We start from the raw sequence: 56,965 nt of genomic DNA on the forward strand, positions 1-56,965 counted from the left end.
GCTGGCCGGCGACGGCGAGATCATCGCCCAGATCTACAAGGAGCGTGTCCTCAAGCGCGGCTATGGCTCCGGCGCCTGGGGCTGGCAGACCGCCTATCGGGAGACGATCACCGTATAGAACCAATCGACAATCATCATCGGAGCGAGCGAGGGCGAAGGAATGAGCAGGTTGAGGCATGGTCGGCCACTTTTGCCCGCGATCATACCGGTAGCCTTGGCGCTCGGGCTGCTGGTCGTTGCACCTGCCAGCGCGCAAAGTCCGTCGGGAAGCAACCCGACCGAACAGGCGGTAAGCGAACAACAGCTCCTTGACGAATTGGCCAAGATCCAAGGCCAGATCACCATTCCGGACAGGCAGGCCGCGACATTGCAGCAGCCGCAGGGGCGCGACTTTCGCGCGTTCCACGAAGGCGTCCTGCCCTGGATCGGCGGAATTGCCGTACTGGGCATGCTGCTGTTGCTGGCGCTTTTTTATCTTATCAGGGGGCGCGTACGAACGCAGGCCCCGGAAACCGGCGTCAAACTCCTGCGCTTCAATGCGCTGGAACGCTTGATCCACTGGACCACCGCCACCGCCTTCATCGTCCTCGCGATCACCGGCTTGAACTTCATTTTCGGCAAGCGCCTGCTGATACCGCTGATCGGAGCCGACGCCTTCTCGTCATGGTCGCAGTGGGCTAAGTACGCCCATGACTTCTTCTCGTGGGCGTTCATACTCGGCATCGCGATCATGCTGGTCATATGGCTATGGGGAAACCTTCCAGATCGCTATGACGCGCATTGGCTCAAAGTCGGTGGCGGGTTCTTCGACAAATCGAATCGGACCCACCCTCCTGCGGCTCGGTTCAATGCAGGGCAAAAGCTTATTTTCTGGTCGGTGGTGTTGGGCGGAGCCGCGCTCTCAGTGTCCGGCATCTTCATGCTCTTTCCGTTTTGGTTCGCTGATGTGAACGGGATGCAACTTGCACAAACGATACACGGCACGATCGGCGTGCTGATGATTGCCGTCATCATTGGCCACATCTATATCGGCACCCTCGGAATGGAAGGCGCCTATGAGGCGATGGGGTCGGGCACGGTCGACCTTAGCTGGGCCAGGGAGCACCACAGCGCCTGGGCGGAAAAACAGAAGGCCGAAACTGGAGCGCCCCCTCCGCGGCCGGTGACAACGCCTGCGCAATAGAGTTCCAACCCCAGAGGTTAGCCGCATCGGCCGACAGCATGAAATCAAGCGACACGCACCTCAGCTCTGCGGCGAATCGGTATTTATAGGTCCCGGCTCACCTGTCCAGGCGGGCCCCACAAGGTTCTGGCCCGGATCGCCAACGCGTGTGCTGGAGGTGCTGTTGACCATCCAGGCCGGCTGCTGCTCCGCCTGCAGATAATAACCTGTCCCGATCGCGATCGCGATCGCAATGACAACCCCGGTCAAGATCATGCCCATCCCGGCTTCTCCCTTTCTGCTGTTGCCCTAACGCTGCTGAAGTCCAGGTCTATCCGCGTTGCTTTGGTCACTGTGGCGTCTGCGTTTGTGAGGCGGGGTCTTGCGGTGCCGGATTGTCAGCTCCAGCCGGCGGAGCCGCGGGTTCGGCAGTCTGCTGGAATTTCAGATCGAGCGCCGTCAGCGCGAGCAGCGGGGGTGGCATGGCGACACCGGCCAGCCTCATGTCCCTGGCTGTTTTTTGGCACACGGCGATATCGTTGGCGGCAGCGAGTTCCTCGGCCTTTTCAACGGTTATGACTGATTCCTTGGGCGTGCTCGTCACGTCGTCGGGCGGTAGCGGTGCAGCCCTGCTCTCCTTCTGAGGCGCGTTTGTGACCGTTCCGGTGGCTACCTTGGCGTTGTTCGGCGCGGGGGAATCCGTCGCCACGCCTCGTTGCCCGGTGACTTCCTGCGCCGAACCTGTCTGCGCCGGCGACTTCGGCGGCGCGGCTCCGCTCGAACCACTTGTGCCGGCCTGCTGGGCCGGAGCCGCCTGCTGAGGCGGAGCCGCCGCGGGTTTCGCACCTGCGGCTGGAGCAGCCGCTTCCGGTGGCGCCTTCATAAAGGCGAGAAGCTCCTGGCAGAGATTGGCCGGCCGGCCCGTGCGGGTGTTCTGAGCGGCTGGATCAGATGGCGCCATTGTCGGGGGAGCCACGGGTGTTGCAGTTTGCGCCGCCGGGGGCTCCTGAGCGACGTTCGGGTCGGGTGCGGTGCTGTTCTGTGCGTATGAAGTTGAAGCTGACAGGGCCACGATCCCTGCGAGGACGGTTTTTCTCATCGCTTAAGCTCCTTGCCTTACGATTCCAACTCGCCACATCAGTTGAATTCGCGAGTGTGCCCGAGCGTTCCATGAACTTGCGTTATCCAACGCATTACGCTTCAACACCGCGTGGGCCAGGTAGACCGGCCCACGCGTATCAGGCTTACCGGGAGCGCATGAAGTCCGGGATTCGAACCAGGATTATCTCGGCCAGTATCACCGTCACCGCACCAACAACGATGGAATGAGCAAGCATTTCGCCTAGGATTTGAGGCAAGGAGCCAGACAGAGCTCCTGATAGTGCCGGGATGCCGAGGCCGGCCATCAGTCCCATCGGGGCGACCATGTTCTTCACCGGACAGCCGCGGTCCTGGCTCGCCATCTGGATGCCGGTCATTACAACAGTTGCAGCTGCAGGCAGAAACAATCCGCCGACGACTGCAGCAGGCGTCGCCACCAGGACAGCCGCAACTTTGGGCAGGAATGCCAACACGATGAAGATGAAGCCGGCGACACGAACCACATGCCGGCTGGCTACACCCGTTAGTTTGATTACGCCAAGATTTTGAGCATAGGCGGTGGTGCCGAAGCCTCCGATAAGGGCAGCAAGCATCGAGCCACCTGCTTCTCCTGCTATGCCCGCATTGACGCGCCTGTCGGTCAACCCGACACTCGCCAGCTTGGCGGTGGCCTCATACATTCCCATGGCCTCCACCACGGCGACAACGAAGACGATGCACATGGTGATGGTGATCGCGGGATCGAAGGTCAGCGGCCCATATGGCAACAGTTTCGGCAAGGCGATCCATGGCGCCTTATCCACGCTCGAGAAGTCGAGCATGCCCAGGGACAACGCCAAGATGTCGCCGACGATCAGGGCAATCAAAAAGCCGAACATCCGGTAGGTGCCGCCGAACGCGGCGCTGACCAGAACAACCGCGGTTGTGACGCAAGCAAGAAGCAGGCTCGGCCCCGTGGCAAAACTCGCCGAGCCAACGCCGCCGAAGAATTGCATGAAGGTGAAACCTGCGAGCGCGATGCCGACCAACGTGATGATGGTGCCCGAGACGGCCGGCGAAAGCAGACGCCTCAGGCGGGCGAACTGCCCGCAAAGCGATAAAAGAAAGACCATTGCGGCGCCGATGAGTAGCCCGAGGCTCGCCGCCGAAATGGTGCCTGCCTTGTAATAGCCGATGGCCAGCGGCGAAAACGCCGAAGACGGCCCTTGCACTACCGGCAATCGCACGAGCTTGGTGCTTTGCGCCACGGTGACGATGCCGGCCGCAAGAAAAGTCGCGGTCACCAGGTTGGTCGCCAGACTGGCGGAAAATCCGGCCACAGAAGCAATGAAGATGGGGTCCAGCCAGGCATTTGAAACGAGTGCCTGCTGAAGTCCCAATGCCAGTCTGCGCCTGGTGGGGATGATCTCCTCAACATCCCCAACAGCGCCGTCGAGCACTCCATGCTCCCGCTCGTCCAGATGCGCATCTACATATCCGGCCATGATTTAAACTACCTCCTCCCAGAAGCAAAAGCCGCCTGGCGGCGTTCAGTGATTTTGTCTTTGTCGTCAGGCCTCAACGCACTGCATGCGCCGCGAATGCCTGCCATGTTCGCGCAGCACGCCGGCAAGCTCAGGCATGACCGGCCGCCCCTCCTCGACCAGGACTTTCCCGTTGACGACGGTTATGCCGGCCGTTGCCGGTCCGCAGCGGAGCCAAGCTTCGACCGGATCGGTATGAGCGCCGGCAAGGGCAACGTCAGACATGCTCCAGACGACCAGATCTGCACAGGCACCGGGCCGCAGATGACCGATTTCGTCTTCCCAGCCGAGACAGGCCGCCCCGCCGCGCGTGGCGACATCGAGCGCATCACGCGCCGACATTGAGCTCGGCCCATTGCGATAGCGGCCGAGCAGCAAGGCAGTCCGTGCCTCCAGCCACATAGAGGCATGATCGGTGGAGGCCGAACCATCGCAGCCAAGACCGACCCGCATGCCGCGGGCGCGCAGGCCCATGACATCGGCCGAACCGCCGCCGATCAGCATGTTCGAACAAGGACATTGGGTGGCGCAGACGCCGGTATGGGCAAGGCGGCCGATTTCGGCGTCGCTGGGATAAATGAAATGCGCAACCCACGAGCGCTTGCTTGCCCAGCCGACGCGCTCAAAATATTCGGTTGGCGTGCAACCGTAGACCTCGGCGCAGTACCTGTCCTCCTCCGGGTCCTCAGCAAGGTGGGTGTGGAGCCTGAGGTCGTATTTTTCGGCCAGGCGCGCCGATTCCGACATGAGGCGTTCCGTCACCGAAAACAGCGAGCACGGCGCCAACGCCACACGGGTCATCGATCCGGGCGAAGCATCATGGAATTTTTCGACCAGGCGGACACTGTCATCAAGAATTTCATCCTCTCGCTGGACCACGGACGCGGGCGGAAGTCCGCCATTTTCGACAGAGCGGGTCATCGAACCGCGAGTGGCGTAGAAGCGGAAGCCGATGTCAGTGCTGGCACGGAACTGGGCATCGATCAGATTGGGCTTGGGATGGACATACATATGGTCCATCGACGTGGTGCAGCCGCCCATGAGAAGCTCGGTCATGGCGATGTAGGTGGAGAGATAGACCGACTCTTCACTGAGCCCGGCCCATATCGGATAGAGCCCGGTCAGCCACTCGAACAGCGAACCATTGGTCACCGGCGCGTAAGAGCGCGTCAGATTCTGGTACATGTGGTGGTGGGCGTTAATCAGCCCCGGCGTCACCAGTCGGTCTCGCGCCGAGATGGTCCTTTTGGCAGCCGGCTCCTCGCCGGCCTTGCCCACCGAATGAATTCTCTTGTCTTTGACGGCCACCCAGCCGTTGGCGATTTCCCAGCCGCGATCGACATAAACGTATGCGTCGTGGACAAGCAGGTCTACGGACATGCAATTTCTCCAGGTCAGTTCTCATTCAACTCGACGAAGCTGCGTTTCAGCTTCGCGCGCTATGAGCCCTGTCCCTGGAATTGCGAGTTCCGGATCGTCATCGACTGGTAGGTTGAGCGGGCTTGCTCTGATCAATGCACGTTAGGAGACGACTTGAACTGCCGGCTCCCAGCCTGAGCGAATGCTCGCGCTTCGACATCATCAGGCATTGATAAGGCAATCGCACATTTGCCTTTCTGTCAAATATTTTCACATCAGCGAACGACGGCGTCTCTCGGTCGAAACCTGCAAAGGGGACTGACATTTCGGGATGTGAAAGTCGGCGGTGCAACTAATCGATCAGCGGGTCGTCACCTCGAAACTCGCTCATCCCAGCAAAAGTTTGGAATGAGCACAAATATCGTGCCGCCGATTTAGCGGCGCAGTGATCGGGTTGGGAGCAAGTTCGGTTCAGTCAAGCACACGAGCCGGTGAAACTGTTTCGCGCCCGACTGGTACTCATTCACGGCGATAAGAGGTCATGAGTGCGCATCGGTTTGGTCAGGCAGAACCGAGACCGCCGAGCAGAAGATACTTCAATTCGGTGAATTCCTCGATGCCGTGATGCGACCCTTCGCGGCCGAGTCCGGACTCCTTGATGCCGCCGAACGGTGCGAGCTCGGTTGAAATGGCCCCGGAATTGATGCCGACCATGCCAAATTCCAATGCCTCGGCGATCCGGAATATCCGACGAAGATCGCGCGCGTAGAAATAGGCCGCCAGGCCGAACTGGGTGGCATTCGCCTGAGCGATGACATCGGCATCGTCGGCAAAGCGATAGACGGGTGCGAGCGGTCCGAATGTTTCCTCGTGCGTCACCTGCATTGCCGAGGTGACCTCCGACAGCACCGTCGGCTCGAAGAAGGTTGCCCTGAGGGCATGGCGCTTGCCGCCGACCAAAACCTTGGCGCCTTGGCTCACGGCATCGGCAATGTGGCGTTCCACCTTGTCGACCGCTTCGGCATTGATAAGCGGTCCCTGCTCGACGCCCGGCGCGCAACCGTCGCCTACCTTGAGCGCAGCCACTGCTTCCGAAAGTTTGGCGACGAAAGCATCGTAGATGTCTTCCTGCGCATAGATGCGGTTGGCGCAGACACATGTCTGACCCATGTTGCGGAACTTGGCGACCATCGCGCCCTCGACGGCGGCATCAAGATCGGCGTCGTCGAAAACGATGAACGGCGCGTTGCCGCCGAGTTCGAGCCCGACTTTCTTTACCGTGGAAGCCGCTTGCCGCATCAACAGTTTGCCGACTTCGGTCGAACCCGTGAAGCCGACAAACCGCACCGACGGATGGCTGGTCATGACCTCGCCGATGGAAGGGGCATCGCCGGTCAACACGTTGAGAACACCCGCAGGCACGCCGGCGCGCTCGGCCAAAACAGCCAGGGCAAGCGCTGTCAGCGGCGTTTCCGGAGCAGGCTTGACCACGGCGGTGCAGCCGGCGGCAAGTGCCGGCGCGACCTTGCGGGTGATCATGGCGGCGGGGAAATTCCACGGCGTAATGGCGGCGACCACACCGATCGGCTGGCGCAGCACGACAATGCGCGCATCCTTGCGGTGCGCTGGAATGGTTTCGCCATAAATGCGCTTGGCCTCCTCGGAGTAGAACTCGACGAAGGAAGCAGCATAATCGATCTCGCCACGCGCTTCGGCTAGCGGTTTGCCTTGCTCGCTGGTCATGATCAGAGCAAGGTCATCCCTGTTGGCCAGGATCAATTCAAACCAGTTGCGAAGGACGGCTGCGCGCTCCTTCGCCGTCAACCGCGACCATGCCGGAAAGGCTTGCGCCGCCGCCTCGACCGCCCGCGTCGCCTCGGCTGCGCCGAGATGCGGCACCCGTGCGATCTCTTGCCCGGTCGCGGGATTGATGATCGGCGTGACCGGTTCGCCGCACCACTGCCCGGCAATCTGGCAGTTCGATCGAAGCAGGGAGATGTCGTTAAGGTTCAGCATGACCGCGAAAGCTCTCTAGGAATGGGAAAGGAGTGCCCGCGAAACAGGCTCTCAGCCGACGAAGTACATCTTGGCGTGGTTTGGGCTTGGCAAAGATCGGGCGGACGTTTCGCCCGCCCCATCAGCGCGAGGTCACTTCTTGTTAGTGGCGATGAAGTCCGCCATCAGCGACACGATTTCGAACATCACCACCATGGCATTCATTGCGGTGATCTGGTTCGGGTTGTCCTTGGTCGGCATGAGGCAGACGACATCGCCGCCGACCACATTCAGGCCACGCAGTCCCTGCAGCATGCGAACCGCCTCGCCGATGCGGATGCCCGGATAGCCGGGTTCGAGGTTCGAAACGCCGGGGGCGTCCGCGGGATCGAGCGAATCAAGGTCGAAGGTGATGTAGACGGGTGCGTCGCCGATACGTTCGCGCACCGACTCGATCACGCCGCGCGTGCCGATCTCCTCGAATTCGTCCATGCCGATGATGCGGTAGCCGAGTTCCTCGCTGGTATTGCGCGAGCCAGGCGTGCCGACATTGGGCCGGATGCCGATCTGGGTCGAGCGATGCGGATCGAGGTGGCCTTCCTCGACGAGATAGCTCGCCCAGTGAGCCGCCGAGCGGCGGCTGCCGAGCCAATGCGGAAGATGGTTGTAGCTGTCAGTGTGCGAATCGAAATGCACCAGCGCAACCTTGCGGCCGTCGCTGAGCCGGGCATCCTTGCCAGCCACGGCCTTGACCAGCGGACCGGTGATCGAATGATCGCCGCCCATGGCGACAAGCCGGGTGCCGGCCTTGTCGAAGCGCTTGGCAAAGGCTTCGATATGCTCGACGCAGACGTCATTGACCATAGCTTCCGGCAGCGGCACGTCGCCGGCATCATTGATGCGGCAGACGTCCCACGGTATCAGGCCGAAGCGGCCATGGCCGCGCCGATATTGCGCCGAGACATTGCGCACGGCACGAGGGCCGAGATGCTGGTTGCGTTCGGTCGAGCCGTTGCCCGAGCTATGCGGCACGCCAAGCAGGGCGATGTCGCTGGCGGCCGGATCTTCCTGCCAGGGGCAACGGAAGAAGGTCGGGATGCCCCACCAGTACCAGCGCGCCATTTCTTCCTTGGCGGTATCGAAGTCGATTTCGGACATGTGCGATGCTCCTTTGGTTTCGAATTGGGCTGTGTCCTCAGGCATGAGATGCCGGCCGCTCCCGTGCACGGGAGCCTGATCACACGCCGAACGGGTGGAAGCCGCGCGCTCGTTAGGGTGAGGCGGGCATGAAAATCTTGCCGGGGTTGAGAATGTTGTTCGGGTCGAGCGCGGACTTGATCGTTGCCATGACCTGGCGCCTGGCCGGATCGCCGAAGCTGACAAGAGCCTCGCGCTTCTCCAGCCCTATGCCGTGCTCGGCCGAGATGGCGCCGCCGATTTCGACAAGCCCGGAATAGACGATAGCTTCGATCGCTTGACGCGGCAGGTCGTCCTGTGCGCCGACCATCACATGCAGATTGCCATCGGCAAGATGCCCAAAAATATAAAGACCGAGCGGATCGGCCAGTTGCTTCAACTTCGGCTCGATGGTACGGGCGTAAGCGCCAAGATTTGCCAGCGGTACCGACACGTCGAAGGATTTCACGTCCGGCCACATGCGATAAAGCGCATCAGCATCTTCGCGGATCAGCCAGAAGAAATCCCGCTGGCTGCTGTTTTGCGCGACAATGACGTTGGTGATGAGTCCCTGCTCGTAGAGCGTTTCGAGATGGGCGATGAAGCGGCCCTGGCTGTCGCCATCCGCCGTCTCCTCCGTCTCGGCAAGGAGCAGGAACGCTCCGTCGCCGATGTCCGGCAGCGATTGACCATGTGCGCCGGCAATCGTCTGTGCATAGTTGCGCCACAATATCTCGACGGCGCGCAGATGGTCGCCGAACCGGTCGCGCAGGTTTTGCGCGACGGCGAGCGCCGCATCGATCGTGGCGAATGCAAACAGCGCTGTGGCCGCGACCGGCCGCAACGGCTCCAGGCGGATCGCGACGCGGGTGACAATGCCAAGCGTGCCCTCCGAGCCTGCCATGAGATCGGTCAGGCCATAACCGGTATTGTTCTTCAGCACGCGCGCAAGATCGCTGACCAGAGTGCCGTCGGCGCACACGAATTCGCAACCGAGCAGGCGGTCGCGCATGGTTCCATAGCGAAATGCCTCTATGCCGCCGGCATTGGTCGCAGTCATCCCGCCGAGCGTCGCGGAGCCGCGAGATGGCAAGTCTATTCCGGGGCTAAGACCATGGTTGGCCGCAGCCTGCTGCAAGGCTTCGAGCGTCACCCCCGCATCGGCGACCGCAACACGGCCAATAGGATCGATCTCGATTCCGCTCGCCAGCCGGCGCGTGCTGAGGATGAGGTCGCCCGGCGCCGAGGCCGTGCCGCCGACAAGGCCGGTCAAGCCGCCATGGGTCACCACCGGCACGCGTTCGGCGTTGCACAGCGCAAGCAGCCCACGCAGCTCATCGACCGATCGGGGCGACACGGCGACGCCGGCGGCGAGGTTTTCGGGATGATAGCCGCTATTCCAGTCGCGCAGCTTGTCTTCGCGCTCGACTGAACCCACGATGCCATCCAGCCGTGCAAGGAACGCGTCGCTGAACGAAGACGACGTGACTGGAGCAGTTGAGCCTTCAGTCATCCGGCTGTTCCATAATATTACCCGTCCATTCACCGGCGATGTAGAGCTTGTCGAGCACTGGCTTTGTCCTGGGCGGCATGGCCTTCAGCCCGCGAGAAACGCGGCGTCCTGCCGAATCTCGAGCACGGTTGGTGTGGTGCGGCCGACGCTCTGCGTCAGTTCAGCGGCGAGTTGCTCGAAACTGTCGATACGCGCGGCGTGGCAGCCAAAACCGCGGGCGATAATGATGAAGTCGGGCGTCGCAAGATCGACTCCGAGCGGCGCTATGCCCTTGTCCAGCATATAGTTGCGGATCTCGCCATAGCCATCATTGTTCCACAGCAGCACGACGATCGGCACTTGTGCCTCGACTGCGCTGGCAAGCTCACCAATGGTGAAGAGAATGCCGCCATCGCCCATGAGCGCCACAACCGGCCGCGCGGCACCTACGCCGAGCTTGGCGCCGATGGCCGCGGGCAGGCCGTAGCCGAGGGTGCCGTATCCGGTGCTGGAATTGAAGAAGGATCGCGGCTGGCGCGGGCGAAAAAACTGGTTGGCGGCATAGACCGTCTGGGCGGAGTCGCCAACGAAGACCGCATCGGGAAGGGCAGCAGCCAAGGCACCCATCAAACGACGGTAAGGCACAACACTGTCCGGCAACGCCTGGTCTCCAGCGGCCCGCAGCGCTGCGGCGCGCGCGGCGCCGTCGCCGGCCGAGCGGTGGTGCGTCAGGCGCGAAGCCAGGCCGGCAAGCGCGGCCGCCGCGTCGCCAAGCACCGGCACGTCGGCCACAGGTTCACATGACAACTGCTCGTTGTCGATGTCGATCCGGATCAGCCGGCCGCCGGGCATGAGTTCTGCCGGCGTCGGATACATCTCGGTTTCGCCGAGTTCGGTGCCGACCGCGAGCACCACATCGGAATCATGGAAGGCTTGGCGCAGCGGTACGCTGCCCAGGTTTTCCCCGGCAAGAAGCGGATGGTCGGGCGCAAGCAGGCCACGCCCATTGACGGTCAGCACGGTCGGCGCATCGAGCTGTTCGATCAGATGCCGCGCCTCGTCCGCGGCCGAAACGGCGCCGCCGCCAAGCACGACGAGAGGCGTTCTCGCCTGTGCCAAAAGTGCGGCCGCTTTGTCGAGCGAAACGTGGGAGGGCGTCGGCCGATCCGGCAGAGGACGCGCGCCTGCCGGCATATCGCCTGCCTGCGCGGTGATCACATCGACAGGAATCTCCAGATAGACGGGGCGCGGCCGCCCGCTTGAAAACACCGCCATGGCGCGGGCGAGCGCCCGTGGTAGCTGATCGGGGTGCAGCACCGTCTGGCTGAAGGCGGAGACCTCGGCGGCAAGGTTGCGCTGTGAGCGCAACTCATGCAGGGCACCGACCGGCGCGCCGAGTTGCTCTATCGGATTCACCGTCGAGATCACCAGCATCGGCACCGAGTCAGCATGGGCTTGGCCCATCGCCGTCAATATGTTGGTAAGGCCGGGCCCGGTGACCGTGAAACAGACGCCAACCTTGCCGGTCGCCCTGGCATAGCCATCGGCCATGAAGCCGGCACCCTGCTCATGGCGCGGCGTGACGTGGCGGATGGACGACTTGTCGAGGCTGCGATACAGCTCGACATTGTGCACGCCGGGAATGCCGAAGATGAACTCGACTCCATAGGATTCGAGCAGTCCGATGATCATCTCTCCGCAAGTCGGCATGTTCTGTCCTGCAAGTCGGATTTGGTTCGCCCGCTCCGGTGCGAACCTCAATGCATAAGCTGCGAGAGGAAGTTGCGCGCGCGTTCCGTCTGCGGCGCATCGAAGAACTGGTCGGGCTTGGAGACCTCCACCACTTGGCCCGCATCCATGAAGATGACGCGGTCGGCCACTTTCCGGGCAAAGCCCATCTCATGGGTGACGCAAAGCATCGTCATGCCTTCGCTGGCCAGCTCCACCATGACATCAAGCACCTCTCCGACCATTTCCGGATCGAGCGCCGAGGTTGGTTCGTCGAACAGCATGATTTCAGGCTCCATGCACAGCGCTCGCGCGATCGCGACTCTCTGCTGCTGCCCACCGGAGAGCTGGCTCGGCATCTTGTTGGCCTGGTCGGCGATACGGACCCGCGCCAGCAGCCGCCGTGCGGTAGCCTCGGCATCGGCCCGCGACTTCCCGCGCACCTTCATCGGCGCAAGCAGGCAATTCTCCAGCACCGAGAGGTGCGGAAACAGATTGAAATTCTGGAAGACCATGCCGACTTCGCGACGGATCGCGCCGACATTCTTGACGTTGCCGTCAAGTTCCACATCATTGATGCGGATTGAACCCTCGTCGTGCGGCGACAGATGGTTGATGCAGCGGATCAAGGTGGATTTGCCGGAGCCGGAGGGACCGCAGATCACGATCTTTTCGCCCTTGGCGATCGACAGGTTGATGCCCTGCAGCACTTGAAAATCCGCATATTTCTTGCCGACATTGGTCAGCCGAATGATCTCGGTCATGAGATAATCCTTCGTATTCTGGAGCGGGTCAGGAGCGGCGCATCAACGCCATCGCCTTCTGCACGACGCTTGGGTCATTGGAGGCTTCGGCTTTCGAGCGGTCCCAGGTGTATTTCCGCTCCAGCTTGCCCTGCAGGAAGACCAACGCGTAAACCATGACCAAGTAGTAGACCAGGGCCGCCGCGTAGTATTCGGAAAACTGGAAAGTGGTCGACACTGCGCGCGACGCCGTGGCAAGCAATTCCTGCAACGAAATGACAGACGCGAGCGAAGTGATCTTGAGCAGCGTTATGAATTCGTTGGCCGTCGGCGGAATGGCAACCCGCATGGCCTGCGGCAGCGTGATGTAGCGGAAGATCTGGAAGCGCGACAGGCCAAGCGCCTCGCCGGCAGCCTCCTGGCCGGGGTCGACCGACTTCAGCGCGGCGCGGTTGATCTCCACCTGATAGGCGGCTTCGTTGAGGCTGAGCGCGATCCATGCGGCGAGGAACGGCGTGAACCAGGGCTCGCGGAAGATCGGGAAGAATTGCGGCAGCGCGTTCCAGACGAACAAGAGCTGCAACAGCGTCGGCGCGCCGCGCAACACGCCAACCAGACCCTTCAAAGTGCGCGAGAGGATTCCCTGGCTGCGATTGACGATTATGGCCACGGGAATCGAGATGAGAATGCCCACGCCGTGTGAGACGAGTGACAGGATGATGGTGACGCAGGCTCCCCTGAAGAATGCCTCGGACGTCAAGGCGCCCCAGAAAGCAGAGAAGTCGAAACTCATGACAGCTGATCCCAACGGTCGTTACATCGTGGCCGAAATTCAGGCGATCGGAGCAAGGCTCGATGCATAGCCTTGTCCGCAAGCGTGCCGGCGCAGCGAATTAACCACGCCGGCTGCATTTTTACTTATTCACCAGAGACGACGTCAGCAGGCGACAGGCGCCATTTTTCCGCGATCGACTTGAGCGTGCCGTCCGCCGCAAGAGCTGCCACTGCAGCGGCTACAGCCTTCTTGTCGTCTCCGGTACGACGCAGATAAACGCCGAATTTATCGTCGCCCGGAAACGAATAGATCGTCTTCAGCTGTCCCGGCTGCTGCAACTCTCGATAGGCAAGTTCCGTATCCTGCGAGACTGCGGCAGCCGCGCGCCCGACCAGCACCTGCTGGATGACGTCGGTCTGCTTCGGATAGGTCTGGATGCTGATCTCGTCCTTGCCCTCGGACTTCAACTTGGCGTTGACCGCTTCAAGCTGCTCGACATAATGGGTGCCGGCCTGAACAGCCACGACCTTGCCGCCCAGATCCGCCGGACCGCTGATGGTGAGCTCACTTTTGGCGCCGGTGAACACCACAAGCGCGGTGCCGAGATAAGGGACCGCATCATAGGACTTGGTCCGTTCCGGCGTTACGAGAATGCCGCTGATCACGCCATCGCAACGCTGCGACTCGAGCCCTGGCAAAAGGCCGGTGAAATCCGACACAACGAGGCGCGGCGTCAGGCCCCAATGAGTGGCCAGCGCGCTGGCGAGATCGATGTCGAAGCCGACCGGCTTCTGATCGTCAGCCTTCTCGAAGAATTCCATCGGCGGGAAGGTCGCATCAGTGCATACGACAAACTCGCCCTTGCCGGCGAAACTCGGCTTCGCGTCCTCGGCGGCTGCCGGAGCCACGGCCGACAGCACGCCGACGACGCTCAAGAGCGCGATGCGAGATTTAAGAGCTTTAGAAACCATTGACTTTCCCCCGTTGTGAAAACACTTGGCCGACATTTCGGACTCCTCGCCGTTCATGTTAGGCAGATCGTTGGCATTTATTTCGCTATTGGTCAACAAAATTCGGTTTCAACGAACATTGTTTGCGATATGGTAGCCATCCTCGAAGCAGTTTGGGTGCATGGCAGAATTCAAGCAGGGAGGTTCCATGACGGATATATCAATCGAGTCGCCAAAGGCGCGCGCTGGCAAGCAATCGCCTCGGATTGGCCATCTCTTGCGCGAGCGACGCCGGCAGCTCGACCTCACATTGGATGCGGTGGCCGAAGCGACCGCGCTTACCAAGGGTTTTCTGAGCGACATCGAACGCGACAAAACCTCGCCCTCGGTCGCCTCCCTAGTCAAGCTTTGCGAGGTGTTGAGCCTGCCGGTCGGCGACCTGTTCACCTCCTCCCAGTCGGCGGTGGTGAGAGCCGACGAGCGACCGCCGATCCGGTTTGGCGGCATCGACGTGTCCGACCATCTGCTGACGCCGAGCGGCAGCCTTCGCCTGCAGGCGATCTGGACGGAGATCGAGCCCAAGGGCGGCGGCGGCGAACAGCTCTATTCGCTGCGCGCGGAGGAGGAATTCATCCTCATCCTTTCCGGGGAACTGGCGCTGCAACTCGAAGACGAAACGTTCATCCTGGGCCAGGGTGACGCCATGACCTTCGATCCGCGCCGGCTGCACACATTCTACAACCCTTCCGAAACAACTCGGACGATCGCGATCTTCGTCATGACGCCCAAGCCGCGCTGATGGTGAAACCGAGCAAGGCCGCCAGCGACGCCGAAGCGACCTTGCCCTTGCCTGTCAGAGTTCGCGCGCGGCCACCGCGTCGATTTCGATCAGCAGGCCGGGAGCCACGAAACCGGACACGATGAACACGGTCGAGGCCGGCGGCGCTTCCGGCATGCGCAGGTCGCGCCATTTCTTGTAGCCAGCGACATGCTCGGCGCTGGTCACCAAACCCTGAACCTTGACGAGATTGGCCATGGCCATGCCATGATCGGCAAGCAGTCGCTCGATATAGTCCCAGGTCAATTCAGCCTGGCGATCGAAATCGGCCGGGATGGTGCCGTCCGCCTCAATGCCGACCTGGCCGGACAGGAACAGATACTCGGCGTTACGCTCGACCTTTACGGATTGCGAATAGCGGCTCGGCGGCACGGGCACGCCCTCAGGGTTGCGATAATCTGCCATGGGATTCCTTTCTAGGATGAGTTCTCCCGGACGCTCCGGAAGGGCTAAGGACGCTCCAGCCAGTCGAGCAGACGATAGAACTCGCCGACCACGGGAAGGAACCAGGGATGGCCGCTGTAAAAGGGCTTGGTGGTGAAGCGAGTGTGCGCAAATGCCGTGTCGCCGCCCTGGCCCAGTATGCGGTGGCCGATCTGGTCACCGAAATGGCTCATCAACGCGACACCCTGGCCGCAACAGCCGAGTGCGAAATGGATGCCATCGTGAGTGCCGACATGCGGGACCTTGTTGAAAGTGAAGGCGACATTGCCGGTCCAGCTGTTGGTGATCCGAGCTGATGCCATGGAGGGAAAGACTTTGGACATGGCAGCGTGTAGCCTGCTGGCGCTTTCACTGGCGTCTATCGGCCGGAAGCTGGTGCGTCCGCCGAAGATCATACGGGTGCCATCGGGCGACAGGCGATAGTAGAACAGGTTGCGCTTGGTATCCTGAATCATCTCAGCGCTCGGAATCAGCCGGCGCAGCATTGCCGGATCCATGGCTTCGGTGGCGATGATGTAGCTGCCAATCGGAATGACGCGGCGGCGGAACCATGGCATGCCGGGATCGGTATAGGCATTGGTGGCGATAACCACCTGATCGGCACGGAAATTGCCGCCATCGGTCGCCAACACGTAGGACGTCCCCTCGCGTTTGATGGCGTTTACCCGGCAGCGCGTGCGAAAGACAACGCCGGCGCGGCGGCACGCCGCAACCAAGCCAGCATGGTATTTGGCCGGATGCAGGCCGCCGGCCAAGACAGTGGTGCGCCCGCCAAAATAGATATCTGAAGCAAGCTTTTGGCGCTGCTCGGTCTGTGGCACCATGCGGGTTTCGACGCCGAGTGCTGCCAGCTCGTCGGCCTCGCGGGCGAGCGCGTCATAGTGCTTCGGCGCATAGGCGGCAAAATACATGCCGGTGCGTTGGTAGTCGCAGCTAATATCGTTTTCGGAAATGAACTGTTCCAGAAACAGAACCGAATCCTGCGCTTCCTGGAACAGCGCGTTGGCGGTGTCGCGACCATATGCTTCGCATAATTCCTTATGCGAAAGCTTCAACGTGCCCGATACCATGCCGCCATTGCGGGTGCTGGCGCCGAAGCCGAGTTCCTCGGCCTCGATTACCAAAACTGAAACCCCGTTTGCGGCGAGCTTGTGAGCCGCAGACAAGCCGGTATATCCGGAGCCGATAACCGCGACGTCGTAGCTTTGGCCTCCGCCGTCGGAAGCGTATGGGGTGCCGCGATCCCGCGCCTCCCACCAATAGGGATCGTTGCTCATGATCTGAACCTGTTGCCGGCGCGTCAACGATCCCTCCAAAGGTTTTACCGAACTTTGTTCGCTTATAGAAAACATCTGGAGGATGCAAGCTCTGTGCCCGCACCTACAAGGCGGGCAGGCGCGCGCGTGCCGTTGCGTTGCTCTACTGCCGGTACAGCTTCATGAATTGCGGCCAGGCTTCGGGGTCTGCGACTGTCTTGTCCCGACAAAACGAGTTGCAGAACCCGAATACACGCTTGTCGATCTCCATCAGATGAATGGCGGGCTTTCCGGAGTACGGGCAAGCTGCGTTCTCCGGCCTGCCATGCACGATCGCCCGCGCGGATAAGGGCCGGGGTCCCGGCCAGTCGCGCCGTGGACTATCGTAAAAATATTCCGGCCGGTCATCGCCATCGACCAAGGACATGGCGCGCCAGCGGCGGAATGCGTGGTCGGCGAGATGGGCTTTGACGTAGGCTTGCGCGGAGGCGGACACCTTCAGCCCATAGGTGGCAATGCGTGCCGCTACGGGTGCGAAAAACGCGTCCGCTGCGGAATAGTCGCCGCACAGCCATGGACCGCTACCGCCACTTTCCGCGCGGGCGTAATCCCAGATGACTTCCAGCCGCCTCAGATCGCCCGCAACCATCTCGTCGACGGGAAAATTCGAACAGGAAGCACGAAGGTTCATCGGGCAGTTGCTGCGCAAAGACTTGAAGCCGGAGTGCATCTCGGCCGCGAGGGACCTCGCGATTGCGCGCATGCCAGCATCTTGCGGCCAAATCCCGGCCTCGGGATGGCGTGTAGCCAGTTCCTCGGCGATGGCCAGGCTGTCGCCAATCGCCCCTTCAGGAAATCGCACGGCCGGCACCGTGCGCGCGGGATGGAACTCCTTGATCATTGCGGCAAATTGATCGGTCCCCAAGCGCGCCTGACTGACCTCGCAGGGAATACCGAAACGCTCGAACAGCAACCAGCCTCGCATCGACCAGCTTGAATAGGCTCGGTCGCCAATCGCAATCTCGTATTTCAAAGAGTGTCGTCCTTCCGGGTCATTGCAGGCATGGCGCCGCCTTGCTCCCGATCCTGATGTGCCTGGATGAAAGAAGCAAGATGGGCAACAGCCCTCTCCTCAAAGACCGATGTTTCGCTTCGGTGCATCGAAGAGAGGGGCGATGTCAGGATACCGCGCCAGTATCTCCTCCCCTCCAGGCACGAGTTGCGGGCGTAGAACGCCATCCTGCCATACCGGGATATCGTCGACCGTGATCGTCGGATCGACGACGTTCCACGAAATTTCGCCTGGCGCATAGGCGCCGCAGGTATGGAAATGCAGCAGCCGCGGATTGCCGAACGCAGCACCGCTCCACCGCTCATAGCTGTCGGACACCACGCCCGAAATCTCGCAGCCGGGATGGATACCGGCATGCCATGAATGGACGAAATCACGATCGATGCCCAATCTGGACGCCACCATCTGGTAGTGCTGCTCGGCAGCTCTTACAGCCGCCGCGCTGCCCTGGAACCGCGTGATGCGCCCCGCCTCGAACGACACCGACAATGCCCCCTCATATTCAAGAGCGTAGGGCTCGTAGTACATCGATCCGGTACCGACCAGGAAACCAGGCAGAGCAACTTTTCCAGAGTATCGTGCCGCCGGAATGGGCGTAAACACCGACAGGGGAAAGCGCTTGATCCCGACATCCGCCAAGGGCTTCGCGGTTCCGGCACCCGGCCCGTGGAAATCGGTCCCGCAAGGGCACGTAACATGGACTGATCGCGCATTGGCCAGCATTCTGTTGAGCGCTGTCTTGAGCTCAATGAACGCACGGTGATCCGCCGTGCCGTAGGGTGAGGAAAGCATCTCGGCGTCGAGTGCATAACATACGGCCATGCGCCCGTATGACGCTATGTCGCAAAAGCGCAGTTGGTCACCTATGCGCGCAAGGAAAACAGTCTGATCGGCCGACTGCATGAGCGCGCCCACATCGGCGGGCATTTCAGTCGGCCGGGGTATGAACGGCACCTGCTTGACCGTCACATGCGCGCCGATCACTTGCGCCGCACGTAAGATCGCACACAGGATTTCGTCGTCATAATAGCCGAGACCGGGCTCCTCATGGACTATCAACAGGCGATCGCGCTTGCGGATGCCGGCACAATTGGCCAGCAAGTTCGCCGCACCCTTATCGATCATTTCCTTTCCGCGCGACATCTCGATCCATCATTAATTTTCTACGAATCTAATGATCGCCGGCGTCGAGCCTCAATTTGAATTTTATAAACCGACTCATTAGTGTGAGTAATATGTTGCCGAACCTCCCTTTTGCGGCCCTGCGTGCCTTCGAGGCGGTCGTCAGGTTGCGCGGCTTCGCCCGCGCGGCCGAAGAACTGGGGGTGACGCAAAGTTCCGTCAGCCAGCACGTGAAAGTCGTCGAAGAGTGGATCGGGCGCACCCTGCTTGTCCGCGGGCCAAGGGACACGGTCGCGACGAATGAAGGAAAAGTGCTGGCAACGACAATCGCCAACGGTATCGGCCAGATCGGCGACCTTTGCGACAAGATGCGCCACAAGAGCGGCTCAGACCCCGCCATCACGGTATCCTGCCTGCCCGGCTTCGCGGTCAATTGGCTGTTTCCACGACTGATCAAGTTCGATCAACTCCACGCCGAAGCACCCGTATCCATTTCAACCGACGCCTCACCACTCGGCTTTTCGACCGGGCAGTCGGACCTGGCAATCCTCTACGGCATGGGCAACTATCCGGGGCTTCACGTCGAGCGGTTGCTGGACGAGCGCCTGTTTCCCGTCTGTGCGCCTTCGCTGCTTGAGAACGGGCCGGGTCTGACGACGCTTGAGGATCTCGCCCATCACACCTTGTTGATGGATGAACTAGCCGATGTCGGGGGCACTCCGCCGACATGGGCATTCTGGGCGGAGCAAACAGGCCAGACCTTGCCGATTCCGGTACGTGTGCGGCGGTTCGGTCAAACAAACATGGTCGTACAGGCCGCCATCCAAGGCTTGGGCGTTGCGCTCGGGCGCGAGCCTTTGGTGAAGGATGCCTTGGTAGATGGCAGCCTTGTGAAGCCGCTTCAGGGCGTTGCCCTTTCACAGTATTCCTACTGGTTCGTGTGTCCGAAAGCCGCGATGAAATCCGCCCGAATCCAGCGCTTCCGAAACTGGCTGTTCTCGGAAGCTGGCGGCTAGCAATCGCCATAGTTTAGGATTCCTAATGGCTGTCATTATGACAGATATATTGCGGGGCGCTGAACGGCGGCCTTAGAGTGCTTCATGGCAATCTGCGAAGGGCACGCTGCAAGATGTATCTGAGAAATGCCTGGTATGTCGCGGGATGGAGCAAGGACTTCGGCCAGGATCTGAAACCGGAAAAGATCCTCGGCGACAATATCGTCATCTTCCGCAAGCAAGACGGCTCACCCGTTGCCCTGGAGGATGCCTGCCCGCACCGTAAATTGCCGCTCTCGAAGGGTAGGCGCAAGCGCGACGCGGTCGAATGCGGCTATCACGGACTCACCTTCGATTGCTCGGGCATGTGTGTCGCCGCGCCGACGCAGCCAGGCAAAATTCCGGTCCGCGCGATGGTCAGGTCCTATCCCATTGTCGACCGATACCGACTTCTTTGGATCTGGATGGGCAATCCGACACTGGCCGATCCGGACACCATCTTTCCCATCGAGAATTTCGATAATCCGGACTGGGGTTACACGGATGGCGGCGTCCTTGACATCGACTGCAACTATCTCTGGATTGCTGATAATCTGCTTGACCCGAGCCACGTGGCCTGGGTTCATCTCACCTCGTTCGCGGGTGCTGGCACTGATGATCAGCCGCTGGAGATCACCCGCACCGACAGGGGCGTGATCGTCTCACGGTGGATATACGGGCAGCCGCCGTCTCCATACTATGCAGGCCTGGTGAAATTCGAGGGAGCCTGCGACCGGCTCCAGCACTATGAAATGTGCTTCCCGGCAATTGCTCTGAACAAGTCCGTCTATACACCGGCCGGGACCGGCGGACCTGGTGCGGCACCCGTCGACAAAACCTATGTCAACATTTCCTACAACTTCATGACGCCGATCGATGAGGATCGCAGCCGATATTTCTGGTTTCAGCACCGCAATACCGATCCGCAGGACAAGGCGATCTCGGAAAAGATGAATGCAGGCGCTCGCATGGCGTTCGAAGAAGATCGCGAGGTTCTCGTGGCGGTGCATGAGGGCATGAAGCACAAACAAACCCCGAATATCGATCTGGGGCTCGATGCCGGCGCGAAACTCTTTCGCCTGCATCTGCAGCGCCTGATAGACCGGGAGACTGGCGCCGCATGATGCCCTTTCTGGAAGTGCCGTCGGGTCACAAAGACGTTGTCACTAATGATCTGACAGTCGGGCCTTTCTCTGCCCACATGACCTCGCGGGAAGGAACAACATGTCTGCCTGGATTGGAATGATCTCGGACGAAGATGCCGACCCGAGACTGCAGGAAGTGCTGAACCTTGCACGTACACCGCATGGAACGGTGGACAATGTCATGCGCGTGCATTCGCTGCGCCCCAACACCATGAGGGGCCATGTTATCCTGTATCGCGCCGCGCTGCATGACGACACCAACACATTGCCGACATGGCTTCAGGAAACCATCAGTTCTTACGTATCGATCCTGAACGATTGCCCTTATTCGCTAGCCAACCACTGGGCCAATGCCCGCCACCTGATTGACGACGAAGCTCGGGCCGACGCCATCGAGCAGGCTCTGCATATGCGCCGGCCCGAAAGCGTGTTCGACGGCCGCGAACTTGCCTTGCTCCGCTATGCTGAAAAGCTGACCCTGTCGCCGGGAAAAATGGTGCAAGCAGATGTCGAGGCGCTGCGTCGGGAGGGCCTGGACGATGGTCAAATCCTCGAGGCCAACCAGATCATCGGGTATTTCAATTATGTGAACCGGCTGCTGAACGGCCTCGGCGTCACGACTGATGGCGATGTCGTCGGCTATTACAAGAGCACCGAATAGGACGCGATCGACAGCCCAGGCGCATTGCCGCATCGGACCTATCCGGTTTGCCCGCGCAGCAATCCGAACCCCTTGAATGGAAACCTCAGTGCGCCAACAACTGGCCAAGGAACGCCTGGGCCCTGTCGCTCTTGGGATCGTTGAAGAAAGTCTCAGGCTCGGCAAGCTCGATGATCTCGCCTGCGTCCATGAAAACGACGCGGTCGGCGACCTTGCGGGCGAACCCCATCTCATGGGTGACGCAGATCATCGTCATCCCTTCCTCGGCGAGTTCGATCATCACTTCAAGCACGCCAGCGATCATCTCAGGGTCCAGCGCCGAGGTCGGCTCGTCGAACAGCATGATCTTCGGCTTCATGCAAAGCGCGCGCGCGATCGCAACGCGCTGTTGCTGGCCGCCTGACAATTGAGACGGATATTTGCTCGCCTGTTCGGCGATATGTACGCGCTCCAGATACCACATCGCCAACTCCGTGGCGTCGGCCCTCGACATGCCGCGGTTGCGCATCGGCCCGAGTACAAGGTTGTCCAAGATGGTCATGTGCGGAAAGAGATTGAAGCCCTGAAACACCATGCCGACATCGCGGCGGATGCGTTCGATGTGTTTCATGCCGGGCTTCACTTCGACGCCGTCGACGGTAATCGTCCCGCTTTGATGGGTCTCAAGTTGATTGATGCAGCGGATCATCGTGGACTTGCCCGATCCTGAGGGGCCGCACACGACCACCTTCTCGCCTTCGGCAACGGTAAGGTTTATGTCGTGTAGCGCACTGAAATCACCATACCATTTGCACAACTTGCTGATCTCGACCAACGGCCTTGGTCCGGCTTCGATCATCGCGCAGATCTCCTAACGGCGAGCTTTGGCAGCTCGGCGTTCCAGCCGGCTGAAAAGCAAGGCAAAGCTGTAGCACAGGACGAAATACATCAGCCCAACCAGAATCCATGTCTCGAAGACCTTTGTCGTGGTTGATGCGACTTCGGTCGCCAGAAATGTCAATTCCTGCACCGATATCAGGGATACTATGGCTGAATCCTTGATCAGAGTGATGAATTGACCGGCCAGCGGCGGCAGGATCTTTCGGATCGCCTGGGGCAGGATCACATCCTTCAGCACATTGGTGTGCGACAAGCCGATTGCGCGGGCCGCCTCCCATTGGCCTTTCCCGATCGATTGAATTCCGGCACGTACGATTTCGGTAATGTAGGCCGCCTCGAACAGGGCCAGGCATAGAACTCCGGCCAGGAAGTTCGACAAAAGCTGCGGATCGCCGAACATGATGCGAAACGCGGTGGTGTTCACCAGCCAGTTGTCGCGAGCGATATTGTCGATGCCAAGCGCCGGAAAAATCTGGCTGGAGACGAAGAAATAGAAGATAAAGATGAACACCAGAGGCGGAAGGTTCCGGATCAGTTCGACATAGCCGCGGCTGATGATGCGGACCGTCAGGTTGTCGCAGGTGCGCCAATACCCCATGACGATGCCGATGATACTTGCCAGGATCGTCGCCCATACCGCCAGCCGCAGCGTTGCAGCCAGACCATAAAGCAGCAGGTTTGCCGAGTATGTCCCGGTCTCGTCATCGTAAAGGACGATGAAATTCAGGACCCTCGACCAGCCCCAATTGTAAACGAGCACGTCATTGACGCGATACGCAGCATAAAGGACCAACAACAAGACGGCGCCGAACAGCACGAAGTCGAGCCTGGTCAATCGCTTCTTTTCCGGTGCGGGGGGCGCGGCGCGGTTCATGCCTGGCTTCCTCATGGAAAAATGAGGCACCGGACTTGCCTGTGCCTCATGATTCATGTCGATCCACCTATTCGGGAGCGACCATGTCTTTCCATGCGGACTGGTCCTTGAACCAACGGTCATGAGTTTCCTGGAGCCAGCCGTTCGACATGTTGACCAGAATCCAGTTCGAGAAGAAATTGAGCGAATCCACGTCGCCCTTACGCAGGCCGAAAGCCTCGTCGCCGCGGGTCAGGTTTTCACCATTATTGGCAACGTACACCTTGTCCGGATAGGCTTCGGACCAGAAGCGTGGCTTGGGCGCTGACGAGATCATCGCATGCGCGTTGCCGTTGACGACTTCCTGGAAGGCCTGGGCATCGTCATCGAACTGGCGCAGCGTCGCATTGGGGAACTGCTTCTGGGCGGCATCACACGAAACGGAGCCCCTGCGGCAAGCGATCGTCACTGCTGCCTCGTTGTACTGCTCTAGTGACTTCATGTCCTTCGTCAAAGCCGTATTGGCAGCCATCTGCTGGCCGGAATGTGCATACGGTATGGTGAAGTTGACGGTGAGGTTCCGCTCCGGCGTGACGGATAGGCCGCCGATGATGATGTCGAACTTTTTCGCCAGCAGTGCGGGAATGATGCCGCTCCACGCGGTCGGGACGAATTCGATCTCGACACCCATGTCCTTGGCAACTTTCTTCGCGACGTCGATTTCGAATCCGATCAATTCGCCCTTCTTGTCGCGCATCGCCCAAGGCACGAAAGTCGACATGCCGACGCGCAACGTGCCGCGCTGCACCACTTCTTCGAGCATGCTCTGCGCCGAGGCTGAAATTGTAGAGGCGGCCATGGCCGTGGCCATGACCAGAGCAACCACCAGTGAATTCACGATCCTGAATAACTGCATTTTTTCCTCCTGTTGCGCCGTTTTGACGGCTTTTCTTGTTATCGGCTTGCTACCGCCTGCTTTTGTTCAAAGACATTTCGAGGAACGTTACTCCGACTGACAGCGAGATCGTCACCACGAGATAAATTCCGGCGACCAGGAACCAAATTTCAAAGGCCATGAATGTCTGCGAAATCAGGTTGAGGCCGGCGGTGGTCAGTTCTTCGACGGCGATGACGCTGACGATCGCCGAGTGTTTAATGAGTGAAATGATCAGTCCGGTAAGGGGTGGCAGGATAAGCGGCAGTGACTGGGGGATGACGATGAAGCGGTATTTGTTCCTGCGATTGAAGCCTATGGCGTCCGCCGCTTCATATTGACCTTTGTCGACGCCGAGAATGCCGCCACGGATGATTTCTGCGGCGAACGAGCCCTCGAAGGCTGACAGGCATAATACACCGGCCCAAAACCGATCGATGCCGAATATCGGCGCAAGGACGAAGTAAAAAAGGAACAGCTGGACCAGCAGAGGTGTGTTTCGGATCGACTCCAGATACAAGGTCGCGATTGCCCTGCCTGCAATCGAATTCGAAAGCCTGGCCAGTGCAGTTGCAAAGCCGATCAGAATAGCGATGACGCCGCTGATTGCCGCCAGTTTCAGCGTTTGGAGCAGCCCCAGTATCAAGGGGCCCCAGACGATTTCGCCATCCACGACACGATAGAAAAATGGCGCGACACGGTACCATTGCCATTTGTAGTCCATGGCCAAAGTGCCACGCCAGATGAAGTAAGCAATGATCGTGAAAACCAGGGCCGCTTGCGTGATCTGCCAGCTGGTACGCAGGACGGAGCGCACATCCAGACGTGTCGCCTCACGTGCCCTCATCTCGATCGGCGTAGGCGCCCATACACGTTCTTGCATGCCCTTTCCCCACGCCTCAGTTGGGAAACCGTGATAAAACTATCACCGCAACATATAGCTTAGTCAATGAAATTTTGACCTTCACATAAAAAAAGATTATCGAAGTGGCTCGATACTGATCAAGGTGGGCTGCTTTGCGCGCAGCCTGCAAAATGAGAGATGACCGCATGAAGATAACGTTTCGGCAGATTGATGCGTTCAGGACCGTCGTTTCGACAGGTACGGTGACCGAAGCGGCCACTGTCCTCGGTATCTCCCAGCCTGCGGTCAGTCGCCTGATATCGGATCTGGAAGCGGAAGTCGGATTTCAGCTTTTCCAACGATCGAGCAGGATTCTGGTACCGACCGAAGAAGCCCGACTTCTCGTCGGGGAAGTCCGCCAGGCTATCAGCGGAATGGAGCACATAAAGCAAGCGGCGGCGGCAATCGCGCGTTTTGGTCATGCCAGGCTCACGCTCGTGACCACGCCTACCTTTTCGACACATTTGGTGCCTGAGTTGATCGAGCGCTTTGCGGCGGTGCGTCCAGAGGCTATGGCGCGCATGGAGATCGAGGCGAATGACGACACGGTCGAATGGCTGGTATCGCAAAATTTCGACTTCGGCATTACGTCGAATGAGCCGATGAACCCGTCATTCGACAGTTTGGTCTTGAATAACGAGGACGTTTATTGCGTTTTGCCTAAAGGCCATCACCTCTCCGGCAGGGCCCTGGTCCATGCTCATGACCTGGCCAATGAAAGCTTCATCTCCTACATTTCCACCTCGCGGTTTCGTTTCGAAATCGACCGCTTTTTTGCGGCGAAAGGAGTCGAGCGGCGAATGCAGTACGAGACCCGCACGACCGACGCAATCTGCCGGCTGGTCGCGCATGGACTAGGGGTCGCGGTGGTCGGCTCCAGTGAAAGCTACCTGAAATCTATCCCGGGATGTATAGCCCTTCCCTTTGCTGCGCCCTTGAGCTTTCGCTCGGTTTTGTTCTGGTCAAAGCAAAGGGCGTTCTCCGCCGTCGCCAACGACTTTCTGGAAATCGCCCAAAAATCCATCAGCGCCAATTAAGTGCATCGCGAAAGCTCTTCCTGGCCGCCGCGCTGTGGATGTAGGCGTAGTCGCGCGGATAGGAATTTCCCGGAACGATCTCGAGAACTGCAATTTGCGGGCCGGGAGCTTTCAGCAACCTGGGCAGGTCGGCCTCGAACCGACCCAGATCGTCGAAACTGCAGGCATCGACATAGCCGGCAGCCTTGGCAAAACCAGCGAAATCAACGACTTTGGCGCCCGGCAGAGGGTGGGCGCCGTTGACCTCATAGGTGCGATTGGCAAAAAGGAAATGATGCAGGTTGGTTGGCGCGGCCGCGGCGATGGTCACCAATGCGCCCAGGTTCATCAAAAGGCTGCCATCTCCATCGAAAACCAGAACGCGGCGCTCCGGATTGGCAAGGGCCAGGCCCAGGGCGTGGGAAGAAGCCTGCCCCATCGCACCGACTGCGACATAGTTCAAATCGCGTGGATTCAACACAAGCCAGTCGAAGCAGCTTTGATACACCGCTACAACTATATCCCTGTCATCCACAAACGGGATCAAGGCTTTCAGGGCATCGTCCCGGCGAAGTGTCATGAAGCCTCCGGGGCGCGGCCGATCAGGAAAACATGGGGGCGTGAAGCCGCATAAGCAGCTGAAATCGCTTGTGCAATATGCTCCACATCCTCCGGCTCCTCGATAAGCGAATGCGACAGCTGCATCGCGTCAAGAATCGGGCGGACGATGCGCACTCCATAGGCTGACGACTTTTCCGGCGCCAATTGCGGTTCCTTGCCCTGCAACCCCACCAGCATGACGACCGGCAAGCCATAATCCACGCCGATCGCCCGGATCGCATTGAGAGAATCCAGCAGGCCAGTTTGTTGCATCATCAAAACGGCACGGGTGCCGTTATAGGACATCGCCGCGCAGATCGACACGCCTTCGTCTTCCTTGCATATACGGGTCAAGCGGAATTCTGGGTCTTTCGATACAGGCCAGAGCAATCCGTCGCTGGTGACGATATCCGGTAACGCGATAATCTCACGCACGCCCGCCGCCTTGATGCCAGCGATGATCCTGCTGCCGGACGGATAAGCGACAGCGGCACACGCTGATGCGGTGAAGCTTGTCGCAACCATCATGTCCTCGCGTCGAGAAAGGACGCAATCGCCGAAACGCACGCGTCCAGTTCGTCCGGCAAGCCGATCGTTATGCGGATGTAATCGCGATAAGCAGGCGAGCCGAACCGACGCACGGCAATGCCGCGAGCGCGCAGAGCGTCGGATGCAGCCGCGGCACTTCTGTGCGGGTCCGGAAATCTCACAAGAACGAAATTCGCCTGGCTCGGCACCACTTCAAGCCCAAGCTCCTGCAGTTTCAAGCTCAACCAACGGCGACCCGCGGCATTCGCCTCAAAGACGAACCTGGTATGGCCATGATCCTCAAGTGCGGCAACCGCTGCTGCAACCGAAGGGGTTGCTACCGGAAAAGTCAGCGAAATACGGCGCAGCACATTGATGACGTCATGCGGCCCGTAGATCCACCCGACCCGAGCTCCGGCAAGACCGAAAATCTTCGAGAATGTACGGCACATCACCACATTTGCGGCTTCCTCGACGAGCTTGTGCGCCGGTTCGTAATTCACGGCGTCCACATATTCCTCGTAGGCGCTGTCGATGATCAACAGGGCATCCTCGGGCATGGAAGCATGCAGACGACGGACTTCGGTGCCGGTCAGATAGGTGCCTGCCGGGTTCTCGGGATTTGCGATATAAACAATGCGCGTGCGGTTGGTGATCGCCGCAATCATGCAATCGACCGACGGCTTGAAATCGTCATCAGGAACCGAAACCGCGATCGCATCGTTGGCGTGCGCGTAATTCGGCACCTTGAGGTAGCCATTTGCGCTACGGACCAATTCCATTCCGGGGCCGAGATAGGCCCGTGCCAGGCGAGCCAGAAGATCATCGGAGCCTTGCCCCGTGGTTATCCGCTCCTCCTGAAGACCGAAGCGTTTAGCGATCGCCGGCGCGAGGACCTGGTCAGGGCTTTCGAGATAACGCGCAACGCCCGCGACGGCTGCACGAGCAGCGGCAGCGGCGTTAGGGCTCGGTCCGTAAGCGCTTTCGTTCGAATTCAGGAAAATCGAAACGGGCAGCGAGGCTTCATCTGCGCCTCCAAGCATGTGCGGCCGAATGAGGTCGATACCTGCCTTTGCGCGCACCGTCATGCTCGTCTCCCTTATCTAACTCGTTATATCACATACATGCCTAATTTTTGCAATTCACTTTCTAAAATATTATGCTAGAAAGCTCAAGCAGAAGCCGTAAAGGGACTGCCGATGCCTGACCGATCCGCTCGAGATGATGCGCCGGAAGACGATAGATGAAGCGCTACACCCATTTCATCGCCGGCGGTTTCACGGCTGAAACCGGGGAAAGGATCGACAGCATCGACCCTGCGAACGGTCAGGTCTGGTCGCAGATTTCGCGCGGCACCGCGGACGATGCGGATCGGGCAATGCGGGCGGCGCACCAGGCGTTTCGCGACAGAGAGTGGCAGCATGCCAGCGCCGACGACCGGGCCGCCTTGCTGGAGCGTGTCGCCGACTATCTGGCCGCGAATTGGGAAGCGCTGGTCGAGCCCGAAATCCGCGACAACGGCAAGCGCATAACCGAGGTGCGCGCTCAGTTTTCCGGGCTTCATAGTTGGTACAGGCACTTCGCGGCAGAGGCCCGCAAGATCCGCGTCGAGCCGCAGAACAACAACACCAACGGGGCCGAGAGCGAGACGCATTTCCTGCCCTACGGCGTGGTCGTCGCCATCACCCCCTGGAACTCGCCGCTGATGATACTGACGTGGAAGCTCGGTGCGGCGCTCGCAGCCGGCAACACCGTGGTGGTGAAACCATCGGAATTGGCTTCGGCCTCGACCCTGGAGTTCGCTGCGATGCTGCACGACGCGGGCTTGCCTGCCGGTGTTCTGAACGTCGTCACAGGCTACGGCCATGAAGTGGGCGAGGCTTTGGTGCGCCATCCCCTGACGCGCAAGGTGACCTTCACCGGGTCGGACTTCGGTGGCCGCAAGGTGGCGGCGGCCGCAGCCGCAGGGGTGGTTCCGATGACGTTGGAATTGGGAGGCAAGTCGGCGCAGGTCGTGTTTGCGGATGCGGATATTGAAACCACCGTCAACGGGGTGTTGTCAGGCATCTTCCTGTCAAACGGACAGACCTGTGTGGCCGGCTCGCGGCTAATCGTCGAAACGCCGCTGAAGCAGGCACTGGTTTCACGAATTATCGACAGGGCAAAAGCCCTGAGATTAGGTGATCCAATGAGCCCGGCAACCCAGCTCGGGCCGCTGGCAAACGAGCAGCATCTGGCAAAGGTCCTGCGGATGATTGCGCAGGCAAAAAACGACGGTGCGGCCTGCCTTCTCGACGGGACGACAATTACGAACGACCGCGCGGGATTCTTTGTCGGCCCGACGATCTTCGACAACGTGACCCACGATATGCAGCTTTGGCGCGAGGAGGTATTCGGCCCCGTGCTTGCCGTCACCTCGTTTGACACCGAGGACCAGGCCATCGCGCTTGCCAACGACACCGACTACGGGCTGGCTGGCGGCGTATGGACCTCCGACCCGGCCAAAGGCACTCGGGTCGCCCGCCGGATAGATGCGGGGACGGTTTATGTGAATCACTATCGAACCGTCGATCCCCATGCGCCGATCGGAGGATTCAAGCGGTCGGGCTACGGGCGCGAATTGGGGCCTGATGCCGTCAGGGATTTCCTGCAAGCCAAATCCGTCTGGACCGGGAAGGCACCGGTGCCGGATCCGTTTCCGGAATGAGCCGATTGGAGGAACCGATGAACACGGCGTTTCAGATCCCAGAAGGCAATTTTCGCGGCCATGAACGGCAAAGCGTGTGGAAGCAGGCGCCCGATCCGGAACTGACTGAAGTCGGTCCTGGCACACCTTGCGGCGAGTACATGCGCCGTTTCTGGATGCCTGTCGCGATGACGGACCAGCTTGGCGACCTGCCTTACCGCATCCGAATTCTGGGCGAAGACCTTGTCCTGTTTCGCGAGAAGAAAGAAGGCAAGCTGGGACTGACGCACCTGCACTGCGCCCACCGCAACATGAGCCTCGAATTCGGGATCATCGAAGAGGGCGGCATCCGCTGTTCCTATCACGGCTGGAAATATGCGCTCGACGGAACCGTGCTCGAAACCCCGTGTGAGCCGCCGGCCTCGCAGGTAAAGAAGAAGGCCTGCCTCGGCGCCTATCCGGTGATCGAGTATAAGGGCCTCGCCTTCGCCTATCTCGGTCCCGCCGACACGAGGCCACCCTTCCCGGTGATGGATACCTTCGACGAGGAGGGCGATGAAATGTTGCCTTCCCTGATCAAATCGCCGTGCAATTGGCTGCAAGTCATGGAAAATGCCTGGGACCCGTTCCACGTGGTCTATCTGCACACCCTTGCGGTTCGCAGCCAATTCATCGACGCCTTCGCCGAAATGCCCATGATCGAATTCCATGAGGGCAAACATGGCGACTTCTACACCAATGTGCGCCGTGTGGGCGACATTGTGTGGCTGCGCATTCATGATCACATGATGCCGAGCTTTACTCAAAATGGAGCTCATTTCCCGGTACCGGATCGTCAGCGCTACTTCGGCCGCTGCGGGTTGAGCCGGTGGGTGGTGCCGATCGACGACACCAACACCATGGTCGTGACATGGCGGCATTTCCGCGCCGGCGACGATCCGCGCGGCCTAACGGACAAAAGCAAGGTGGGTTACGGGACCACCGATTTTTACGGACAGGGCCCGGACCGGTCCTACGAGCAACGCCAGCGTGATCCGGGCGATTATGACGCCTGGGTGAGCCAAGGACCAAAGAACATCCACGCCCGCGAAAATCTCAGCTTCACGGATCGTGGTGTGGCCAAGGTGCGCCGCATGCTGCGCAACAGTATCCGGTCGCTTGCTGCCGGTAATCGCGTGCCGCATCCGACGGACAACCATGATGGTGTGCTGCCGACCTATGCGGGTGACACGATGCTGCGCATCCCCCTCCAGGCCGGACGCGACGATCCCGCCGTGCTGAAGGAAATTTCGTTCAAGGTGGCAGAGATCTACAGGGCCGGCGATACCCTGGCCGGCGAAGCGCGCAACCGCTTCATCAAGGATGAGCTGAAGGCATATGAGGCGAGTTGGGCATGAAGCGCATCTCGATCAATCCGGGCCGGGTCGAGTGGTCGGGCGAGAACCCCGGTATCTACCTGAAACAGGACTCTGGCAGCACGACCTATTCGACGCTGGCGCTTTTCTTCCGCGTGGTTCTGTCGCCGTTCGGGCGAGGCCACGCGGCGATCGTATTGGGTGCGCCGGATACGGCACAAGGCTGGCCGGGAGTGCCCAATCTCATCATGACAGACAACCAGGGCCTGATGCGCTGGATCGTCGATGGCTGGGTAGCGAAGATGCCCACCTTTGCCGGCAAGGCGGGCTTGAGCGCAATGACCTGGCTCGATTGCGAGTCGGTGGAAAAACGTCCTGGCGATCTGAAGTCGCGCTACAGCGAAACCCTGCGCGGTTCAGGCGTGACCGTGGAGATGGTCTGGCGGGATATGGGGCCGCCCCTGCCCGTCGAGCTCACCAAACAGAACTCGGCCACAAAAGAGCACGAGATGTATTCGCTGTTTCTTGAAGCGAAGCAAGCACAAGTCATCGTAAACGGCACGCCGCTTGTGGGGATTGTCACGGAACGGCAGTTCTTCGGCCGCACCATGAGCACGGCTTTCCTGGCATTTTCCGAAACCTGGATTTCACCTTTGCCTGCTTCACGGCGCGGAGGTGCGTGATGCCGCTTGCAGAACCGATCACCCCCGGCGTCGTTGACTGGAGTGGCGAGAACCCGGGCATCCTGTTGAAGGATGCAGCGGGCGACTTCAGCGCCATGGCGCTCTTCTTCCGCATTGCCTGGTCGCCGGCAGGCCAGGGACACGTGCTTCTGCTCTACGGTACGCCGGCCGCTGTGTCAGGCACTGCTGAAGCTCCCAACGTTCTGCTGACCGACAACGCGTCGCTCGCAGCTTTCCTGAAGGATAACTTCATCGGTCGGCTCAAGATTTTCCGTGCACCGCCGGCCTTCGAGGGAATGTCAGTCAAGCTCGCACAGGCCGTGCGCAGTTCCGGCGACCCTATGGGGCATCGCTATTGCGAAACGATTTCCGGAGACGGGCTGACAGTCGAGCTGGTCTGGGAAGAACTGGAGCCACCGCGCGCACTGGAATTGACACCGGACCAGGTCGGCACAGGTGCCCACACGATGTTCTCGCTGTTGGTGCCGGCGCGCACAGCCCGGATTATCGTAAATGGATACAGCCTGCCCGGACAGATCGGAACCCGGATACAGGCCGGCATCGAGACGACAACGGCATTTCTCTATTTCTCGGAAACCTGGGTGATCCCGCCGGAGGACGCATGAACTTGCATCCAGCCGACCAACTGGCGTTCGACAAGGCGATGGTGACACAACCGGTGTGGAACCGCTTCAACACCGCCGCCGAAGCCCTGAGCCTGCCCCGGAACGTCTTGCTTCATGCTGGACCGGCCTTCGCCGCGCCGGATCAAATCACCATGCCGATCCTCAATTCCGCCTGCGTGGCTGCTGTTTACGAGGGCATCGCAAAGGACTTCGATCAGGCGGAAGCGATGATCATGGCCGGAGAGATCGAGCTGAAGCCCGCGCAAGATCATGATGTGGTAACGCCACTGGCCGCTGTCGTCAGCGCCTCGATGCCGCTACACACGGTCTACGATGCGTGGCGCGGATTGCAGCGGGTCTATGCCCCGATCAATGAAGGGTCACGGCCTGCAATGCGGACCGGATTGAGATCGGATGCCGTGCTGGAGCACCTCCGCTGGCTGAATACCCGCTTTCGTGATGTGCTGCAGAACGGCATCGCGGAAGGCATCGCCCTGGTGCCGTTGGCGGTCGTCGGCTTGATCGGCGGTGATGACTGTCACGGTCGCACGCATGTCGCAACGAGTGCGCTGGTTGCGGAACTCAAAGACCGTACGCGTGGCTCAATCGCAGATGAGGATGCGCTGGACTTCATGGCCACCTCTCCGTCCTTGTTCCTGAACCTTTGGATGGCAGCGACGAAATGCATGATGAAACTGGCCGAGGGCATCGACGGTTCAAGCTTTGTCACAGCTGCTGGCGGCAACGGGCATGAGGTCGGTATCCAGGTGTCTGGCCTGCCGGGACGTTGGTTCACTATTCCCGCGGATCCACCCGGAGGCAGGCTTGACGTCGACCTGCCGCAGGACCGGGCACTGGGCGCGATCGGCGACAGTGCCGTTGTCGAAGGCTTCGGCCTCGGCGCCATGGCCATTCAACTGAGCCCTTCGCAAAGGGAGAACTTCGCAGCCTATCTGCCCGATGACAGCCAGGTGCGTGCCGCCGGACTGTCCGTCGGCTCGCATCCTTACTTCCGTGCACTCGATGTGCGGCTTGGCAGCACGGCGCGCGGTGCTGTCGCTTCCGGTGCGGGTCCGATTGTCGGGCTTGGTATTCTCGATCGGCTGGGCAAAGCCGGGCGGCTGGGCGCGGGCATCTATGACATGCCCGTGGCACCATTCGTTCGGGCAATGGAAGCGCTCGGATGACGGTAGAACTTCATCATCAAAGCGCCTCCGAGATTGCCCGGATGATCCGTGATGGCCGCACCACGCCGAGCGCCGTGATGGCTGCCCATCTTGACCGGATTGCAGCGCGCGAAGCTGCCGTTGGTGCATTCGTCCATCTGGATGCCGAGCGCGCTATGGAGCGGGCCAGGGCCGCCGACCATCAATCACCCAAGGGCTTGCTGCATGGCGTGCCCTTCGCGATCAAGGACATAATCGATACGCACGATATGCCAACCGAGTGGGGCAGCGATTTGTTCATGGATCGTCGGCCGGACCGCAACGCCTCCTGCGTCCAGGTTTTCCTCGACGCCGGCGCAATCCCGCTCGGAAAGACCGTAACCACCGAGTTCGCCTATTTCCGGCCGGGCAAGACCGCAAATCCACACAATCTCGGCCACACCCCTGGGGGATCGTCATCTGGTTCAGCCGCGGCGGTCGCGGATCACATGGCGCCGCTTGCTTTCGGTTCGCAGACCGCTGCTTCGCTCGTTCGACCGGCGGCATATTGTGGCGTTTGCGCCTTCAAACCCACGACCGGGTCATTCGATCTTGCAGGCGTCATGCCCCTCGCTCCCAGCCTTGACACGCTTGGCCTGCTGGCACGGGATCCCAAAGATTTCATTTTGGCTCGCGCGGTTTTGACCGGAAGCGCGCTGCCCTTATCGCCGGACTTTTCCGACACCATGCCACTGATCAGCCTGATGCGCGGTCCGCATTGGGGGGACGGGTCAATGGAAATGCGTGACGTCGTCAGCCGCGCAATGCGCGTGCTGATGGACCACCGCACTGAAACCGGTGAGATTGCCCATCCACCGCTATTTGCTGAACTGACGGACGCTCAGAAGATCGTAATGGGCTATGAAGCCGCGCGCATTCATGGCGGCATGTGCGCCAGTCACGGCGATGCGATCAGCCAACAATTTGCGCAGCTGATCCGGTCAGGCCAGGAGACCACGGAAGCTGAGTATCAGGCGGCGCTTGCCCTACGCGACCAGGCGAACGCAATGGTCGATCTGATTTTCACCGAATGCGATGCCCTGCTCGTACCCTCTGCGCCTGGCGAGGCGCCCGAAGGTTTGGACGCTACTGGCGATCCGCTCTTCAGCCGCATGTGGAACCTGCTGCAATTGCCGTGCGTGGCGCTTCCGCTTGGTAGCGGGCCGCGAGGCCTGCCGCTGGGAATTCAGCTGATCGGTCGCAAGAATGAAGATGGCAAACTCCTTGCGATCGCCAAATGGGTGCACGGCCTATTCAGCCTCACACCCTGAAAGCCATCAACGACAACCAGCCGAAGTGATCATGCCAAAAGTCACGTTTACAGACTATCAGGGCAATTCCGCCGAAATAGAGATTGCCGAAGGCCAAACCCTCATGGAAGGCGCGCGCAACGCAGGAATAGAAGCCATAGCCGCAGACTGTGGCGGCGCCTGTGCCTGCGCCACCTGTCATGTCTACGTTGCTGAAGAATGGAGGGACAAGCTGGAGCCCCGCAGTGAAACGGAAAGGGACATGCTGGAATTCGCTGCGGCTGAAACCACGCCGGCCTCGCGGCTGTCCTGCCAGATCACTATTACCGCCCGGCATGAGGGACTGCGCGTGCGGACCCCCCGAACGCAGGGATAGGCGTCTGTTCAACAACGGCGTTGCAGGCGTATTTGAGGTGTCACGTCCAGTTTCGGCGTGCGATCGAGGCACAGCGGTTCCAGTGATTCTCCACCGGGTTTTTCCTCTGTCCGAGCATGCCGGAGGAACATTCCCACAGGAAAAATCCTTATCTCAGGCGATCCATCCGGCGGCCTCGTCTCGCCTTAGCCAGGAACTGCACTCCGTGGCTTTGCCACTGGGTGGCGACTTTTCATTTTTCCTTAACTTCTGTGAATCGACTCCCGTAAGAAATGAAGTACCTTCTTTTAATCGGCGATAGCTGACACGAGCATCGTCGGCTGTGAGCGACCATCAAGCTTCCGCCCTGACGACAGGAGGAAGCCATCCTTCGAACCTCCCTTCCTGAACAGTTCCTGACGCCGGAAGATCTGGATTTGCTCGAACGGGTATTCTACGCCGCTCGGCGATCTGGCGATACGCAATTGGATCTGGAATTTCGGGCCGCCAGCTTGGTTCAGCTATTTCAATCCGGGCGGCGCGACAACGCGCAGCTTCTTGCGGCGCTACGTTCCAAGCACCGGCTGGCAGCCTAATCCTACGGCTGGATGCATCGAGCGAATCCGTTCTGGCTCTGATCATTCGTTGCGGCGCCGTGCGGCCGGGAGCCGGCGGGCGAAACGGCGGGCTTCTGCTTCAGCGACGCCTATCAGCGTATCGAGGTCATCCAGCTCAGCGCGACGCTCCAACTGGGCGATTCTTGCACGCAGGCGGCGCAGCTCACGTCCGATGTAGTCGACGTCTTCACGCATCGGCTGCTTGAGCTGGGGCATTTGAACTTCTTGCGCTGGATCGGCATATCATCCGAACCGAGTGCGCGCCGATCTGTTCCGGCAAAGATCGGCAATCTTCCGCAACCTTCCGAATTCGGTGGATTGCGGCTGATCCGTGAGGCACAACCCGGCTTGAATGTCACGAACCGGCAGATCCGATCCACAAAAGCGTTGTCTCTGGATGAGATCGGCGGGCTTCGTTTTGTCTGGAGAAAGGAACTTTCAACGATCGCGGTCGTTGCGAGCACAGCAAGCAATAATCTTTGCGAGGTGTTATGTCCGATATTCCTCACAATCCGCACAGCGCTGCAAGCATAGCCGGTCATCCAATCCATCCCATGCTGGTGCCTTTTCCAATCGCCTTCTTCGTGGCGGCATTGATCTGCGATCTCGTGTTTTGGCAAAACGGCAACGCGGCTTGGGTCACCGCGTCGGTATGGTTGCTCGGCGGCGGCCTGGTTACGGCGGTCCTGGCTGCCCTGGCCGGTCTGGCGGACGTTCTGGGCGATGGCCGTGTCCGCAATCTTTCTACAGCCTGGCTCCATGCGGCGGGCAACATCATCATCGTGCTGGTCGAGCTCTCCAACTGGTACTTGCGCTTTAGCACCGGTGACGTTGCTGTCGTTCCTACCGGGCTTATTCTCTCACTGATTGCAGTCGCCGGATTGCTGTTTACCGGATGGCTGGGCGGTGAGCTCGTCTATCGGCACCGGGTGGGTGTTAGCGAACCGACCAAATTTCCCTAGATCTACAGGAAGGTGCCAGGAAAAAGCGTGCCCGCCGACCGCAGCGGCGGGTTTTTTTGCGGAACAATGTAACGCGCCCGAGGTTCGGTTTTACCAGAATTCGGGAGAGTGCGATGACCAACAGCAGAGAATGGTTGATGCAGTGGCTGCGTGATGCTCACGCGATGGAGGAGCAGGCCGAAACGATGCTCAAGAGCCAGTACGACAGACTGGAGAGCTATCCGGGCCTGCGTCAACGCATAGGCCAGCATATCGAAGAGACGAAAGAACAGGCAAAGCGCCTGGAGCAATGTCTCGATCGGATCGGCGGTGGCACGTCGACGATGAAAGACGCAGGCGCCAAGCTCATGGCCACCGCGCAAGGCCTGAGCGGCATCTTCGCCGGCGACGAGGTAATGAAGGGTTCCCTCGCAAGCTATACTTTCGAGCACATGGAAATCGCCAGCTACACGATGCTGATCGCTGCTGCCGAAAAGTGCGGAGAACCCGAAATCCAGCGTGCATGTGAGCAGAATTTACGTGAGGAACAGGAAATGGCGTCTTGGTTGGAAAAAAACCTCCCGGCCGTCACGCAGCAGTTCATGGCGCGTGACGAAAAGGACGCCGACACCGCGAAGCGCTAGCTTTGCTGACCCATCTTGCGAACCTTCCCGTCGTCCGATGTGAAGGCGGCGGGCGTTCTCCCTATTTGTGGCTCTGAGGGCCATGCAACCCTGCTTTGGGTTTCCTGATCTTGCCACCGCTCAACTCGCGAACGCCAGTGTTGCGGGTCTGACGCATGAAGCTGCCGCAGTTGCTGCAGTCTTCCATTGAGATAGCCGCGGTCATTCATCCGGCGCTTTTTCGCAATCTCTCACCTGAAAGCGAACGTATCTTGAGAGTTCAATGCCGCCCCCAGATGCCCCTTCTGACGCATGCCGTTCGAGAATGTCGTCTGCCTCGCCGCTTTGCAGCAACGCGTCGGCTTCCGACAGATAGCTCTTCCACATCGGCAGTCCCATGAACATGGTGTTTTCTGCGTTGCCGGCTTGGCGGCAAAGTGCTCTGGCGACGGTCTCGCGCTTGTTCTCGTCCATAGCAGTAAATCCCATTAGCGCGAGGCTCCGTTTCCCGAGTTTCGCGCAATTTCTTGTTGGCAGACTAGGAGTCTTTGGATGCTGATTGCTCACGGCTATTTTCGGTTCCTGGATGGGCGGTTTTCGTCAGCTCTCAGGACTGCGACTTCGCCGTCGCGACCTGCCGTATGTCTTCGGGGAGTGCTTCCCAAACCTTGGCGATCTGACCGTTATCGACGTGCTTTGCCAACACGGAGCAGACGACCTGAAGCGCTACCTGGCTGTTAATTGGCCGGCTGAACTTCAGTTCATCAGCGATTTTGCCGAGGAAGGCATCGAGGGACCTGGTCTTTTCGGGTGAGGCAGACGGTTCATACTGGTCGTAGTAGGCGCCTCGCACCACAAGCGGCAGCTGCGCACCCAGATGTGCGGCGAGATCTGGCGGGAGCCTGTCGCGCATGGTCCTCAGCACCGCGCCCAGTAGATGCCAGGCGAACTGCCGGTCAGGACCGATTTCCGACATGATCTCGTCCAACCAGATGTTGGTCGTCTGGATCGACTTGTCGAATACTTCGAGTCCCGTAGCGCTCATCGAGGCCTCCTCGTGTGTGGCCCTCTTGTGCCTCCCAACTCATAACGAAGGGGGAGGTTCCGGACTAATCGGACGATCCGGGGTTTTGTGAAGATTGTGGCGGCTAGCTTGCTGGTGAGACGCCACGCGGCAGGAGGAATCGCTGAAGACGACGATGGGATGAATAACGCGCTCGAGTTCTACAGCTTATTTGCTGCCAACCTTTGGACCAGAAGCGGGATCGGTTTCCCAACCGAATACCGATCGTCCGCCATAGGACGGCGACGCTGCACGCTCGCCCGCGACGAATGCATCGAGCGAAGGACCCTCGGCAGTGCGCTCCAGCCGACGCGCTTGCTCGTCCAGGCGGCGGATGGCGCCGAGCTCTTCCTCGCGACCGAGCTTCGCCTTCTGCACCGCATATTTCAGGACACGGATGGTCTCGTCATAGACCTTGATTGGGACTGGAAACGGGTGGCGATCCTTGCCGCCATGCGCGAGCGAGAAACGCGCCGGGTCCCGGAAGCGATAGGGCGCGCCGTGGACGACCTCGGCGACCATCGCGAGCGATTGCACCGTGCGCGCGCCGACCCCCGGCGTCAGCAACAATTCCGGGAAGTCGGTCGGGCCGCACTGCGCCGCCGCTGCCAGCGTGCCATGCAGCCGGCGCACGAAGACATCGCTTGATCGCACGTCGTGATGCGCAGGCATGACCAGATGCGGCAGCATGGGCTGCATTTCCTGTCGCGCGACGAGCGCGGCGTATTGATCGGCAACGCCGTCCGGACCGAGGCCGGCGAGCAGATCAAGCTGCGCGGCACGCGAGCCGGCGGCGCGCTTGTCGGTGAGATTGACTATCTCGCCCTGCGCCGGGCCTTCGATCGCGCTGTGCGGGGCGTCGACAAAATCGATGATGTCGCCGGAATGCCAGTGGTAGCGCCGCGCCTGATGTTTGTCGCCGTTCATGCCCTGCTGCACGACGGTCCAGCGGCCATCGTCAGTGACGAAAAAGCCGTGCAGATAGAGGTCGAAACCATCCTGCACGGCAGCGCTGTCCACCTTGGCAACCAGCTTGCTCGCCCGGGTCAGCGCGCCGCCGTCGAATCCAATGCGCTCGCCGAGCGACATCAGCTCTTCTGGCGTGCGTCGCGAATGCTTTCCGCGGCCGCCACAGACATGGATGCCGAGTTCATGCCCCAGCGGAGCCAGCCCACGTTTTAAAGCTCCGATCACGCTGGTCGTGATGCCTGACGAGTGCCAGTCCATGCCCATCACGGCGCCAAACGACTGGAACCAGAATGGATGCGCCAGACGCCGCAGGAACTCGTCCCGACCATAGTGATGCACGATAGCCTGGCAGATGACCGCACCGAGCGAGGCCATGCGCTGTCCGAGCCATGGCGGAACGCGACCGTTATGAAGGGGAAGATCGGCGCTGCCGGTGCGCTGTGCCATACACTACTCTCGAGGTTTGATGAAAGATAATGCGGGTCGTGTTCCAAAACAAAGGCGATAACATCCATCCGCCAGCCCCGTTGGGGAACACTGTCGCGCGGCCGGCGTTGCTGATCGATCAGCGGAAGGACAAAGCGCGGTGCCCGAACAACTCAGCCTGTTCGTCGAAGAAGCAAAGGAACCCGGCGGTTTCCGTCTAGTGCCGGGCTTCATCAGTGCTGATGAAGAGGGCGCGTTGAGCGAACGCATCAGCGAACTCCCACTCACCCCGTTTCAGTTCGGAGCATTCGAGGGAAAGCGCCGGGTCGCCTCGTTTGGCTGGCGCTACGACTATTCCCTGCAGAAGCTGGTGCAGGCGAGCGCGCTGCCGGACTGGCTGATCCCGTTCGCACGACGCATCGAGACTTTTTTTCCATTGCGTGATGGCGCGATTCAACAGGTCCTCTGCACGGAATACGACAAAGGTGTCGGAATAGGATGGCACCGGGACAAGCCCCATTTCGCAGACATCTTTGGACTGTCGCTCGTATCAGCCTGCAAGTTCCGTTTTCGCCGAATGGTCGATCTTGGCTGGCAGCGTGCGACGTTCGATGTCGAACCGCGTTCGCTATACATGATGTCTGGCGAATCCCGTTATATCTGGGAGCATAGCATTCCTCCCGTAGCTGCGCGACGCCACTCGATCACGTTCCGGACGATGGCGGTCGCTGCCGAAAAAACCAGCGCGCATGTTTGATCGGAGGCGGCGATGCCTATACTGGAGACCGGAAAGAAGATCGTGGAAAGGCTGACGGGCCGGGCTCGGCCGTCGGCCAGCGATTGGGATACCCTCCTGCGCGACCGCCCGGCCAACACGTTTCACTTCAAGGATGATGGCGTCATCCCCAATCATCCCCGCTGGCCGCTCATCGTCTACCGCAGCGCGGTGCAACTGCCCGACAGTTCCGATCCGGCTGCTATCTTCGAGGCGCTCTTCGCACGCAATGACTGGGAAAACTCGTGGCGGAATGGCATCTACGACTACGTGCATTATCATTCCCGCGTCCATGAGGTTTTGGGCGTCGCGCGCGGATCGGGCAAGGTGCGGTTCGGTGGTAAGCACGGCCGCATATTGGTGCTGAAGGCCGGCGACGTCGCCGTTCTTCCGACCGGCACGGGCCACCAGTCCCTCGGCGCGAGCGATGATTTTCTGGTTGTCGGTGCCTATCCTCCGGAAGGCACCTATGACGAATGCACCGGAAGCGAAGATCACGGCGACGCGGTGGAGGCTATTGCGCACGTTGCGAAGCCGCGAAAGGACCCGATCTATGGTGAAAAGGGGGCCTTGGCCGACTTCTGGAAAGCATCTCGCTGATCGCTGGCGAAAGAATGGCCCCCCGCCCCGCCTCATCCATCTCCGCCCTCTTCCCCTTGCCGGTCGACACCGCGCCTATGGAAGCAAAGCGGGCGGATACTATTCCTTCTGACGAAGGGGTGTGGCAATACGAACCGAAATGGGACGGCTTTCGGTGTCTTGCATTCAAAGGTGGCGATACCGTCGACATTCGCGCCAAGTCCGGCAAGCCGCTGGGACGCTACTTTCCCGAACTGGTGGATCGCCTGCACGGCCTGGCTGCGGCGCAGTTCGTCGTCGACGGGGAGATCGTGATCGAGCGTTCCGGCCAATATTCCTTCGACGCATTGCAGATGCGGCTCCACCCAGCAGAAAGCCGCATCCGCAAGCTGGCGACCGAAACACCCGCCAAGCTGATGCTTTTCGACATACTGGCCGATGCCAACGGCGAAATCCTCACCGGTCAGCCGCTTTCAATGCGGCGTGCTGCCCTTGAAGCGTTCGTCAAATCCGCAAGGGGCACGGGCGCCGAGCTTTCTCCGGTCACCTTCGATGCCAGGGAAGCCGAAACGTGGCTGAACGGTGGCGGGGCCGGAGGAACCGACGGCATCGTCGCGAAACGACGCGATGAACCGTATCTTTCCGGCGAGCGCGCGATGGTGAAGATCAAGCGGATGCGAACGGCCGACTGCGTGGTCGGCGGATTCCGGTATCTCGCCGACAGGAACGAAGTCGGGTCCTTGCTGCTCGGACTTTACAACAAGGATGGCAAGCTCGACCATGTCGGCTTCACCTCTACGATTGGCAACGAGGAGCGAGCCGCGCTGACCAGAAGCCTGGAGGCCTTGCGAGAGCCGCCAGGCTTCACAGGCAAGGCGCCTGGCGGGCCGAGCCGCTGGAGCACGGAGCGCAGCGGAGCATGGGAACCCTTGAGACCGGAGCTGGTGGTGGAAGTTCGTTTCGATCATGTCACCGGCGAGCGCTTCCGTCATGGCACGAAGCTGTTGCGATGGCGGCCCGACAAGGCTCCCCGTCAATGCACTTTCGAGCAGATCGATTGACGCGAACTGAGGAAAGCAACTCACCCTAAGCGGCTTTCCCAGCTGCAAAAAATCCACGCCAGATCGCGCAATCCTCAAGTTTTCGCCATAGGGCCCGTTTCGGTTCTATCCTCCAGTGGCTGCCAAATGCTTATCCTGCGGGTCTCGGGCATCAGGTAGAGGGCCAACAGAAAGCAGACTGCAGGAACCGCGATGGGGTAGATTAGCGCGTAACCAATGCTACCGGTGGCCGCGAAGGCGGCCGATGTGATGAACGGCACCAATCCGCCACCCCATCCGTTGCCGATATGATAAGGCACCGACACCGATGTGTACCGAATCCTGCCAGGGAAGTACTCTGCCAGAAATGCCCCGACCGGCCCATAAACCATCCCGACGTAGCAAACGAGGATGAAGATGATGAAGATCGCAATCGGGTAGTTGATGTTGCCGGGCTGTGTGACCGATCCAAGCCACAAATACAGTGGATAGTACGTGACCGCAGCCAGCAACATGCCTCCCAGAATCACTGGCTTTCGGCCGATTATGTCGGACAAAAATCCAAAGAAGATCAGGCTTGGCGTTGCAATGAGCAGCGCGGTGCCCACGATGTATGCCGAGGCCAGCGGGTCCAACTTCGAAACCTGCTGCAAGAAGTACAACGCCCAGAATTGACCGCTGTACCAAACCACACCTTGCCCAATCAGCACGATGGTGGCGATGCCAACGTATTTGATGTTGGAGCTAAGGAAGGCTTCCTTCCAAGGATTTCGGGTCATCTGCCCCTTGGCCTTGATCTCCTCGAATATCGGCGTCTCCTGAAGCTGGAGCCGGATGTAGATTGCTATGGCTACCAGGAGGAAGGACACCAGGAACGGAACGCGCCATGCCCAGGCATCGAAAACTTCATTACCAAAATAGCTGCGCGTCGCAATAATTACGGCCAGCGACACCACGATCCCGAGAGTTGGAGAGGTCTGCAGCCAGCCGGTGTAGTAGCCGCGACGTTCATCCGGGACATGCTCGGCGACATAGGTGATGGCACCGCCATACTCTCCGCCCAGGCACAGGCCCTGAATCATCCGCAAGCCGAAGAGAAGGAACGCAGCGGTCAAGCCGATCGACTCGTAAGTTGGGATCAACCCGATCGCGCCGGTGCCCAACCCCATTCCGCTGAGAGTAATAAGAAAGGTGTACTTGCGGCCGACCCGATCGCCCATCCACCCGAAGAGGAACGCCCCCAGTGGGCGGATCAGAAATCCAGCGGTGAACAGCGCAATCGTACTCAGCAGAGCTGCGACCGGGTGAGATTGTTCAAAGAACTTGACCGACAGAACCGCAGCCAAGCTGCCGAAGATGTAGAAGTCGTACCATTCGATGATGTTTCCCACCGATGCAGCAACGATCACACGGCGGAAATCTCTTGGGATTTGAATAGCCATGCTCTCCTCCTGGTCTAAGACCTGCCTTCTACCTTTGCATAATTTTACTCGCGACAGCCCAAACCATGCGCGGCATTTGCGCAACATCTGGACATCCATAGGTGAATCACAACCGCTCACCTCCTCATCGGTCCGGAAAGCGCAGTTGAAACATTTTAATCCTGATGAGCGCGGTTGCAAAGAACAGGATCGTGCTTGCTGCTCAATAGAGCAGACTCGAACTGCTGTTGATGAGACGCATTTCTCCCACGATGCCGGGCCGGAACGCTGGTACCACTTTGATGAACCTGTTCCAGCATGATCGTTGTTCTTATCGGTGGCCTTGGCCTCGGCCACCGACGTCGTGCCCACCGGTCCCAGCGCTGCCGGTTCCGGGCCCGCCTGCTCTGCCCGAACTGCCGGCTCTCCCGAAACCGCCGAAACCCGAGCTACCTCTGCCGACGCTCGCGCCGGCAGCAACTCCCCCACCCCAACCGCTTGCCGAGGCACCGATCGACGACGCTTGCGAACGACCTGCGGCGTGCGCGTTGCTGCGTCCATGACCCAGGGCGCCAAAGTCGCGGCCGTTCGGGCTGAACCCAGCCTTGCCCATCGCTTTGGTGTTTCCCGGGTTTCCATGCGGTCGTGCTTTGTTCGGAGTGGGCGCGGGTGACGCAGCAGGCTTGTCCGAGACTGGCGCTGGCGAAGGTGGTGACGGCGACGCAACAGGACTTTCGCGCTGTGTAGTGGGGGTGGTGGCGCGGGCATTGCGGGTGCCGGTTTGCGGAATCGAGCCGCGGCAGGCGGCGGCGCCGCCCTGGAACTGCGGGAGAATAGCACTTCCGCTCGTGAGCAGCGGAAAGAGGCTTCGCACGCGCTGCGGATCCAGCCGGCCCACGCCGCTGTTTCTTTGAATGAAGCCGCGTCGGTTGAAGGCGATGTAACCGCATCTTTGGCGCATCACGCGGCAGGCGCCGTCTCGTGGGCAGACATTCACTTGCCCGCGCAGCAAAAGGAGGCTCGTCGTGCCGCCTTTTACCGAGACGTCGAATGCCGTTCCCCTGACGCCGATACTGCCGGCCGGTGTTGTGATCGCATAGGCCCTCGAGCCGCTGCGTCCGCTGATGAAGCGAAAAGCACCTTTTGTCACCGAAACCGACACCGCCTTTGCTGAACTCTCGCCCGAGAACACGAACCTGTCCAGGGTGACGTTCGAGTTTGGACCAAGCACCAGTTTGGTGTCGTCGACAAACCTGATTTGCGCCAGCCCGGTCGAGTTCGCGACAAGCCGGTCGTTCGTGAATACGGGAGCCGAGGTAATAAGAACCTTGCTGCCGCCCGCGCCGACATTGGTGACACGCAGCTTCGCGTCGATCGCCACGCCAATCTGCGGCGCTGCGCCGACAGGCTGCAGTGCCACCAACAAGCCGAGAAAGGCGAATGCCAACGCGCGACGCATCTCGAATGCTCCTCGCAGCGTGAAGCCACACGGCCAAGCATGGAAGTTGCCCGAGCCCATGGGAATGCGTGACTGGGTGAAGTAGGCCACTTCCTGTGGCGGATAGGGTTATAACGACTGGTTGGCACTATAACCCCCAAGAATGTTACGGCGAAGGCAGTGGTAGAGCGGCTTAAGGCGATCGGGGGCGTGTGCCATGCATCGTTCGAGGGCGTCGTTGATCTCGCCGCGCCTGTTGATCGCCAGCGCGGCGGCAAGCTGCTCGTGGTTTTCCTTCAGTTGCGCGAACTCCGGGGATCTTGCGTAATTCTCTTCACCGACCAGCGCGTAAATGCCGATGCTCTGCGACTTGCCCTTGAGCATGATGTCACCTACCGACAGAAAGGCCATGCCGGGTGCTGCCGATGCGGTCGTTTCCGATACCAGTATCGGCCAGCCGATTGCCTTCGCCTCGGACTGCGTCCGTGCCGCAATGTTGACGGTGTCACCGACCACGGAATAGTTGAACCGGTCGGCAGAGCCCATATTGCCGACGCAGGCATCACCGGTGCCGAGACCAATGCCGATCCGGATTTTGGGAATGTCCAGCGACCTCTGCCTGAAGCCGAAAACATCATCATGGTCCAACCGCTCCACAGCTTCCACCGCTTGTAGCGCGGCCCGGCAAGCCTTTCGTGCGTGGTCTTCCACCTCAAGCGGCGCGTTCCAAAACGCCATGATCGAGTCGCCGATATATTTGTCGATGGCGCCTTCCTGCTTCTGGATGATGTCGGTCAAAGGGGAGAAGAGCTGATTGAGAAATGAAACGAGATCGTTCGGCGACAGCTTCTCCGAAATTCCGGTAAAGCCGCGGACATCCATGAACAGGACGGTGACATTGCGCATCTCGCCACCGAGGATCAGTTGTTCAGGTGATGCCTCGAGCTTCTTCAGCAGGCTGGGGGCGAGATAGTGTTGGAACGCGTTGCGGACGAAGCGGCGCTCACGCTCGGCGATGGCAAAGACAAGGGTGATCGCCAAAATGTAGAGCACGCCGCCAGTGAGCATGGCAAGCAAGGGTTCGATGAGGATGCCGTAACGCGCAAAGGCCATCCAACTGACGGCTGCCACTATGGCAGCGCACACTGCTCCGAACGCGGCTGAAAACAGGGCATTGCTAAACGGCATGATGGCCATCACGAGCAGGGTGACGATGGTTGTCATTGTCATCTCGGCGCCGTCGGCCCAATCGGGCCGCCGCAGGAAGTCCTGCGACAGGATCTGCTCGATGATCTGCGCGTGGAGAGATACGCCGGGCACGGTCTGCCCAAGCGCATTCAGCCGCAGATCGGACAGCCCGACCGCCGAGGTACCGATGAGCACTATGTGGCCTTGCACCAGCGGTGCAAGATCCTGCGCGTTGCCGCTCAGCAGTCGGCTCACGGAGATATAGTCCGAAGGCTGATCCCGCCTGTAGTACATCTGGATTTCGCCGGCCGCCGTGGTCGGCACCACCAGATCGGCGATCTTGATGCTGACCATTCCGGCCTTGCCGCCGCTGATCTCGCCGCTCGCTCCCACTGATTTCAGGACGAAGGTCGAGGTTCCGGTGGCAATTCGCAACGCTTCGATGGATAGCGCCGGATAGACCGCATCGCCATCGGTGATGACGAGCGGCACCCTCCTGATCACGTCATCCTGTCGATCGCCGCTCAAGCTCACACTGCCTATGCCCGAGGCGGCGTTCTGCAATATGGGCAGTGGGACGATGGCGCCATTCATGCGCAGCAGCGCCGGCTTTGCGTCGTTGCCGGCAAAGGCAAAACCTGCCGTTTGACGGGGCCGGACCGAATTTACGGATGCCGTGGCAAAGAAGCCGACGACGGAAGGAAGCTGCGCCGCGCTTCGGGCAAGCACCTCGTCGCTGTCGGGCAGGCTCCTCAATCTGTCGCGAATGCCTGGCTCAAGGTCAGGCTGATCCTGCAGCATCCTTCTGGCGATTTCGCTGGGATTGCTGCGGTCCGGTTCGGAGAACACCATGTCGAAAGCGATTGCGGCCGCGCCCAGATCGGCTAGCCGGTCGACGATTTCGGCAAGTTTGGTGCGCGGCCATGGCCACTGGCCGTAATGGCGGATGCCGTCGTCATCGATGTCGATAATCCGGACCGGAAGCGCGGTCGGTTCGCGCGGCTTCAGGCGCTGGTAGCTGTCGAAGGTCAGGTTGCGCGCAAGCTGCAGAATATCGGGATCATTGGCCCGCAACGCCAACGCACCAAAAAGCACGCTGGCACCGATGAGCGCCACCTGGATCGGCTTGCTCTGGAGAACGCGCCTCATGACCGGCTCGATACGCGCGATACGCAGCTCGGACGCTATTGGATTAATTTGCCGCTGTCGAGCGCACTGCAGCCGAAGGGGCGGCGACCTGACGGCTGGAAACGCGATTTGATCCGGAATTGCCGCAGCAATGTCGAAATCCGCATGCGAACCACTATCTGCACTGGCATGACACATCCGGCCGAAACTCGCATGACTGAAAGCCTTGCGCGTCGCGCGCTGCTGCTCGTCAATCCCAAGGCGCGCCGCGGACAAGAATCGATCGCGCCGCTGGTCGAACAACTCCGGACCGGCGGGCTGTCGGTCACTATCGAACCCTTCGAAGCGCTGCCGGAGATCGCCCGCGACATCGTTCGACTTCGACATATCGCCGATCTCGTGATCGTGTGCGGTGGCGATGGTTCCGTATCTTCGGCGGCACTCGCGGCAATGGAAAGCGGCCTGCCGATGGGTATCATACCGATGGGAACGGCAAACGACCTGGCGCGCACCCTCCACATCCCGCTGGATCTGGCGGCCGCCGCCGACGTGATCCTGGCCGGCCGGGAGCGCCGGATCGACGTTGGCACGGTCAATGGTCACGCGTTCTTCAATGTCGCCAGCATCGGCCTGAGCACCAAGCTCGCCCAGAGCCTTGATCCGGATCTGAAGAAACGTTTTGGCAGGCTGGGCTATGCCTTGGCCGCGATAAAAGTGCTCGCCAGGGCAACCCCCTTCAATGCGCGGATCACGGAAAAGAACGTGGAGATCGACGTCTCGACCTATCAGATCGCAGTTGGCAACGGCCGTCACTATGGCGGCGGCAGCGTCATCGAGGAGACGGCGGAGATCGACGACGGCCATCTCGATCTTTACAGCCTCGAAATCAAGAACCTCTTGAAGCTGGCGCTGATGCTGCGTTCCTTCCGCGCCGGCACGCACGGCGCCTGGAACGAAGTTCGCACCGCCAGATGCGTCGAATTCGACATCGACACCGACAAGTCGATGCTGGTGAATGCCGACGGCGAGATCGTCACCTCGACGCCGGCGCATTTCAAGGTTCATCCAAAAGCAATTTCGGTTTTTGTGCCGGCCGCAGAAAATTCGGCCAATCAATAATCGTCCTTGAATGACACGCGATAGCGGTTCGTCCGCCTCGATCCTGCCCGTAGGCTTCGCCAAGTGCGCTTCACCATTACCACGCCCGCCCAATTGCGTCTGGCCATTGTCGAAGAGCCGGGAAACGGGGCGGCGGGGGACGCGCACATCTTGTTTTGTTATGCGGTCCTTCGGCCGCCGTTAAAAGCCCTGCCCGCCTTCTGACGCGTGCAACCGCGTAAGGCTATCCCGCGCCTTGAGCTCCCAGCTTGTTGCCGCCTGCTTTTCGGAAAGGGCGATCGCCTCGCGAAACGACCCTTCGGCGACGCTCGGCCCCATGCCACGGCTAAGCTCGATCTCGCCCCGCAGTCGGAGCAATTCGGCCGTGTAGTAGTGCTCGCCAATTCTGTTGGCTTGGTCGAGGCCCTGTCTGACCGCCTTGGCTGCCCGCTCGAACTGGCCGGTGCGCAGGCAGGCTTCCGCAAGCAGCCCGAGATAGCAGGACTTGTCGACCTCCTGATCCTCCAGGGCCTGCACCGTGTCCTGCATCAGGGCGGTTCCGGCGGCTGCCCCCTCGATATTGGCGATTGCCCAGCCGCGGAAAAACTGCGCCATCTTGGCCCAGAGATTGAAACCGTTTTCGCGGGCAAGCGGCAGCAATTCCTCGGCAAGCTGCACGACCGTGGTGCCCTCATCGCGAAAAGCGAACAGGATGCACCCATTGCCGAGGCAGGCCGCCAAACGGTAGGCTGACTGTGGGCGCGCGATCGCCTCCGCCTGGCGGAACAGGCCGAGCGCCTCGTCGTGATGGCCGAGGATGTGCATGGTCCATGAGAGATAAATCATGGCCATGCTTGGAAAATCGCTGCCGACCTCATCCGCCCTCGCTTTGTGGCCGAGTGCGAGTTCCAGATAGTCTCGGGCCGAGGTCAGCTCACCCTGGCAGAACAGGCTCATGCCCTTGAACTGCAATCCAAGCACCAGAGCCTTGAGATTGTTGCGACTCTCGCCGATCTCGATCAGTCGGTCGCTGGCGCCGATCGAGTCCGAAAACTGGCCCGAGTTGAAATGCGTTCCGAACAGCCCGTCGAGCGCGCGCACCGGAGCTTCGGGATCGCCCAGTTTTTCGCTGAGTTCGATCGCCCGATGATAAGCGGCGCTCCCTTCACCGGTTACATAGCCGAAGGCGGCGTAGAGCACGTCTCCGCGTTCCAGTTCGAGCCGCAGAATTCGGCTGCTACGTTCCAGCGAATCCGGCAGCATTCGGGCCGCCTCAATGCCCTTCCCGAACATTTGCGCCGCTTCCACCTTGGCCCAGGTCTTGCCGGCCTTGAGGCCCGCCGACAGCCAGTAATCGGCCGCCCGGTCGTAAACCCCGCCATCGAAAAAGTGCTGGGCCAAAAGTTCGGGATAGGCCGATGCCGCTTTCGGGTCACGCTGCTCCATGGTATTGGCGATTGCGGCGTGAAGCTGCTGGCGGCGTTCACGAAGCATGGTTCGCTGAGCAGCCTGCTGCAGTAGGGCATGCTTGAAGAAAAAGTCCGACCATTTGGCTTCATCCTTGGGGATGATCAGCCCGGCGCGTACGAGATTTGAAAGCTCGGACCGCACGGCCGGCTCCGGCCAGCCGCTGACCTCGCGCAGCAGGCCGATATCGAATTCCCGACCGATGGTCGCGGCAATCTGCGCGATTTCCTTGGCCGGCCCCAGCCGGTCAAGGCGGGCGAGCAGTGAGGATTGCAGCGAAACGGGAATGTCCTCGTCGGCCGATCGGCGTTTGGACAGCGACTGGTCCGAAGGCAAACCGATTTCCAAGGCGCTCCGGGTCAGCTCCTCGATATAGAGCGGCACGCCTTCGGCACGCTCGACAACGAAGGCGATCAGCTCGGACGAAGGCGGTCGCGCCGGACTCATGTCGCCGATAAGCGCCTCAGCATCGGCCCTGTCGAGAGGTGCCAGTTTGACCTGCAGCAGATCGTCCCGCCCGCTGCGTGAGATATCCGGTTCCGTGCGTGTGGAGACCAGGATCAGCGCCGGAATTGTGCGCGGATTGTCGATCAGTTCGTTGAGCAATTCGCGTGAGGTGATGTCGGCCCATTGCTCATCTTCAAACAGCAGCAGAAGTGTATTGGTTCGCGCCAGATGACCGATCCAATCCATGAACACCCGCTTGGTGATGGTGCGATAGCGTTCGGCGCTGATGTCGGAAACCGCGTCCGGTCCGGTGCTTGGAAGTGACAGGAGGTTGGCGAAGATCGGCATGGACGCGCTGATCGGGATCTCGCTATGCGACAACACCGCTCGGAGCTTTTGCAATTTGTCCTCGGACGGATCAGCATCCTCAATGCCGGCTTGGCGCCTAAGCTCCGTCAGGAAGGGATGCAATGTGCTGTTTTCGAAAGCCGGCGAGCACTGCACCATGAATCGTGTCGAAGCCTGCAGCCTTTGCTGCAATTCGTGAAGAAGCCGCGATTTGCCGATGCCTGCTTCGCCGGAAATAACCACCGCCAGGCCGCGGCGGTTTGCCGATGCCATTTCCCAGCTCTGCAGCAGCCGCTCGACCTCGCTGTCGCGGCCGCACAGCTTGCTCAGCCGGGTCCTCCTGGCAAATCGACTGGACAGCGAGCGCGCCCGGCGCACTTGCCAGACCTTAACGGGTCCGGAGAAACCCTTCACCTCATGTCGGCCAAAGTCGGCGAACTCGATCGCGCCATTTGCCGCCTTGTAGGTCGCTTCGTCGGCAAGCATGGTGTTCGGTGCGGCCAGCACCTGAAGGCGCGCGGCCATATGGGCGACGTGGCCGAAGGCGACGGTCGACACGCCTGCGGGCGCGCCGAGAAAGTTGCCCACCACAACCTGGCCGCTGGCGACACCCAGCCGGGCACGCAGCGACTGACCTTGGGCGTCGGCAATGGTGCCCACGGTTTCAAGGATTTCCAGACCGGCAAGCAGGGCGCGTTCGGCATCGTCCTCGTCGGCAGTCGGGTAGCCGAAATAGGCGGTAACGGCATCGCCGATATAGCTCGCCACCAGCCCATTGTGCTGTTGCACCACCGCGCTGCAGCTTTGCAGGAAGCGTTCAACCAGGCGGCGAAAATCCTCCGGATCGAGGCGATCCGCATATTCCGTCGAGGCCACCATGTCGCAGAAAAGGATCGTCAGATGGCGTCGCTCTGGCGCGGCTGTGTCGGGCTCTCCCACCGGTTTCCGCGAACCGAGCGCGTCGAGAATTTTCTTTCGTGGGCCGAGCGCGACGCCAATTTCACGCAGATCGCCATCCGACAGCAGCGCCAGGCTCTGAAGATCGATCTCCTGCTGCCGGAAAAGCTCGATATACTGCTCCAATCCGAGAGCTGTCAGCCATGGGCCAATATCATCCATTGGAAAACCCGATGCTGCATGCACTGCCGATAATCTCACCGCTGGCCGAATGCGGCAAGTCTGCTGGCGTTCCGGCGCGGCACCTCAGTCGCATGTGATGTCGGCATAGAGCACATGATCCGATGCGCCGAATGCCACGTCGCTCTGATCGAAGCAGAACCTCTTCGGTAGGATTCTAACCAGATATCTGCGGTTGCATGTACCGGGCAGATCAAGCCTGAATTGGCGCAAATCGGTGCCGGGCGTCGGTTCGGTCCACCTAGCGTGCCCAAAATATGAGACATTGCGGATCAGCCTGGCGAAACCCGAGACACCGACCTCATCGGAGAAGGCGATAAAGTCCTTGCCCTTGGCTTCATTCATGACGGGATAGTCGCTCGCCTTCGGCGCTTCACCTGACGGCGGTATCGCACTCTCCTTCACGGCCACATCGAAGCGGACATCGTCGCGTTGCGGAACATTGCCGTAGTTGTTGAGGTATCGCCAAAGTAGGCGCAGCACACGATCCGCGCCCGTCTCACCCGCCGGCAACGGATGCACTTCAACCGAAGCGTCCCTCGGCTCGGAATCATCGTCCTGTAATCCGGGCGCCGGACAAGCCGTGTAGAGCGGACGGTAGCCGCATTCGCTGCCGCCGGCATCCCACAGACAGTCACTGAGCTTGCGCCAATCGGCCGGGTTCATCGTCGGTGACAGCGCCGACAATTCATTTCCGTCGCCGGGGTTCATCCAGGGATGGATCTTACCTGCGCCGGAGCGAAGCGCCCAGCCGGTTCGATGCAGGCTGACATGAGCGTATTTGGCCTTCTCGTCGCGAAGCTCCAGGAATTGCGCCCATGTCGGACTTGAAATCCATGGTTCCTGCGCGACCGCGTCCGCCGCAAAGCGCTTGCCGGTGACCTGTGTCGTCAGCGCATGGCAGTTGGTGCAATTGCCGGTCGGATCGCGAACCGTTTTGGCGCGATCGAGCTCGACGTGATAGGTGCTGGTGTAGCCGGAACCGATGACGCGGAACGGCCGGCCCTCGTTGCGAGACGTCAGGGGCAGGTAATCACCGAGGCTGAAGGCGATGGCGCGAGGATCGTTCTTGCCCTCGAAATAGCCGACCCGCGCCTGCCCGGCATGCGGGTTGACGACATAGGCGTTCTTGTTGTCGTGGCAGGCATAGCACTCGATCTGGAACGTCGGATCGTAGATCGCCTCCGCAGCCGCGCGCCCGCTCCGGTCTGAATAGGAGCGGCCGCCCGGTGGCACGAATGGCTCGGACCAGTCGAATTCCTCGCGGTCCTTGCGCCCGTCAAAGAACACGATTTCGCCGGTTATGCGGTTGAAGCCGATCGTGCCGAAGAGTGCAAATTTCGGATTCGAGCGCTGCCAATATGGGTCGTTCCCCACCTCCAGGCTGATGGTCGACTTGCGGCAGAGAAACAGCCACTCGACATCACCCCGCACGACGCGATTGAGACGCGAGTTTAGGCCGCAATAGGTCACGCTGCCGGCAAGCGACGGCTTATCGCATCGCAGGACGCTTCTGGTCCATTTGATCACGTTGCCGGCCGAGTCTCGATGCTCGAACTCCAGCGGCTGCCCGGTCTTTCCAGGGTTCGGCTTCAGGTCGACAATATTGCCCTCCACCTCGACCGGGATGACCTTCGCTGTGTCGCCTCGACAGTCTGCGTGCGGAATCGGGCCGAAGACCGCGCGGGCCTCGTCCCCGAAGCGCGTGATGATGTTGCTACTTGCCGAAGCCGGCGCCCAAAGGAATGGGCCATTCCAGCGCTGCACGAGGTCGGCGAACACGCGTTCCGCCGGGGTGGGGCGATTGAGCCCGACGAGTTGGATCAGGCTTTTCCGTGGTTTCTTCGAGGAAAGCGCCAATTGCCGGCAGGTCTGAAACGCCCGCAGGTCGCGGATGTAGCGATCATAGGTGCCATCGTTGGGGAGGCGCTTGGCGGCCGCTCCGGGGGGCCGCATTGGGGCTATGCAGCCGGTCAACCTGTCGCATCTGCTGACCTGACCGCAGGCTGTCCCTCCGCCGCGCCGTAGTGCTTCGGCAGCCTGCTGTGAGCCGAGATGGAGGGATTCAAGCTGATCGAGTCGGTCTGGCCGTGGCCAGCCCGAAGCATTGACGGCAGCAATAGCCGCGCCGCCGGCGATCAATGCGAACCCGATGTACCTCGGAACCATCGTGACGCCGTTCAGCGCGCCCTTGCCTTGATTTGCGGCTCGTCGGTGATGAGGGTCAGCTTTGCGATCCTCCACAGATCGTCCTTGTCTCGTAGGAACGTCGCCTTCACCACCGCCGTGTAGTCGAGCGCCGGCGTTTCGACATCCGGCCGCTGGATAGTCACCAGCAGCATCCACTTGCCGTCGACCGTGGCCCTATCCTTGGCATGAAGCAGCGTGTTGCTTTCAAAGTGGCGGGTCTGGAACGGAAGCCCCTGCAGAACGCCCTGAATATACATGCCGAGCGGGTCCTTGCCGGTGGTCTTGAAGATTTGGACCCCAACGCTGCACGCCTCATAGGTGGCGTCTTCAGTAAACAGTTCCGTGAAGGCTGCCGCGTCCTTGTCGTCCAGGGTCCAATTGTAGCTGTGGATCAGGTCCATGATCGCCTGCCTGTCGCCGGGCTCAGGATTGGTGACGCGTGCAGGCATGAAAGCTTTGGAGAGCGGGTCGCTGCAGGTGGGCTGCGCGAGAACCGCTCCACCGAGCGCCAGCCATGTCCCGACGGCCAGCGCCGGTATTGATTTCGCAGCCCTGTTCATGAGCAATTTTGCGGCAATGGCGGCCATTCTGTCCTCCCGAGTGGTAAACTTCAGCGCCCCCGCCTTTTGAATATCCTCAAAAACTTCGCGACCTTTCCATCTCCCAGAGCAGCCGGCTTTGACCCTCCAGAAGCTTGCCCATGCGCTCGAGGAGGCTGCGGTCGTCAGTCGAAGAATCCCGCTTCGACAGCGTTTGCGACACCAGTTTCTGATAGTCGGCAACCAGTGTCTGATGTTGACTGATCAGCTCAAGCAGATCCGATGACTCCAGCAAGGGCCGGGATGGGTCCTTGCGCGGGGCCACGTCATAGGTCGTGCCGCCGAGCACCTCTTCCTTCTCCATCTCCGCCGCCCGATAGAGTTGGACGACGTCGATCAGTTCGGCTGTGTCGTCGCCAGGCAGGATGGCGATCTCGACAGGCAGGCTCTTGCCGGGCGCCAGCTCGATCTTCCCGCCGGACTCTGCGCTGTCGGTGGCGAATTTCCAATTTTTCGGCAGCCAAGCGACGAGCCGCGTTTCGATAAGGTAATCGAACGGATTCGAAAGAACGATCCGCGCATCGAGGTGGTCAGATCTTCCGGAATTGAGAAGCTGGACGTTTCGATGAGTCACATTGTTGTCCCGCGGCGTGATGAAGTCCGGCACCTGGGATCCTGTCGCGGTCGTGGAAACGGGGTCGTCAGCCGCATCGACAACCGCAAACAGACAATAGTGATCGGGATGCGGCAGCGTCGGGTTGTAGATCGGCGCGGCAAAATCGAACGATAGCACGGCCGAGCCGTCGCCGGAGCTGCCCGCGACGGAGGCTCCGGAATAAGGCAGCGAGACGATCGTCTGCATAGGCAGCGGATGCCACACCGATAGATCCGTCGAGTCGGAGGGGAACACTGTCCAGAAGTCTGCCGGCAGCGCCGGCAGCCCTGCCCCGGCGAAGGCCCAGTGCAGCTTCACTCGAACATCAGCCGCGCTACGGGTGCCGCGATTGTGAACGCGCACATAGACGCGATTGAGCGTGTTCGACACCGGGTTCTCATGGACAAAGGCTTCGAAATTCACCGATGTCGCCGGCGGCGTTGCGAGATAGGGCGGCGCGTCGACCTTGATATCCACGCTTTGCCAATGCGGGATGAAGCCGCGCATCTGCTCGAAGGTGACGTTTGACGGCTGCTCGGTGTTGCCCCAGTCGAGCCGGTTGTCGCGCAGAAATACGTCTGCGCCTTCTCGTCCGCCCGCCATGCGAGGGGCCACTGTCCGGACCGCCTCAAAGGCGTTGACCCGGCCGTAGCCATGCGTGGGTGCGGCGCTGCTCGCAGGGGCAGAGAAGCCGGTCTCGCCGGAATATGCGCCAGCCGAGTCGGATATCTTGTCGGCGGTATCCTGCAACAGCCGCTGGACCTGCTGGCGCGTCAAGGAATTGTCCAGCGAAAGCACGAGACCGGCAACCCCCGCCGCCACCGGAGTGGCGAATGAGGTTCCGCCGAAGCAGAAAGTGTAGTCGCGGTTGGCGCTTGGTGGCGGCGCCGGTTCGACCGAAGTGCACGTGATTGGCGGCGACACATCGTTATAGCCGTTCGTGCCCTGCCTGTCGGTGGTCACCGCGTCGAGCGTGCCGCCATGGGTCGGGCCGAGCACATCCATGCAATCGCCGAAGCCTCCGGGCGAGAAGCGGTCCTGGTTGGTTGCGCGGCTGACCGCGATCACATTCGGAAGCGACGAGATATCGGGGGTCGGCCCCGTACAGTCGTTTACGACACTGTTGTTCATCGCAAACAGCACCACCGTGCCCAGCCCGCCACGTCCGGCCGTTGCCGCATTGTTGAGGGCGGTCACGACATTTGCCGTCGAGATCGTGCCGATCGGATAGCCCCAGGAATTGCTGATGATATGCGCGCCCATTGCCTGGGCGTAGCCAAACGCCAGACCTTGCGCGAAAACCGGGCCGTTCAAGCCCGCGATCGGCAGGAAGGTGCATTGCGGGCATGTTCCGGACACGCCGAGATTATTATTGCCGCGCGCCAGCGCCGCGCCGGCTGCCGGGGTTCCATGCTTGTCGCCGAAC

54 protein-coding genes and 1 pseudogene (1 of these 55 cut by a window edge) are annotated in these 56,965 nt (G+C 60.4%); 22 read left to right on the top strand and 33 right to left on the bottom strand.

Annotated elements, in window-relative coordinates; genetic code table 11:
• Together ACLKMW_RS20855 and ACLKMW_RS20860 are read left to right on the top strand one after the other, a co-directional pair.
• Positions 1–118, top strand: a pseudogene (locus ACLKMW_RS20855) (formate dehydrogenase); the annotation flags it as partial.
• 42 nt (positions 119–160) lie between these two features.
• A complete protein-coding gene (locus ACLKMW_RS20860) occupies positions 161–1,183 on the top strand; it encodes a formate dehydrogenase subunit gamma (RefSeq protein ID WP_415726449.1) in 1,023 nt (340 codons plus the stop codon).
• Between the two features lie 60 nt (positions 1,184–1,243).
• Here ACLKMW_RS20860 and ACLKMW_RS20865 read toward each other — a convergent pair whose 3' ends face one another.
• From ACLKMW_RS20865 to ACLKMW_RS20915, 11 genes are all read right to left on the bottom strand, one after another.
• A complete protein-coding gene (locus tag ACLKMW_RS20865; RefSeq protein ID WP_415726450.1) occupies positions 1,244–1,444 on the bottom strand; it encodes a hypothetical protein in 201 nt (66 codons plus the stop codon).
• A 67-nt stretch (positions 1,445–1,511) separates the two neighbouring features.
• Positions 1,512–2,261, bottom strand: a complete 750-nt coding sequence (locus tag ACLKMW_RS20870) for a hypothetical protein (protein ID WP_415726451.1) — start codon at positions 2,259–2,261, stop codon at positions 1,512–1,514.
• A gap of 145 nt (positions 2,262–2,406) precedes the next feature.
• Complete coding sequence (locus tag ACLKMW_RS20875; protein WP_415726452.1) at positions 2,407–3,747, bottom strand: uracil-xanthine permease family protein; 1,341 nt, start codon at positions 3,745–3,747, stop codon at positions 2,407–2,409.
• 66 nt (positions 3,748–3,813) lie between these two features.
• Complete coding sequence (locus tag ACLKMW_RS20880; protein WP_415726453.1) at positions 3,814–5,166, bottom strand: 8-oxoguanine deaminase; 1,353 nt, start codon at positions 5,164–5,166, stop codon at positions 3,814–3,816.
• Between the two features lie 540 nt (positions 5,167–5,706).
• On the bottom strand, positions 5,707–7,161 hold the full coding sequence (locus ACLKMW_RS20885) for an NAD-dependent succinate-semialdehyde dehydrogenase (protein WP_415726454.1): 1,455 nt from the start codon (positions 7,159–7,161) through the stop codon (positions 5,707–5,709).
• 132 nt (positions 7,162–7,293) lie between these two features.
• A complete protein-coding gene (locus ACLKMW_RS20890) occupies positions 7,294–8,298 on the bottom strand; it encodes an arginase family protein (RefSeq protein ID WP_415726456.1) in 1,005 nt (334 codons plus the stop codon).
• Positions 8,299–8,410: 112 nt separating this feature from the next.
• Entirely contained in the window at positions 8,411–9,829 is a 1,419-nt protein-coding gene (locus tag ACLKMW_RS20895) for an FAD-binding oxidoreductase (RefSeq protein WP_415726457.1), read from the bottom strand.
• A gap of 84 nt (positions 9,830–9,913) precedes the next feature.
• Complete coding sequence (locus ACLKMW_RS20900) at positions 9,914–11,518, bottom strand: 5-guanidino-2-oxopentanoate decarboxylase (protein ID WP_415726458.1); 1,605 nt, start codon at positions 11,516–11,518, stop codon at positions 9,914–9,916.
• A gap of 47 nt (positions 11,519–11,565) precedes the next feature.
• Positions 11,566–12,300 carry an amino acid ABC transporter ATP-binding protein gene (locus ACLKMW_RS20905; RefSeq protein ID WP_415726459.1) on the bottom strand — a complete coding sequence of 245 codons (735 nt, stop codon included), beginning with the start codon at positions 12,298–12,300 and terminating at the stop codon, positions 11,566–11,568.
• Positions 12,301–12,328: 28 nt separating this feature from the next.
• Positions 12,329–13,072 carry an amino acid ABC transporter permease gene (locus ACLKMW_RS20910; protein ID WP_415726460.1) on the bottom strand — a complete coding sequence of 248 codons (744 nt, stop codon included), beginning with the start codon at positions 13,070–13,072 and terminating at the stop codon, positions 12,329–12,331.
• A 125-nt stretch (positions 13,073–13,197) separates the two neighbouring features.
• Positions 13,198–14,025: a transporter substrate-binding domain-containing protein gene (locus ACLKMW_RS20915; RefSeq protein ID WP_415726461.1), complete on the bottom strand. Its 828-nt coding sequence runs from the start codon at positions 14,023–14,025 to the stop codon at positions 13,198–13,200.
• 187 nt (positions 14,026–14,212) lie between these two features.
• Between ACLKMW_RS20915 and ACLKMW_RS20920 the strand changes: the two genes are divergently transcribed.
• Positions 14,213–14,803 (top strand): helix-turn-helix domain-containing protein, encoded by a 591-nt coding sequence (locus ACLKMW_RS20920; RefSeq protein WP_415726462.1) that lies wholly within the window; start codon positions 14,213–14,215, stop codon positions 14,801–14,803.
• A 54-nt stretch (positions 14,804–14,857) separates the two neighbouring features.
• On the opposite strand, the gene ACLKMW_RS20925 is transcribed toward ACLKMW_RS20920, so the two are convergent.
• From ACLKMW_RS20925 to ACLKMW_RS20940, 4 genes are all read right to left on the bottom strand, one after another.
• Entirely contained in the window at positions 14,858–15,247 is a 390-nt protein-coding gene (locus tag ACLKMW_RS20925; protein ID WP_415726463.1) for a RidA family protein, read from the bottom strand.
• A 44-nt stretch (positions 15,248–15,291) separates the two neighbouring features.
• Positions 15,292–16,590 (bottom strand): NAD(P)/FAD-dependent oxidoreductase, encoded by a 1,299-nt coding sequence (locus tag ACLKMW_RS20930; protein ID WP_415726464.1) that lies wholly within the window; start codon positions 16,588–16,590, stop codon positions 15,292–15,294.
• A gap of 115 nt (positions 16,591–16,705) precedes the next feature.
• Positions 16,706–17,575 (bottom strand): glutathione S-transferase, encoded by an 870-nt coding sequence (locus ACLKMW_RS20935; RefSeq protein WP_415726465.1) that lies wholly within the window; start codon positions 17,573–17,575, stop codon positions 16,706–16,708.
• Positions 17,576–17,674: 99 nt separating this feature from the next.
• Positions 17,675–18,739, bottom strand: coding sequence for a hypothetical protein (locus ACLKMW_RS20940; RefSeq protein WP_415726466.1), 1,065 nt, complete (start codon positions 18,737–18,739; stop codon positions 17,675–17,677).
• A gap of 110 nt (positions 18,740–18,849) precedes the next feature.
• Between ACLKMW_RS20940 and ACLKMW_RS20945 the strand changes: the two genes are divergently transcribed.
• From ACLKMW_RS20945 to ACLKMW_RS20955, 3 genes are all read left to right on the top strand, one after another.
• The gene (locus ACLKMW_RS20945; RefSeq protein ID WP_415726467.1) at positions 18,850–19,752 is read left to right on the top strand and encodes a LysR substrate-binding domain-containing protein; all 903 of its coding nucleotides are present in this window, start codon (positions 18,850–18,852) and stop codon (positions 19,750–19,752) included.
• Between the two features lie 113 nt (positions 19,753–19,865).
• On the top strand, positions 19,866–20,894 hold the full coding sequence (locus ACLKMW_RS20950; RefSeq protein ID WP_415726468.1) for an aromatic ring-hydroxylating dioxygenase subunit alpha: 1,029 nt from the start codon (positions 19,866–19,868) through the stop codon (positions 20,892–20,894).
• A 100-nt stretch (positions 20,895–20,994) separates the two neighbouring features.
• Positions 20,995–21,576 carry a carboxymuconolactone decarboxylase family protein gene (locus tag ACLKMW_RS20955; protein ID WP_415726469.1) on the top strand — a complete coding sequence of 194 codons (582 nt, stop codon included), beginning with the start codon at positions 20,995–20,997 and terminating at the stop codon, positions 21,574–21,576.
• 85 nt (positions 21,577–21,661) lie between these two features.
• On the opposite strand, the gene ACLKMW_RS20960 is transcribed toward ACLKMW_RS20955, so the two are convergent.
• From ACLKMW_RS20960 to ACLKMW_RS20975, 4 genes are all read right to left on the bottom strand, one after another.
• Positions 21,662–22,414, bottom strand: coding sequence for an amino acid ABC transporter ATP-binding protein (locus ACLKMW_RS20960; protein WP_415726470.1), 753 nt, complete (start codon positions 22,412–22,414; stop codon positions 21,662–21,664).
• Between the two features lie 12 nt (positions 22,415–22,426).
• On the bottom strand, positions 22,427–23,329 hold the full coding sequence (locus tag ACLKMW_RS20965; RefSeq protein WP_415726472.1) for an amino acid ABC transporter permease: 903 nt from the start codon (positions 23,327–23,329) through the stop codon (positions 22,427–22,429).
• Positions 23,330–23,396: 67 nt separating this feature from the next.
• Entirely contained in the window at positions 23,397–24,224 is an 828-nt protein-coding gene (locus tag ACLKMW_RS20970; protein ID WP_415726473.1) for a transporter substrate-binding domain-containing protein, read from the bottom strand.
• A 49-nt stretch (positions 24,225–24,273) separates the two neighbouring features.
• Positions 24,274–25,059 (bottom strand): amino acid ABC transporter permease, encoded by a 786-nt coding sequence (locus ACLKMW_RS20975; protein WP_415726474.1) that lies wholly within the window; start codon positions 25,057–25,059, stop codon positions 24,274–24,276.
• A 233-nt stretch (positions 25,060–25,292) separates the two neighbouring features.
• On the opposite strand from ACLKMW_RS20975, the gene ACLKMW_RS20980 reads away from it, so the two are divergent.
• Entirely contained in the window at positions 25,293–26,183 is an 891-nt protein-coding gene (locus ACLKMW_RS20980) for a LysR substrate-binding domain-containing protein (RefSeq protein WP_415726505.1), read from the top strand.
• On the opposite strand, the gene ACLKMW_RS20985 is transcribed toward ACLKMW_RS20980, so the two are convergent.
• Genes ACLKMW_RS20985 through ACLKMW_RS20995 form a run of 3 tightly spaced genes read right to left on the bottom strand, consistent with a single transcriptional unit; the run spans position 26,170 to position 28,378 of the window.
• Positions 26,170–26,742, bottom strand: coding sequence for a thiamine pyrophosphate-dependent enzyme (locus tag ACLKMW_RS20985; protein ID WP_415726475.1), 573 nt, complete (start codon positions 26,740–26,742; stop codon positions 26,170–26,172). The genes ACLKMW_RS20980 and ACLKMW_RS20985 overlap by 14 nt on opposite strands.
• Positions 26,739–27,290: a decarboxylase gene (locus tag ACLKMW_RS20990; protein ID WP_415726476.1), complete on the bottom strand. Its 552-nt coding sequence runs from the start codon at positions 27,288–27,290 to the stop codon at positions 26,739–26,741. Before ACLKMW_RS20990 ends, ACLKMW_RS20985 begins: the two co-directional genes overlap by 4 nt.
• The gene (locus tag ACLKMW_RS20995) at positions 27,287–28,378 is read right to left on the bottom strand and encodes a pyridoxal phosphate-dependent aminotransferase (protein WP_415726477.1); all 1,092 of its coding nucleotides are present in this window, start codon (positions 28,376–28,378) and stop codon (positions 27,287–27,289) included. The genes ACLKMW_RS20990 and ACLKMW_RS20995 overlap by 4 nt, the downstream gene beginning before the upstream one ends.
• Positions 28,379–28,533: 155 nt before the next feature.
• Between ACLKMW_RS20995 and ACLKMW_RS21000 the strand changes: the two genes are divergently transcribed.
• The 7 genes from ACLKMW_RS21000 to ACLKMW_RS21030 are packed head-to-tail and all read left to right on the top strand — an operon-like array spanning position 28,534 to position 35,471.
• Complete coding sequence (locus ACLKMW_RS21000; protein WP_415726478.1) at positions 28,534–29,997, top strand: aldehyde dehydrogenase; 1,464 nt, start codon at positions 28,534–28,536, stop codon at positions 29,995–29,997.
• Between the two features lie 17 nt (positions 29,998–30,014).
• Positions 30,015–31,373, top strand: coding sequence for a Rieske 2Fe-2S domain-containing protein (locus ACLKMW_RS21005; protein WP_415726479.1), 1,359 nt, complete (start codon positions 30,015–30,017; stop codon positions 31,371–31,373).
• Positions 31,370–32,014: a hypothetical protein gene (locus ACLKMW_RS21010; protein ID WP_415726480.1), complete on the top strand. Its 645-nt coding sequence runs from the start codon at positions 31,370–31,372 to the stop codon at positions 32,012–32,014. Before ACLKMW_RS21005 ends, ACLKMW_RS21010 begins: the two co-directional genes overlap by 4 nt.
• A complete protein-coding gene (locus ACLKMW_RS21015) occupies positions 32,014–32,640 on the top strand; it encodes a hypothetical protein (RefSeq protein ID WP_415726481.1) in 627 nt (208 codons plus the stop codon). The genes ACLKMW_RS21010 and ACLKMW_RS21015 overlap by 1 nt, the downstream gene beginning before the upstream one ends.
• On the top strand, positions 32,637–33,827 hold the full coding sequence (locus tag ACLKMW_RS21020) for a YlbE family protein (protein WP_415726482.1): 1,191 nt from the start codon (positions 32,637–32,639) through the stop codon (positions 33,825–33,827). Before ACLKMW_RS21015 ends, ACLKMW_RS21020 begins: the two co-directional genes overlap by 4 nt.
• Positions 33,824–35,116 carry an amidase gene (locus ACLKMW_RS21025; RefSeq protein WP_415726483.1) on the top strand — a complete coding sequence of 431 codons (1,293 nt, stop codon included), beginning with the start codon at positions 33,824–33,826 and terminating at the stop codon, positions 35,114–35,116. The genes ACLKMW_RS21020 and ACLKMW_RS21025 overlap by 4 nt, the downstream gene beginning before the upstream one ends.
• Before the next feature lie 31 nt (positions 35,117–35,147).
• Positions 35,148–35,471: a 2Fe-2S iron-sulfur cluster-binding protein gene (locus ACLKMW_RS21030; RefSeq protein WP_415726484.1), complete on the top strand. Its 324-nt coding sequence runs from the start codon at positions 35,148–35,150 to the stop codon at positions 35,469–35,471.
• Between the two features lie 617 nt (positions 35,472–36,088).
• On the opposite strand, the gene ACLKMW_RS21035 is transcribed toward ACLKMW_RS21030, so the two are convergent.
• The gene (locus ACLKMW_RS21035; protein WP_415726485.1) at positions 36,089–36,283 is read right to left on the bottom strand and encodes a hypothetical protein; all 195 of its coding nucleotides are present in this window, start codon (positions 36,281–36,283) and stop codon (positions 36,089–36,091) included.
• Here ACLKMW_RS21035 and ACLKMW_RS21040 point away from each other — a divergent pair, their 5' ends adjacent.
• The 3 genes from ACLKMW_RS21040 to ACLKMW_RS21050 all read left to right on the top strand — a co-directional run bounded on the left by ACLKMW_RS21040 (position 36,284) and on the right by ACLKMW_RS21050 (position 37,652).
• Complete coding sequence (locus ACLKMW_RS21040; RefSeq protein ID WP_415726507.1) at positions 36,284–36,601, top strand: hypothetical protein; 318 nt, start codon at positions 36,284–36,286, stop codon at positions 36,599–36,601.
• Complete coding sequence (locus tag ACLKMW_RS21045; RefSeq protein WP_415726486.1) at positions 36,559–37,029, top strand: DUF2231 domain-containing protein; 471 nt, start codon at positions 36,559–36,561, stop codon at positions 37,027–37,029. Before ACLKMW_RS21040 ends, ACLKMW_RS21045 begins: the two co-directional genes overlap by 43 nt.
• A gap of 113 nt (positions 37,030–37,142) precedes the next feature.
• Positions 37,143–37,652 (top strand): ferritin-like domain-containing protein, encoded by a 510-nt coding sequence (locus tag ACLKMW_RS21050; RefSeq protein ID WP_415726506.1) that lies wholly within the window; start codon positions 37,143–37,145, stop codon positions 37,650–37,652.
• Between the two features lie 201 nt (positions 37,653–37,853).
• Here ACLKMW_RS21050 and ACLKMW_RS21055 read toward each other — a convergent pair whose 3' ends face one another.
• The 3 genes from ACLKMW_RS21055 to ACLKMW_RS21065 form a co-directional block, all read right to left on the bottom strand.
• Positions 37,854–38,198, bottom strand: a complete 345-nt coding sequence (locus tag ACLKMW_RS21055; RefSeq protein ID WP_415726487.1) for a hypothetical protein — start codon at positions 38,196–38,198, stop codon at positions 37,854–37,856.
• A gap of 40 nt (positions 38,199–38,238) precedes the next feature.
• A complete protein-coding gene (locus ACLKMW_RS21060) occupies positions 38,239–38,676 on the bottom strand; it encodes a DUF2267 domain-containing protein (RefSeq protein ID WP_415726488.1) in 438 nt (145 codons plus the stop codon).
• Between the two features lie 186 nt (positions 38,677–38,862).
• On the bottom strand, positions 38,863–40,110 hold the full coding sequence (locus tag ACLKMW_RS21065; protein ID WP_415726489.1) for a DUF763 domain-containing protein: 1,248 nt from the start codon (positions 40,108–40,110) through the stop codon (positions 38,863–38,865).
• A gap of 139 nt (positions 40,111–40,249) precedes the next feature.
• Here ACLKMW_RS21065 and ACLKMW_RS21070 point away from each other — a divergent pair, with 139 nt between their 5' ends.
• From ACLKMW_RS21070 to ACLKMW_RS21080, 3 genes are read left to right on the top strand one after another with little or no spacing between them, the layout of a single operon-like run.
• The gene (locus ACLKMW_RS21070; RefSeq protein WP_415726490.1) at positions 40,250–40,846 is read left to right on the top strand and encodes an alpha-ketoglutarate-dependent dioxygenase AlkB; all 597 of its coding nucleotides are present in this window, start codon (positions 40,250–40,252) and stop codon (positions 40,844–40,846) included.
• 12 nt (positions 40,847–40,858) lie between these two features.
• On the top strand, positions 40,859–41,464 hold the full coding sequence (locus ACLKMW_RS21075; RefSeq protein WP_415726491.1) for a cupin: 606 nt from the start codon (positions 40,859–40,861) through the stop codon (positions 41,462–41,464).
• Between the two features lie 14 nt (positions 41,465–41,478).
• Complete coding sequence (locus ACLKMW_RS21080; protein ID WP_415726492.1) at positions 41,479–42,504, top strand: ATP-dependent DNA ligase; 1,026 nt, start codon at positions 41,479–41,481, stop codon at positions 42,502–42,504.
• A 74-nt stretch (positions 42,505–42,578) separates the two neighbouring features.
• On the opposite strand, the gene ACLKMW_RS21085 is transcribed toward ACLKMW_RS21080, so the two are convergent.
• A complete protein-coding gene (locus ACLKMW_RS21085) occupies positions 42,579–43,925 on the bottom strand; it encodes an MFS transporter (protein WP_415726493.1) in 1,347 nt (448 codons plus the stop codon).
• A 145-nt stretch (positions 43,926–44,070) separates the two neighbouring features.
• On the opposite strand from ACLKMW_RS21085, the gene ACLKMW_RS21090 reads away from it, so the two are divergent.
• Positions 44,071–44,226: a hypothetical protein gene (locus ACLKMW_RS21090; protein WP_415726494.1), complete on the top strand. Its 156-nt coding sequence runs from the start codon at positions 44,071–44,073 to the stop codon at positions 44,224–44,226.
• A gap of 9 nt (positions 44,227–44,235) precedes the next feature.
• Here ACLKMW_RS21090 and ACLKMW_RS21095 read toward each other — a convergent pair whose 3' ends face one another.
• Both ACLKMW_RS21095 and ACLKMW_RS21100 read right to left on the bottom strand, forming a co-directional pair.
• A complete protein-coding gene (locus ACLKMW_RS21095; protein WP_415726495.1) occupies positions 44,236–45,363 on the bottom strand; it encodes a FecR family protein in 1,128 nt (375 codons plus the stop codon).
• A 108-nt stretch (positions 45,364–45,471) separates the two neighbouring features.
• Positions 45,472–47,679 (bottom strand): CHASE2 domain-containing protein, encoded by a 2,208-nt coding sequence (locus tag ACLKMW_RS21100; RefSeq protein ID WP_415726496.1) that lies wholly within the window; start codon positions 47,677–47,679, stop codon positions 45,472–45,474.
• 192 nt (positions 47,680–47,871) lie between these two features.
• Here ACLKMW_RS21100 and ACLKMW_RS21105 point away from each other — a divergent pair, with 192 nt between their 5' ends.
• Entirely contained in the window at positions 47,872–48,777 is a 906-nt protein-coding gene (locus ACLKMW_RS21105; protein WP_415726497.1) for a lipid kinase, read from the top strand.
• A gap of 180 nt (positions 48,778–48,957) precedes the next feature.
• Here the strand turns inward: ACLKMW_RS21105 and ACLKMW_RS21110 are convergent, their stop codons facing one another.
• From ACLKMW_RS21110 to ACLKMW_RS21125, 4 genes are all read right to left on the bottom strand, one after another.
• A complete protein-coding gene (locus ACLKMW_RS21110; protein WP_415726498.1) occupies positions 48,958–52,137 on the bottom strand; it encodes an ATP-binding protein in 3,180 nt (1,059 codons plus the stop codon).
• Positions 52,138–52,221: 84 nt separating this feature from the next.
• Positions 52,222–54,111 (bottom strand): hypothetical protein, encoded by a 1,890-nt coding sequence (locus tag ACLKMW_RS21115; protein WP_415726499.1) that lies wholly within the window; start codon positions 54,109–54,111, stop codon positions 52,222–52,224.
• Between the two features lie 224 nt (positions 54,112–54,335).
• Positions 54,336–54,932, bottom strand: coding sequence for a nuclear transport factor 2 family protein (locus ACLKMW_RS21120; RefSeq protein ID WP_415726500.1), 597 nt, complete (start codon positions 54,930–54,932; stop codon positions 54,336–54,338).
• Positions 54,933–54,981: 49 nt separating this feature from the next.
• On the bottom strand, positions 54,982–56,965 hold the 3' portion of the coding sequence (locus tag ACLKMW_RS21125) for a S8 family serine peptidase (RefSeq protein ID WP_415726501.1). 959 nt of this gene lie beyond the right edge of the window; only the last 1,984 of its 2,943 coding nucleotides appear in the window; its start codon lies off the right edge, out of view — the gene reads right to left on this strand; the stop codon is at positions 54,982–54,984.

Origin of the sequence: Borborobacter xinjiangensis (genome assembly GCF_047739745.1) — a bacterium.
Lineage (GTDB): Bacteria > Pseudomonadota > Alphaproteobacteria > Rhizobiales > Rhizobiaceae > Pseudaminobacter.

Coding starts and splice junctions, on each gene's coding strand:
- ACLKMW_RS20980 (WP_415726505.1), top strand. CDS start 25,293: ATGAAGATAACGTTTCGGCAGATTGATGCGTTCAGGACCGTCGTTTCG.
- ACLKMW_RS21025 (WP_415726483.1), top strand. CDS start 33,824: ATGACGGTAGAACTTCATCATCAAAGCGCCTCCGAGATTGCCCGGATG.
- ACLKMW_RS20885 (WP_415726454.1), bottom strand. CDS start 7,161: ATGCTGAACCTTAACGACATCTCCCTGCTTCGATCGAACTGCCAGATT.
- ACLKMW_RS21035 (WP_415726485.1), bottom strand. CDS start 36,283: ATGCCCCAGCTCAAGCAGCCGATGCGTGAAGACGTCGACTACATCGGA.
- ACLKMW_RS20940 (WP_415726466.1), bottom strand. CDS start 18,739: ATGATCGATAAGGGTGCGGCGAACTTGCTGGCCAATTGTGCCGGCATC.
- ACLKMW_RS20875 (WP_415726452.1), bottom strand. CDS start 3,747: ATGGCCGGATATGTAGATGCGCATCTGGACGAGCGGGAGCATGGAGTG.
- ACLKMW_RS20925 (WP_415726463.1), bottom strand. CDS start 15,247: ATGGCAGATTATCGCAACCCTGAGGGCGTGCCCGTGCCGCCGAGCCGC.
- ACLKMW_RS20910 (WP_415726460.1), bottom strand. CDS start 13,072: ATGAGTTTCGACTTCTCTGCTTTCTGGGGCGCCTTGACGTCCGAGGCA.
- ACLKMW_RS20955 (WP_415726469.1), top strand. CDS start 20,995: ATGTCTGCCTGGATTGGAATGATCTCGGACGAAGATGCCGACCCGAGA.
- ACLKMW_RS21085 (WP_415726493.1), bottom strand. CDS start 43,925: ATGGCTATTCAAATCCCAAGAGATTTCCGCCGTGTGATCGTTGCTGCA.
- ACLKMW_RS21120 (WP_415726500.1), bottom strand. CDS start 54,932: ATGGCCGCCATTGCCGCAAAATTGCTCATGAACAGGGCTGCGAAATCA.
- ACLKMW_RS20900 (WP_415726458.1), bottom strand. CDS start 11,518: ATGCCGACTTGCGGAGAGATGATCATCGGACTGCTCGAATCCTATGGA.
- ACLKMW_RS20920 (WP_415726462.1), top strand. CDS start 14,213: ATGACGGATATATCAATCGAGTCGCCAAAGGCGCGCGCTGGCAAGCAA.
- ACLKMW_RS20985 (WP_415726475.1), bottom strand. CDS start 26,742: ATGACACTTCGCCGGGACGATGCCCTGAAAGCCTTGATCCCGTTTGTG.
- ACLKMW_RS21080 (WP_415726492.1), top strand. CDS start 41,479: ATGGCCCCCCGCCCCGCCTCATCCATCTCCGCCCTCTTCCCCTTGCCG.
- ACLKMW_RS20915 (WP_415726461.1), bottom strand. CDS start 14,025: ATGGTTTCTAAAGCTCTTAAATCTCGCATCGCGCTCTTGAGCGTCGTC.
- ACLKMW_RS21060 (WP_415726488.1), bottom strand. CDS start 38,676: ATGAGCGCTACGGGACTCGAAGTATTCGACAAGTCGATCCAGACGACC.
- ACLKMW_RS20960 (WP_415726470.1), bottom strand. CDS start 22,414: ATGATCGAAGCCGGACCAAGGCCGTTGGTCGAGATCAGCAAGTTGTGC.
- ACLKMW_RS21065 (WP_415726489.1), bottom strand. CDS start 40,110: ATGGCACAGCGCACCGGCAGCGCCGATCTTCCCCTTCATAACGGTCGC.
- ACLKMW_RS20865 (WP_415726450.1), bottom strand. CDS start 1,444: ATGGGCATGATCTTGACCGGGGTTGTCATTGCGATCGCGATCGCGATC.
- ACLKMW_RS21015 (WP_415726481.1), top strand. CDS start 32,014: ATGCCGCTTGCAGAACCGATCACCCCCGGCGTCGTTGACTGGAGTGGC.
- ACLKMW_RS21105 (WP_415726497.1), top strand. CDS start 47,872: ATGACTGAAAGCCTTGCGCGTCGCGCGCTGCTGCTCGTCAATCCCAAG.
- ACLKMW_RS20870 (WP_415726451.1), bottom strand. CDS start 2,261: ATGAGAAAAACCGTCCTCGCAGGGATCGTGGCCCTGTCAGCTTCAACT.
- ACLKMW_RS20945 (WP_415726467.1), top strand. CDS start 18,850: ATGTTGCCGAACCTCCCTTTTGCGGCCCTGCGTGCCTTCGAGGCGGTC.
- ACLKMW_RS21010 (WP_415726480.1), top strand. CDS start 31,370: ATGAAGCGCATCTCGATCAATCCGGGCCGGGTCGAGTGGTCGGGCGAG.
- ACLKMW_RS21115 (WP_415726499.1), bottom strand. CDS start 54,111: ATGCGGCCCCCCGGAGCGGCCGCCAAGCGCCTCCCCAACGATGGCACC.
- ACLKMW_RS21110 (WP_415726498.1), bottom strand. CDS start 52,137: ATGGATGATATTGGCCCATGGCTGACAGCTCTCGGATTGGAGCAGTAT.
- ACLKMW_RS20970 (WP_415726473.1), bottom strand. CDS start 24,224: ATGCAGTTATTCAGGATCGTGAATTCACTGGTGGTTGCTCTGGTCATG.
- ACLKMW_RS21100 (WP_415726496.1), bottom strand. CDS start 47,679: ATGAGGCGCGTTCTCCAGAGCAAGCCGATCCAGGTGGCGCTCATCGGT.
- ACLKMW_RS20995 (WP_415726477.1), bottom strand. CDS start 28,378: ATGACGGTGCGCGCAAAGGCAGGTATCGACCTCATTCGGCCGCACATG.
- ACLKMW_RS20880 (WP_415726453.1), bottom strand. CDS start 5,166: ATGTCCGTAGACCTGCTTGTCCACGACGCATACGTTTATGTCGATCGC.
- ACLKMW_RS20950 (WP_415726468.1), top strand. CDS start 19,866: ATGTATCTGAGAAATGCCTGGTATGTCGCGGGATGGAGCAAGGACTTC.
- ACLKMW_RS20990 (WP_415726476.1), bottom strand. CDS start 27,290: ATGATGGTTGCGACAAGCTTCACCGCATCAGCGTGTGCCGCTGTCGCT.
- ACLKMW_RS21030 (WP_415726484.1), top strand. CDS start 35,148: ATGCCAAAAGTCACGTTTACAGACTATCAGGGCAATTCCGCCGAAATA.
- ACLKMW_RS21045 (WP_415726486.1), top strand. CDS start 36,559: ATGTCCGATATTCCTCACAATCCGCACAGCGCTGCAAGCATAGCCGGT.
- ACLKMW_RS20965 (WP_415726472.1), bottom strand. CDS start 23,329: ATGAACCGCGCCGCGCCCCCCGCACCGGAAAAGAAGCGATTGACCAGG.
- ACLKMW_RS20905 (WP_415726459.1), bottom strand. CDS start 12,300: ATGACCGAGATCATTCGGCTGACCAATGTCGGCAAGAAATATGCGGAT.
- ACLKMW_RS21000 (WP_415726478.1), top strand. CDS start 28,534: ATGAAGCGCTACACCCATTTCATCGCCGGCGGTTTCACGGCTGAAACC.
- ACLKMW_RS21075 (WP_415726491.1), top strand. CDS start 40,859: ATGCCTATACTGGAGACCGGAAAGAAGATCGTGGAAAGGCTGACGGGC.
- ACLKMW_RS20860 (WP_415726449.1), top strand. CDS start 161: ATGAGCAGGTTGAGGCATGGTCGGCCACTTTTGCCCGCGATCATACCG.
- ACLKMW_RS20895 (WP_415726457.1), bottom strand. CDS start 9,829: ATGACTGAAGGCTCAACTGCTCCAGTCACGTCGTCTTCGTTCAGCGAC.
- ACLKMW_RS21050 (WP_415726506.1), top strand. CDS start 37,143: ATGACCAACAGCAGAGAATGGTTGATGCAGTGGCTGCGTGATGCTCAC.
- ACLKMW_RS21095 (WP_415726495.1), bottom strand. CDS start 45,363: ATGCGTCGCGCGTTGGCATTCGCCTTTCTCGGCTTGTTGGTGGCACTG.
- ACLKMW_RS21005 (WP_415726479.1), top strand. CDS start 30,015: ATGAACACGGCGTTTCAGATCCCAGAAGGCAATTTTCGCGGCCATGAA.
- ACLKMW_RS20890 (WP_415726456.1), bottom strand. CDS start 8,298: ATGTCCGAAATCGACTTCGATACCGCCAAGGAAGAAATGGCGCGCTGG.
- ACLKMW_RS21020 (WP_415726482.1), top strand. CDS start 32,637: ATGAACTTGCATCCAGCCGACCAACTGGCGTTCGACAAGGCGATGGTG.